The following is a 46,522-nucleotide window of genomic DNA, read 5'->3' on the forward strand; positions in this document are numbered from 1 at the left end:
TTGTACAATTCAGTAGATTTCATAAAATTCCTCCATTATATTATTTTTAGTTTTATTTTGGAACTGTTTATTTGATACGTAAAATATAAACTCTACTTCACACTTTCTTACTATTCTTCATAAATCGTAAATCTACATTTGATGAGTCAATAGTCAATGACATTTACATTATATTCTAAATTATTTTAGCTATAAATGATATTACTTGAGCTGCGGGAACTAATAAAGCCTGAGCTAAAATTGTACCTATTATTAGTCCGCTAACAATAAAAATTATACATCTATCAAACTGCAATTGAGTACATTCTCCCTTGATTACATCATCTGTTAGAATTGATATATATGGGTCGATGAATATAACCATAAGTATTGTTGACAGCCCAGTTATTACAGCTGACAACGTACTGCATGTTGTTCTTAATTCTGGATTTAAACATCCTGCATATAGAGATGCCAAAACACCAACGGTTGATACTGAAAATGCTAAAGTGTTAAGTAAAATAATTTTTCTTGGCATAATCTTAAAGAATTTTAAATGTGACAAATTTTCTTTTTTAGGTATTGTAACACTATTTTTAAATTGCAATATTCCTGATTTCGAGAAACCATGTAATAATAATTTAGGTATAGAACGATTAATACTAAATGATTCGACAGCCTTCCCAAAAACTTTTATAAAGGTTGGCATTAGTGCTGAGCCAATAATCGTCGCAAATGTTGTTGATAATAATATCCATCTGAATGTAGATAATAAACTTTGAGGATTGCCTGACTTTATAGTATTTTCAATTGTTTTAGCCAATAATGGTGCTTGAAGACTGTTTGCAGTTCTGGATATTAATGCAAAAATATTAAACACTGCAAAAGATACTGCTATTCTTCCTGTTTTTACAGCAACAATTCTTACTGAATAAGCCAGTGTTGCAATTATAGAAATGATAACTGTAAGAATTAAAACGATTATTATTTGTGTAGACATTTACTTTCCTCCATTCATACTTCATCCTATTATATAAGGTCCTAACAATCTACAAATCATTATTATTACAACCTTTATGAAAGTTACAAATTAACTATTTTTGAGATTATACTTATTTGTGATATAACTTAAAATGAGTCTGTCCTAATGATAAACGCATATTCACATTCATTTTCTTCCCAAGTAGCAATCATTCTAAACCCTCTAATATCAGTTTTACCTTCTACATAATATGAACTTAAACCAGATGCCAAGTGTTTCTTTATTTCAAAAGAACCCATACCATCTTTTAATTCAACTGGAATGTTAATTATTTCTTTATTAGAGTATCTCTGATTTCCGTTTTCATCAATTAATATATCTGATATAGTAAATTTTTCTGGAGGATTATTAGTAAAACTAATTGTAGCAGTGTTGCCAATTTCAATATATGGAATTTCATTTTTTGAACCTTTCTTCAAAATTGTTTGAAACGTGCCTTCCCTATTATATATTGAACCATTCCATTTATTTTCTCCAACAACATATTCTAATTGCTTCTCGCTAATAGTTATTGATAGTTTAGGAGGTTGTTGTGGTGGGTTAGTGGCAGAACATCCAATCATCAAAATAATTATTAATAATACTAATGTAATAGCAACAATTAATTTCTTCATAATAATCAGCCCCTCTTATTTTTATTATGGATGAAAGTAGTTAATCCTAGGTACTTTACAACTATACCATAAATTGCAATATAATATATATAAATACTTGCAAAATAGGTTTTTTATAATGGTGCATATCTATTCAATTGGGGCCGCATATATTATGTTATATTTCCAATTCTATAGTGAAAAACCCCTACACCTTTTGATGTAGAGGTTTTTACTTAATTTATAGTAAATTGTTAATTTATATATTTGGAAGGTAAGACGCCCTTAATGTCAATGGTCTTTACTTTTTCATTACTTATAAAGTTTAATAGTTCTCTTGCCTCACCATAAATTAACACCCCATAGATGTTTATTCCATTCTTTTCAACATAAGCTAAAGTATTTTTATAGTGATCTAACTTTACAATATTATAGTCTAGTGTACTAACTGCCTTTTCCCTATCGATCATATATTTTAGTAGTGAAATAAAATGTTTAGTATATCCTTCTGTCATAGAACCAGTAAATTTACCACTATCAATTTCACTGGTTACGTAATCCATCAACTGTAGATATGGGTATTTATTCTTATCTGGACTATCTTGAGTGGTAGACCCATTATAAATATTAGGATTAAAGCCACATAAATAATCAAGAGATGAACCTTCACTTCCAGTGCGTACTCCTACCCAGTTAAAACTAACTTTGTCATTAAATTTTTCTCTTAGTTCATCAAATTTCTTTACACCTATATCATCTCGAAATATTACATAGGAAGAAACATAGGAAATAGGATTTAACTCCTTAATATGATTAATAATTTTTTCGTTTTGACTTTCAACAATGTTATTATTAGAATTAGTCTGTCTGTCCTTATACTCCGCGGAGCTAACAGGGAAGAAATCTTGATAACTCCCTATCTTAAAATTTCTTTTGATTTTGGCATCAATGTCTTTATTTTGGTGATTAAATAAATTTAATCGTTCAAAATAGATATTATATTCTCCAAAACCTAACTTTTCAGACCTTACCCCACCAATACCAATTGCATACCCTGGCAAATTTAATTCAGTAAAGGCTCTTATATCAAAATATAAATCTTCTTGCTCTTTACCTACAGTCTTTTGAGATGGGTTATAATAAAAACTACTTATAATAGGCGAAACTATAAAATAGGTAGCAAATAATATTAAAAATACAATGGAAACAGCGGATAAAACTACCTTACGTAGTCTCATATTTACACTTCTTTTAACAATGGTTGTTTCATTATTACTGCTACTCTGCAGGATCTCTTTTTCAAGCCCGATATCGTACCTTTCAGACAAATAATCTTCTATGGCCTCATGTTTAGCAATCTCTTCTTCTATTAACTTTATTTCTTCTTCAGAAGCACTGCCACTGTTATATTTATCTAATAACTCTTTAAAGATCATTTCAACTCCTCCTCTAAAACTACTTTTAACTTTCTTCTTGCTCTAAATAGTAAGGTTCTAGCTGCACCTTGAGAAATTCCAACTATTTGCGATATTTCTTGTAAAGTTAAATTACAATAATAATATAAAGTAATTACTTCCTTATAAGATGTCTGCAAATTTAAAACCTCGTAATAAACTCGCCTTCTATCTTCACTAAGTATAATTTTATCTAATGTGTTGTCCTCTACTAATAGCTTCTTTACATTCTTCTCAATATCCTCTAAGCATTTATTTTTTCTTAAATAATCTAAATATAGATTTTTGCATACCCTAAATAACCAATATTTAATATATATCTGAGTATCCTCAATGGATAATAGGGCTTTGAAGAAGGTTTCGCTTACTAAGTCTTGAGATAAATGATGATCCTTACATAGTGAAAGGGCGTAAATATAAAGTTCTGCACTATATTTCTTGTATAAAATTTCAAACTCATCATTTCTCACAACGTTCCCACCCCTTTCACTTAATAAACGGACTTCTTTCATTTATGTTACACTATATTCCAACTTAATTTATAATTAAATACAATAAAGCATAAATAATTATATCTCATACTGTGTATCCTTTACTAATTTAAAAGCTGATAAAGGTCTCAAATAAAATCATATAATATATATATAACCTACAATAGGTTAATCATATAAAAAAACAAAAAAATAGAACACTGTTTGTTCTATTTTTTTAGTATGTATTATTTAAAATCTATCCGCTAAATTACTATTTGTCTGCATATTATCTTTACCTCGTCTTTAATTACAAATGCCCGCTAACTAAGGAATTAGCTTAGCAGGTATTTTAAGAATGATGTACACTTACTTAAAATTAAGATTGTCTATTTTCAATATCAAAATCCAGCTTTATAATAATACCAATAGTCGGTTATTTTTTCTGTGTAATCAAAATTATCCCCATTAAGTTCCTTCCATTCCCAACCATTTTTAGTTTTAGTAAGGTTGTGTGTGACACCTTGAAACCCAGTAGGTTCATCTACACTTGTGTAATAAAATCCAGTATATAGTCCTGCAGGAACAATCCCATATCCTTTACAAAAATATTCTACAATTATTCCATCAGAATCATTTTTCCAAAAATGATTCTCCTTTACTTCTGCAAGCTCGAGAATCTTATCATAATTTTCATTTTCAATGCATTCATTTAAAAACTCTATATTATTAATTACTAAATTCTTTATATTTTCCTTATCACGATACCTTTTATATTGGCCTACTTTAGGAATTAAAAAAACAATAAACATTATTACAGTAATAAAAATAGCTATTTTTTTAGCCATTTAAAACTTTTATTTTTTTCCATTCTAACATCCCCTTAAGACGCATTTTCTTACAATTTCGACTGAATAACTCTTATTGAGTTATTCCATTCTTTCTACACTTCTTTCTACTACCGCCACCATGTCATCTTCAGCACCGAGACTGAAGTTGAAAATAACACCTTTTCCACCACCAGCACCAATTGCAGAAATAAAAATTTCACTACCTTTACCTACTACAGTAAGACTTAAACTCGCTCTATTACCGTTCCTCATAAAATATTTATCATATACCCTAACTGCTATATTGGTGTCTCCATAAGTGTAGTTACTTTCATCCACTAAATTTATAGTTATGGCACTACTACTAATATCGTTTTCCAAATGATGAAGTACTTCCTCAAATTGACCACTAATAATCTTTTCATACTTTGCCATGCCACATACCCCCTAATATTAGTTTGTTCTTTTTTTACAAATATCTATTAATAAAATAACTAAGTCGTAGGATCTTTTAAAAAAATGTGAATCCATCATTATTCGAAATCTTTTATATATTTCCGAACCTTCTATAGGAACATAAGATATCATAACCTCAAGGCTGCATAATCACTTTTTTATTCTACATTTTTTATTCATATCGTACATGCTTTTTAGAATTCCCATTACATAAACAACTACCTGTGCAATAGTTATATAATTATAAAATTTGCTGTTAAAAAAAACACCGATAATCCCCATAAGAATAACTGTTCTATATTCTATAAGATTAGTTTTAAAAATATTTTTTCTAAGGTAGAGTATTGTTTAAGCAAAAGTAGAATTATTGGGTAGAATATTAAAAATCCTGATTAGATTTTATAATCTAATCAGGACTTTTAATATTAGAACCTCTTTCTATAGCATCTTTAATTATTCTAATAAGATATTCCGAATTAGATTTATCACCTAAATCATGAAATATTGCAGATGCAGCTACCAAGGCATTTCTTACGTAATCAGAATTATCTTTTAACAAATCAGTATCTAATGGAAATTTTTCTTTTTCAGCATAATAACAACAAAATGTAATAACTGTTCTAGTATTGCCTTCACGAAATGGATGGGCTTTCCATAGTCCTGCCATGCTTTTAGAAAATATTGCTATTGTTTCGTCAAAATCTAACTCATTCCATTTAGTAGATTTCATTGTGGATAAAATAGAAGTAATGTCTACTTCTACATTTTCAAATTTAGAGTACTCAATAGATATTCCACCTAAAGCAGGTTCAGGTTTTTCTATATCTATAGTCCTTATTTTGCCAGCCCAATCATAAATATCTTGAAATATAGTATAATGAAATTTTAATAAGTGTTCTAAATTAAAGTCACCTATTATACCATTTTGTATAATATCTTTTAATCTTGAACTAGTGAAATCAGCTTCGAGTGAATTGAGCTCATCAATATTTTAAATATCAAATTTATTTATTAATATCTCAGTATTAGGATATATATATGGATCCTTCATTCTAGTTAGAACCCTTCGCTCTATATTTTTTATCTAACACTTTTCTTATGTCATCTGTAGTTATTTCACCATTCTTTTCTTTTTTAACAAGTTCTAAATATTCCTTTGAAGGTTCAAGACCATCAATTTTAATCATTCCTAAGGCATATTCCCAAGCTTTATTATTATCCACTGTGACCCCTCCCAAATATGGTTTAGTTAGATTATTAATATATATACTATTATACCATAAGCCTAGCGCTATTCACTAAGAGATTACAATGTTTATTACAAATAATAAAGCTTATACAAAGAAAATAGTTATGAATATACTATTTAAAATTTCTATATTCCTCTTCAAGAATACTCATATTCATTAATGACCAATATTGTCCATTTATTCTTCTGCATTCTCTTAAAGTACCCTCAGTAGTAAATCCTGCTTTTTTATAGCAATCAATGGCAGATAAGTTAACTCTATCTATTCCCAATAATTCTATATGACCTACTGTTTCATTACTTCCAATTAGTTTAGCACTAAAAATCATACTTTTAGATTCTTCGTTTATCATCAAACTTATATCATTTTGAAGTTGCTTTTCTAATAATTCAAGTGTATATGTTGGCCCAGCCCATTGAAGTAGAAATTCTTTATTAGGAATCCATGAAATTAATTGTGGAATTTCTTCGCAAGTGAATTTTTTAAGTTTTATAATCATACTACCCACCCAGAAATAATTAGTTGTATCTAAACATTATTTTATCTTTACTAATCTTATTATAAAATATATAAGGGAACCAAATATTAAACCCAAAAACACGGGCAGAAACCAAATAGGCATTCCTTTCGATAATGTTGAGTTTATAGTTATAAAGCTAAATACTGATACTATTATTAATTTTACTGTTCCAAGCATATTTTTAAGTAATCGATATACTAATTCTTGGTTTTGCTCTGTAACCTTAACCCCTGTATTCCAAATTTGTGGGTATTTTTCTATCACAGTTAATCCAATATACATAATCCATGCGATTATTGGAACAATAATCAACTCACCCTTATTTCCCCACCTATCTACAACGCCAATTGCATTGTAATGTCCAGGTATCCTCTCAGGTAAGGTATCCCACATTTGACCTAAATATATTAATATTCCAAATAACAAAACTATACAAGTCACATTTATAAAGATATCATATCCAGTTCTATTAATTTTCATTTGTCTATCCTCCGAATATTTATTTAATCCCATTGCTCTGGAAATCATCCAAATTCTAATCTTACTTCTTTTCTTTGCAAATCATTGCTTTTGTAGCAACAAAAATCCATACCAATGAAGCTAAAGCCCTCTGCTTATCACGTGATATCTCTGAAAATTTAACTTTATCATTTATTAGGTCTGCTGTTACTTTTAAATTATTGCTCATAATGAAACCTCCTGATAAATCATATCCACTATTTCATTTAAACTTAATTCTTTATGTAGGCATACCTCAGGAATAATATCTAATAAATCTTTTTCATTCCACCATCTTTTCATTTCTTTTTCTCCAAATTCGTGAACATTAGGCTTTTGTTTATGACGATTTAAGGTTTCTTCAAAAGGTATGTCAAAGTAATATGCAAAAATCTGATTGTTAAATTCATTAAATAAATTTTCAAATAGGTTTTTATACCACTTTGAAGTTAGAATGCCTTCTAAAATTATAATGTTGCAATGCTTCTTTCCATATAGTGTAAGCTCATATAATAACTGACTTGCTTCTGGATTAGGTCCATCTTTCACAAATAGCAATTCTATTCTTTCTTTTTAGCCGATTCTGCAATTACAATATTTGAGCAAAAAATAGTAATTGTACCACAAAACATAACGATGGTTGACCTATTCATCCCACGATATAAAATGTTAATACCAGAAATCATCATAGCAATTAATGATACAATAATTCCAAATTTAGAAATCTTAGAATAATTCTTCATATCGTCACTCTCCATTTTTTATTGATAGTGTAAACACTATTTTTGTTTTATTCATTTATCTGTTCTAAAATCACTCTTCTTTTATAAAAACCATACTTTTTATAAAATTCTAATACATTTTCATTTCCTTCTGCTACTCCGATTATTTTTGTTTTTACTAGTTTGCTATCTAGCCAATCTAGTCCTCTATTCATCAACTTATCCCCTAATCCATATTTACGGTATTCTTTTAGAACGAAAATTGAATCAATTTCTCCCACTAATTCTTTATTAACTGTGCTAATACAATAAGCAATATATAAGCCTTTCTCTTTATCTTTAATTAAGTCCACTTTAACTTCTAAATTGTTATCATTAACAAACTTACTTTTTCTAACCTCAAATTTAATATCTATGAACCTACTGTTGAAACATTCTGAGTTAACCTCATGATGTTTATTTAATTTTTCCCACAAAGGTTGTACAATATCAAGTAACTCTATACTTCCAGTTACAAATTCAAAATTACTCATGTTAAATCTCCTTTATATTTAGAATATATGGAAAATGTGAAATAACTGAGTAAACTCATGTTACTTCAACTCTACGAATGGGAAACTATCTACATATTTATATATTTAATTGATATCTCAATGCATCTTCAGTAGGGTTGTCATAATACTCTTTAAAAGTTTCTACATTTATGAAATCAAAATCACTAAATACCTTTTGCATTGCATAGTTTGTAACTCTTGTCTCTCCCCTAAATCAAATCTATCTATCCACAATTATTAGTTAACAGTTGCTCCCCATCTTCGTGGCAACAATCATCGGTGTATTATTATCTCCTTTATAACCCATTAATTCAACTTTTTCAAACCCTGCTTGTTTCATTAAGTTAATTTCATGCTTCAAAGTTAAAGGTGTATCAAAATGTATAAACACATCTTCTGGAATAATCTCAGCCATCTATTCATAGTATGCTTTCCATTGAGACATATGCTCTTCATAACCATGAACTCGCATGGCAAAGAACTGATCCATTTCTTCTAGTTTTATATCTTTTGTTTCTCCAAGCCATGACTTAATACCCTCTAAAAATTCCATATCTTTTTCTTCCATGTTGCTATTCCCCCTTTGAAAAACAATTAATTACATTTGCAATATCAATTTTCTTTTCTAATCCATGAATTTGCTTATCGTAGCATTTTATAGAATCATTTATCAATTTTAGCTTTGCGCTTGATGCGCTATTTATGAAAGTTGCTAATCAATTATACATTATTCTCATACACCATAATGTATAACATATTTATTTTCAGAAATTGCCGTTCTTAACAATATCATTAAATCAATCAATTCTATTGATGATTTTGATTTCGTATCTTTTGAAACAATGTTATAGAAAGCCTCTAATGATTCTGGAGGAATAAGAGTAATTCCCCACCTTGCAAGTGCAAAATTTGGTCTACTATAGCAATGGAAGTAAGTTTTAATTAAAGTTACTCGTTCCACCAAGCATTCAAAATATCGTCATCAATAGAAATACAGTTATACTTCTGAGGTTCATAGTCATTGTATTCTTTATCTTTTTCAAATTCATTTATAATACCGAATTGGGCACCACAAGACACATTATCACCGACTTTCATATTATAAAATAGTCCTTTATTTCGTCTAAAAATACAAGGTTGGAACAACCTCAAAATTATTATTGCTGTAACATTTACGAAGATAACGACTTATTTTAATTAGATATAATTTCTTCTTCAAGCAATATTTTTAAGCCGTTTTGCATTGTTATGTTACCTTCTGAATTTAGTAAAAAATACTTATTATTGTCAGTTACGCAGTCTTTCTTTATTATTGCTAATGAATCTTCTAGTCTTGAAAGTTTCTTTTCTAATATGGTTTTCATTTCATTTATTTCTTGTTGAGAAGAATTAGTTTCATTTAATCTAATTAATTCTGAAAAGTCATTTCTTATGTTTACTAAATAAGATGATATTCCAATTTGGGGCATATCAAACATAGTAAATTCATTGAACTTCCAATAATCTCTATTCATGTTAGAGATACTATTATCAGATAAATCCTTCTTTGAATCATAAACGGCAAGTGAAATATACCGCACATTAGCTTGAATTATTGAACCTTGTTGATTTTTAAGCAAACTATTTTCATTAGATATTTTAATTTCGTTAATTAATAAGAGTGTTAACACTGATGTTAGAAGTAAGCAAATTACTAAAATAAAGCCTTTCTTTTTATTCATAATCATCATATTTACCAAACATATACTCCTCCTTAAACTCAAATATATTACTTAAATCAGTTTTTTTCTTTTAAAAATGAGATTTATGATTAGTTGGTAATGAGCCCTTATTCCAACACTTCATAAGAAAATTACGAAGCAACTATTATAATAGTTATTTATAGCCCAAATGTGTTTTCAACTACACCAGGAAGAATGGTATACACTCTTTTCCCATCTTGGCTTCAAATTAATCTTTTATTTCTAAATTTACCTTCTTGGAGATTTTATATTCTACTAACAGAAAACTTATCACATAACCTTAATTCATTTAATCAGTTACTTTTTTTAGTTCAAAACATGTTGCTTCTGACAGCAAGATAAGCCTATCATTATTAATAATAAAAAAACCTACACTTACAGGTATGCTAAGTTTTGTATAAAGGTCACTTATGTCTATATATTTTACTTCATCATTTATATTTAAACCTGGGGAAACCGTTGCATTTTCTACGCTATTATTCGAAGTATTTGAAGTCCTTTGAGTTGATGTTTTTTCAACACTTTCACAAGCTGATGATAGCATCAACATTATCGTAATACAAACTAATAATCTTTTTTTCATAATGGAATCTCCTTATAAAGAATAAATAATAATCTACTGTTGAGTCCTAAAATACAATTGTTTAAATATCGTATAATTCTGACTTATCAATCTTATAAGAATACTACGTTATATCAGTAATAATTGGTTAATGGTCACACATCATTGAAACTAAAGGATTAATTATTTTTATTTACCGTAAATATGGCATTTCCCCATTGAAAATTCACCTAAAAAATATACTATTGCTCTATTCTAATAAGTTCATCTTCACTATAGTCTTTAATAGTTCTCTTCACTAATCCAAAGTCCTTGGCATAATACATTTTAACTTCCAAGCCACCCCTTAACAACGTAACTTCTACTGTGGAGAATGTGGCTACAGGAGTTTTTACTCCAATATTAATTCCAGTGATTTCATATTTTCCATCTGCGTTATCAGTCCACTGTGTACCCACTTCTAAGGGTGATTTTAATATAATTTCATCAACGTTTGGTTTAACTATTCCTATATAATCCTTTTTAAACTTTCCATCAGGTTCTTCATTTCTAAATATTAATCTTATATCGTTTTCACAAACTTGATAAATAAGTATTGTTGCTGTTCCTGTATCCAGTTGCTTTATCTGAACTTTACCTTTTTCAATTTTGTCAATTATGTGCTTATACCCTCCATTTTCAAAACCGCCACTGAACTGCTTTGTCATTGTTTTTCTTGGAAAATAATCTTCAACCCTAATGTTATTGTTTCCGCCATTTTTAGAACGAAAATTTATTGTTATAACTATGGAGACCATAACTAAAATAATTACTGAAAATAATAATTTTCTTTTCAATATACTACTTAATTTCATAATTTCTTGTGGTAAACATTTCAACTCCTCTAAATGATTCTGAAAAAAGTATTCGAAAAAAAAGATTTATCTGTCTTTTATCAAAGCTATAGTCATCTTTATTAAATTTGTACATACCACTATAATATATTTTATCAAAAATATTCTTTACTTCTAAATAAGTTGGAGGAGGTAAAAAATCATCCCTTACTACACTTAATGTATAAGTTTTATTATCTTTTATAAATTCATAAGTATATGGTTGTACATTATGCGGAATTATTCCACTGGGTGAAAAATGATATGTTAGTGGGGAAAGCATACTATATAAATCAAAATGACTTATAAAAATATTGTCTTTGATTTCAACTATATCCTTAGTAATAGGATTAGTAATTTTTATAACATCCCAATTTTTAATACTTATGATAATTGACAAAGCTATTATTAGATATATATTTTTTTCATTTTAAGCTAAACCCTCCCCACTAAATGTATTATTGTTTAAATTAGTGGTTTAAATCATATTTTTAGATTGTTGTGTCAAAAATTCTTTCATCAAATGCAAGTCTTATTATAGTGAACAGCAAAATACAATGTTGCACTAACTCTAAACCCATGATTAATGTAACCTTAAAGAAGATTACGAATTTAACATATTACTTTTCCATGTGTATCTATTTCCTACCAATTCAAAGCCTACAGATTCATATAATCTATTAGGCGCTGGAAATTGATCAGGCGTAAGTGTAAATACAGTTGATATTTCTGCACCTAGATCTTTTGCAACCGTTAATGCATGAAACATTAGAGCCTTACTTATCCCCTTTTTTCTGTGTTCTCTTAAACAAGCAACAGCCTCGAAGCTGGCCATTTTATTTTTTTTATCATATCTTCCACTACAAAGTGCTACAGGCATATGTTCAGTAGTCATAACTATAACGTCCAGTTCATTTTTGTAATTTGGCGATTCTTTCGCTCTTCTTAATGAAAGTTCATTAAATTCCATTCCAAGGCACTGATTATAAATTTCTATAACTTGACTTATATCAGGGAGCTCTGATAGTGTTTTTATATAATATCCTTCAGGCAGCTCATGCTTCTTTATAGCTTCTTTATGGTCAAAGGATCTTAATACCCAATATTCATCTGTTTTCTGATATTTATTATCTATTAAAACCTTTTCTATTTCCATATCCCCATCAAAAGCGCGCCAGGAGCATTCACTAAAGTCGTTAATGCCTAAAGTTTCCTTATTCTCTTTTATGTATCTATTCACTACTTCCTCAGCAGCTATAAACATTTCCCTAAATCTATGTTTATCTCTAGGATTTATAAATAACTGAGCCCTTCTATTCGCCCATATGCCACCTATAAGTCTATCTCCTTCAAACCAAAGAAAGCTATTAGAAAGTCCATTAGTCATAGCCTTTGCATAACTTTCATCTTCATAAAAATCAATGCCAAATTCTAACGAGTTTACATTGAAATAAAACTTTGGCCCTGACACTGAAATACTATCCTCTAGAAATTCTTTCAATTTAAAATAATCTTCTTTCCCTTGAAATTTTCTGCAGCTTATCTCCATTATTACCCTCCACATAATCAACTTTTATTTTTGATATAAATCTTACTTAGTAACTAAATACAATTGCGTCTCTGAAAAATAAATAAAAAACTTTTAAGCTGTCACTAAGTTGATTTAAAATTGCATCTAACGTGTCTTACTACAGATACGAGAAGCTTAGAAAGCTCTTCTCTTAGCTTCGCAGGTGTGCTTTGCAGTCTTCTCATGCAAAGCGAACTGGAGTATTTTGTTATACGGAGTTTAGCCACTACACGTTGAGCAATACTTACCCCATTTTTCTTAAATATGATTTATACTAAATAATAATTTGAACTCACTTTATTACTATATTAAATAATTTTAGAGTGATTAATTTTTGAATAATCACTTATAATAATTTTAAAATACCAAGTTACAATAATAAAACGACATAAACACTAAAGAAACATCCCAATTGATGACTGTGTCTCTTCATGAAACTTATATCCTAAACTACTATAAACCGATGATGCTCTTTTATTTGCACTCCACACTTCCAAGCTTGATTCCTTAATACTCAAAGCTTTTAAATCTTTTAAGGCTCTAAGTATTAAATTTTCACCAATACCTCGGTTTCTCCATTCCTTTGAAACAAATAAATCGTCTACCCAACCATACTTAATGTTTGATTCATTTTCCTTTATAATAATTATGATATTACCTAGGATTTCACCTTCATGCTTGGCTGCTATACTGAACCACTCATTTTCGATTTTCAATTTTTTTAAATCCTCTAAGGAATAACCTGAAATAAATACTTTATTTTGCTTTTCTACTAACTGTATTATTTCATCTTCGTCTATAAGCTCAAGTTTAACAAAATCAATGCCATTAATATCTGTAATATCGAATTTTTCCTCAGTTATCTCTTTTTTTATTATATGCATACCCTCATCATGATTGAAGCCTTCTTTAGATGAATAATATGCAATATTCTCATTGTTATCCGAAAAACAACAATGATATACCCTTACATCAATATCTTTGTTTTCTTCTTTTATAGCACGCGCACGCTTGATTATTTCATCAAACATTTGATCTTTTAGCTGGATCTTATTTGCAACATCTGTCACCTTAATATCAATATAAATATTTAGTCTAGGTTTTTCAGATAAATCTGAGTCCATAAAAGGTGAAATTACAGCTTCACCTACTAAGTTATTATCTTTGTCATAAGCTTCTAACATATGTTTTCTTTTACTATCTCTAATTTTATATATCATAATATCCCCCTATTTTTCAACTTTATTTTCTGGAAGTTTGCACCTAACCTCGCGTTTAATAGATTACATTCAGAAATCTATATAACTTATGAGGAATCATTTTTATGTTCTAAATTCCGTATAACGTCTGGCTTGCCGAAGTGCCCCAGCGTTACAGGAGTTTAAGAAAACTTACATAGCTCTTATGTTGTTTCCTTAAACTCCGACTTGGTTAGCTGGGGCATTTGGGTGTAGCGCTAGCGGAACCGGCAAGGTGTTGTTAGTGGTAGTGGCATATTTGCACTACATCTTATTCGTTGATTATACCCCTTAGCTCTTTTTGGCTTTGTTCGTCATATAAGAGATTGTGAATTAACTACTCGATAAATTGGAATTTGTAGATTGCAGGGTATGCTCATTTTCATTATACGAGAAGTTATCTGGAATTCGAATGTATGCTCGTATATGTGAATCTTTCTTTCGTTCAATTATCCCAGAAATATTATCGATATTACCTTCTGCTACAACGATTGAATCGGGTTTGTTTTCTATAACGATTCCAATGTGGTCATGCTCTGAGCTATTGAAAACCTTATCAAAGAGTACAACAACTCCAATTTCAGGTGTATAAGAATCATCAGTACCTGCAATATAATCTATTCTGTCATCTGCTAAAGCCCATTCCTCCCAAGCACCACAACCTGCTAAATTACATGAACAACATTCGTTCGGACGTCTTGGAATATCATAACCTGCTTTTTTGCAACAATAATACACGAAGGCAGCACACCAATTTCTATCAGCTTTTTCTAACGACCAGTTTGGAAAATCATATATTATTAAATCAATATTTGATTCTATCTGCATATCAAATCCGTGAAAGCATTTTAAGGCCTCTGTTTTTGCTATTTTTGCCAAAGTGTCTTTTGTACTCATTTTGCACCTCCTAAAATCAAATAATACCCATTACAAATTACTATTTATAAATTTCGGCAATCCATGTTAAGTTTACGACATGTTCAAATGTAATTTTCAAATTAAGTCTTTCTATATACTGCCTTAAATCTTCAACTATAAAAAAATGTTTACTTTCTATGAACTTCCATAAATCCGCCCTGTTATTTCTTAATAAATTTTCTTTATATGCTTGTTTTGTTTTAATATTTTCAAACATAAAATCTATTAGTATGGCTCTTTTTTTGTCGCTAAGTAATAACATATTAAAGAGTGCTTTCTGTTTTTCTTCCTTAATTAACCCATGTAACACATAAGATGATACTACAATATCTGCTTTTTCTTTTATATTTAAGACATCCAACATACTACTTTCAATAAAATTCATTTCAGGGTATTTTCTTTTACCTTCTTGAATCATTTCTGAACTCTTAGCTATTCCTATAACATTCATTTTTCCACTTAGAAGACCACATAAGTTACCTGTTCCACACCCAAAATCAATTATGCTTTTTATATCATATCCTATTATCTTATCTCTTATTTTTATTAATGTATCTTCATATTTATCGAATAATCCAAGTTCATCTCCAGATTTTTCTTGAACCATTTTATCATATATTACACCCTTATTTAAAATTACCGTTTTATCCACCTCCATCTCAATCTACACAAATTTGTCTCTAATTGCACCGTCATATTCTACTATTCTTCATCAATCATAGATTTAAGCTTGTTGAAGAATTTAAGGAAATTGTTTATTAAAAACTATTAATAAGTTGCATTCTCCTTACAATATATATATACGTAGTGTAGGCTAAATTAGTAATTATCATTGAAAAAATACTGATATAAATTATAGTTTTCTTTTTTTTATCAATATTTTGACCTTTATAAATAATTTGTTTATTCACAGTTGTTAATAACATTAAGGACATTATAAGTGGTTCTATTCTTTGATTTATTGCATATACATTCAAAATTATAATCATAAGATTGATTGTAATTGCTGATATTACTGGGTTTTTGTATATGAGTGATTTTATAATAATTATACCTCCATAGTAATAGGTTATAACCTACAAATTCCCAATAACTAAGGAATTAACTTAGTAGGTTTTTAAAGAATATTGTTCATAGCTACCCATTCTTATTATTACTATTTATAGCCTTAATAATATTTAAGGTGCAAATTATAATTACTACACAAAGCATAACAATAGACATCACAATAACTATTTTAAAAGTTGAGAAATCTGTATAAACTTAATTTTCATCATAATAATTTCTTAAATCATCTATGGTATATCTATCTATGTCACACCCAAACCTATTCCAACACGTAGTTCCACATCTGACTTGGTAATTTTGACACTATTAATTAAATCAATTAGCCATTTAATTTTCTTCTTCTATAAATTTCAACAAGAACCAATGCTGCTGGAATAGAAATAAAAAAACATATCATGCTGCCATACATTAATTTACTGTTTGTAGTCATAAAGATAGCATAAAGAAGTACACAACCTGGAACTAAATTAATAGTTAATGCGGTTGCAAGCAACTTTTTATTCATTGCTTTTATGTCGTCTAATTTTAAAATTAATGTCACAATTGTAAATACTCCTCCAACTACTCTGCTAATTAATGTGAATCCAATTTTATCTAATATAATAGATATGCCTAATATTACAAACAATATGATTGTTACGATATGTTGTTTTTTCATCTTCAATGATCCTCTCTTAATATGCCGTATTTTATAACTATTCATATACCATAAAATATCATTGACGAACTATATATGAATGCTCCCTCTCAGTCACTTTAGACAGTATACATCATTAATTGCTATTTTAAATCATTGGTACCATTATATAACATAATAGTAAAGATTAAAAGCATTCAGTCTTTACCTCGAAAGTTTTATAAATAAAGGGTATGCAATCTTATTTGCATACCCTTTATTTATAGGCACAAACCTATAATTCACTGTTCATGACGCCTATTTATAAAAATAAGTTATATTTATTCATCAACAAACTCAAATAACTCTTCAACTGTGGTATTAAATACCTTGGCTATATCCATAGCTAACTTTAAGGATGGATTATATCTCCCATTTTCTAAATGTAGTATAGTTTCTCGTCTAACGTTCACTAATTTTGCAAGGTCAGCTTGCTTCATCAATGCTTTTTCTCTATATTCTTTAATGTTTGTATTTAGAATTGGCACGTATTTCAAATCCCCTTTCTGTCATAATATATAAAGGATAATAATCTTATTAAAGTAAATATAAATAGGATTAACAATAAGCAAATTCCTATTGCAAACTTTGAAATAATAAAATTCTTAGAATGAGGAGATATAAGCAATACGCTTAACGTCAGAATTGAAATCGCTAAAAAATTCACACCAATCTTATTTACTTTAGATAAGATACTAATTACAAACTCATCACTTATGCCACTTAATCTTTTTTCATTCAACATAATTATGATACAAAATATAATCCAAAGAACACTTGGGACAGTAAAAAAATTTCCAGTAGCAATTAGATTTAGCTTAATCAGTAATAAAGTAATTAATAAATATAGTACTCCTAATAATTGAAATGCAAGCCTAAATTTAATATTCATTTTTCTTTTCATAAAAAAACCTCCTCAAGGTTATATATTTATAACCTGTATGTTATAAATATATAACCTTATGGAAGTTTTGTCAATATGAAATTTTATCGTTTATCTTATAAATTTTATGCCCATTTCCTAATGCTTATTTTACAGCATTAACAATCCAATCAATAATATATTGAAATCTTTCTGCTGTAAGCGCATGTCCACCTTCATATTGTTTAATACTAAGCTGTTGCCCTGCATTATATCTTTTGTATTCTTTTTCTGCACTTTTGTATATATCCATTGCATCTTTTGAATATTTATCATCTGTTGCAGATACAATTAAAAATTTAGTAGGACAAATCTCACATACCACATCATCTATATCATAGTATTTCGCAAAATTGGGTATAATGCTTGCCATCTCAATACCAACATTATTCTGAATTCTGTTTTTAAAGGTTGCAGCACTTCCACTTGCACAAGCATAACTTAATCTTTTATCAAATGCAGCAAGATAAATTGCTGTATTGCCACCATATGAATGTCCTAAACATCCTATTTTGCCTTTATCAACGCATCCTAGTCCATTTAGCACACTAATAGCCCCCATTGCATCTTCAATAACTATCTTAGCCAAAGTTTCTCCAGTAAGTATTCCATAGCACATTGTAAGAAAATGCTGCATATCGTCATCATCTGCATTCTCCTTGATTCCCGTAGTGTTGACTCTTCTATCCTCAAAACACAATGAATCTGGTGCAATAACAACAAATCCTTGCTCTGCCAGTTTGGGCCCAAATGCTTGTAGATGATTTCCTGCAAGACCACAGACTTCACTTTTGCCAAGGTTTCTTTCTCCGTTATGTTGATGGTTGATTAAAACAGCTGGGTGCCTTCCTTCTGAATCTGGTAAAAGCAAAAAAGCAACGATTTTACGTTCTTGTACAAAGTATTGAATAAGTTCACGTCTATATCCATTACATTGTGTTGTTTCTAAAACCTCATAATTAATACTATTACTGACATTTTCCAAACCTATAAGTTTTACCATATGTTCATTATTTGTTCCCATGCTACCCCCTTATAACAAATACAGCTCAGCTGTTCCTTGTTCCTTATCAATATTCCAAATACTAATTGTACCTATAACCTTCTTGGACACTTTGTGTTCAAGCATAGGAATTTAAATTCCTATGCTTCTCCATTACATAGTTTATAAGAAAAACTCCTGACACCTCGACCTGTTGCTCCTTTAAAACCTTATAACCTCTTTTTTCAAAAAAAGGTTTTGCTGTAATTGAAGCATGAACTGAAATTGTATCACCATTTGCCTGTTTCTCCAATTCATCGCAAATTGCCGTTGCAACACCTCTGCCTTGAAAGTCTTTATGAACATAGAGTCGGTCTAAATAATTTGTTTTATCAATATCTCCAAAGCCAACAATCTGTCGTCCCTCAATTGCCACTATACTGTAATTTTCTAAAAGTGATTTGTTCCATCTATTCGTGTCTAATTTTCCTGTTGCCCAAACATCTACTTGTACCTGACTATAATCTTTCAAATTGATTGAATGTACAGTGTTATAAAACAACTCTGCTATCTCATCAAAATCTGTATTTTGATATTTCCTAATTTCCATTATGTCCTCCTCAATCTACCATCCAATTACATATTATATAGATTATCTTTAATTCGCAGTTAAAGAAAAAGTTGAATCTATCGCATTTTTGAGAGAGATTCACAATATATAAAGAAAAAGTATGAATTAAAGTGTTATTTTACTTCTTTTGTCTTTTGAATACAAACATCATCATAGAACCGAGCATATCCATACATTGAAAATTAACAAGTTCCCAACCCTCATTTGCGTGTTTGAAAAGAATCTCATTGCATTTTTGTTTTAGAGAACGTTTGGTATCCCACATTGAACTAAATATCTCAGTTTTGTATTCCCACATAGTATCCCCCTAATTATTAATAATTTTTAATTTGCACTTTCTAACGATTGCCCATTAACCCAGAAATTGATTTAGTAGGTCTTTTAAGAATATTTCTAACTAAGCTTAGATACACATTGTTCCAATAATAGGACTAATATCGCTCTCCTAATTCTTTCCTTGCTTGTTCAGTAATGCTTTCGATAAAGTTAGATTTTGCACTTGTATATCCTTCTCTATCAAATTCATATCTTTCTTTCAGTTGTAGTTTTAACTTTCCATATTCCTCTAAAATGTCAGGATGTAATATTAAATAATCTCGAAAATATAGTTCATCCCAATCACCGCTATAACGCACATGAACATGATATGCTTGACCACTAAAACCATTTGGAGTATACCCTTTCATAAACATCATATGTGGAGCAGGTTTATCTGGCTGAGGGCTATAACCATAACCAATTCCTTTGAGTAAAGAGATTATTCTCTTTGTATCCATGTCATTTTGAATTTCTAATAAAATATCAACCGTAGGTTTTGCATACAAATTAGGTACAGAAGTGCTCCCATAATGATTTATTCTTACAATATTACTTAAACCTATCATTTGCTCAATGTTCTTTTTTTCAGACAAATATAAAGTACGCCACATTGGGTCATGCTCACTTATAATAATGGGAAACAGTCTTCCTAATTCTTCTGTATTCATTTCATCTAATTGTTTTTCCAAAATTTCTCCCCCCTAATATAAATATTGGATATACTTGTAAATATATATAGCATTATAGTTTTCAACAGTATACTTAAACATAACCATTCTTTTAAATATTAATTATGATTATATATAGAAGATTTTTAATATATACTCAAATTAATGTTTTACAATCATTCCTTTATAAGCAATAAATGCACATGTAATCATTGATAATAATAATCCTACAATTCTCGATATTCTCATATTAGTTGGGAAACTGTATTTGAATGCAATTACAACTAAATATATTAAAGAAATAGTAAATATCAAAACTAGTATTAATAATATTAATACTTTACGTTTGTCTACTATTTTATTTCTAAAATAAAAATATATTATTATAAAAGTTAATAATGAAAATGCAGATGCAAGTATACAAGACGAATCCATTATGCGACTAACAATATTAGGATATCCGTTTTCAAGGTCGTAATAAAAGAAAAATTCCAGTAGTTTTAAAACAAAGATAAAAATGAGCATTCCCAATACCATAATAACTGATCTGGATTTCCCTAATCCATCTTTCAAAAAAATCATCTCCCTATTAAAATTTAATAATACTTATAGGTACATAAACTATTGCATAATATCTTACAGACTCCTACTAACTAAGGAATTAGCTTAGTAGTTCTTTTATGAAAGATACGAATTAACTGACACTAAAATTATGCTACTACCACTCTACAAATTGGAATCTATTACTTGTCTATATAATCGGTTTATGAGTAATCCTCACCAAAACGACTTGCATTTTTTAGCACTTCTTTAACTATTTTTGCTATTTGTTCATACTTCGTATTACCAACAAGTCTGAAGTATAAGCCTTTTAAGAAAAGAATTACATTGAATTCAATAAATAAATAATCAGGAACTATACCTTTTTTTTCTATGTTACCAACGTTTCTGATCCATTCTTCAATTTCTTCTACAGGAATTATATCTCTTTCCCAAACCGCCTTAACAGTCGATATCATCCTCTCATCCTCGTTGTTAATATATCCATAGTAATCTATGCTAATTTTTTTATGAATTGAATCGAGTATCTCTTTTAGACCTTCATAGCCTATTATCTGACATTGTGCAAGCTCTGCCAGGGCATCAGCACCGTGGGCAGCCCCATGAGCCCAGCTTTTACCTTCAACAAAGCCTCTTACATCCCTGTCCTCATTATAAAATTTCAAAACTGTATTAAAAGCTTTTAAAATATCGCTATCAGATAAAAGCTTCCTGTGCTTATAGATGATACATGCAGCCACTTCAACGGAAAAAGTTCTGCCAAAAACCGTATCATTAATTTCTCCCAATCCATTTAAAATATGTTTTTCGTCTAATGCTATCATAAATATATCGTGTGCTTCTTCAAATGTCAGAACATCAGTCATTATCCAATTTACCTGAACACCATAAAGCAAGTCATTGCGCAACTCACCGTCAATATCTCCTATATAATCCATCATCACTAAGGATAATTTATATGGGTTCACATCCTCTGGTACTGCATATTTGTTATCTTTTATATTTCTTAATAATGTCTTTAACGCTTGCTTTTCCATACATTTCCCCAACCTCTCAATATTTTTTTAGTTCCCTTCTACTGCCATAGCTTACTATCTTTTTTTCAAAAGTCGTTATTATACATACTTCACCTTCTCATTATATTATTTCCACTACTAAAGTAATCCTTCATGGAATACTCTCTATTCTTAACTTAATGTAGTACCTCATGTAATGCTTCATAATAAAATACTAATTCAAATGAATCCGTAATGGAAGATATTAATGCTAGTACCGATAATTCAATATTATTTTCGCAACAATAAACATTGAAAAAATACACACCTGCATAATATTCCACCAATTATTTTTCCAACTGAAATTATCTTCAAAAAATTTATTATTAATAATACTCCCTGCATTAGTAATGACAATTCCACCACACATTATAATTATCATCATTCCTTTCAATATATCTTTATCGATAAAAAAATAGTAAATACAAACACCTATCATCGCAGTGCCAACAATCCACTGAATGCTACCATTAATTTTCTTTAACAAAGCTTTATGAACCATATTATTCCTCCTTTCTTATGCTCTAAATTCTAAGGTTGTTACTCAAGATATGAACATTGAGAACTAGTAATTTTGAGAGTTCTGAAACAAAAAATTGGGTAGATAATTAAAAACAAATTATATTACATAGAATTCATTCACTTACAAATCTATCTTTACTTATTCTTATCATTATTTTAAAAATCACATCAACATTTTACTTAAACATGGCCTTTTCAGTTAATATATTACTAATTTCTCTAGATAATTTATAAGCATCACCTGCCCCAAAAACTATAATTATATCTCCGCTTTTAACTTTTCTAAGGATTTTACCACATATTTCATCAGAGCTTTCTATATATTCAGCTTTACTTATATCTATTTCATTACATAGCATATCAAAATTAACTGGCTCTATGTTTTTATTTGCTTCTCGTCCTAAAAATGGTTTTGTAATAATAACTCTATCTGCTTTCTTTAATGCCATAACGAACTCATTAAAAAATAGCTTTGCCCTTGAAAGTTGATGGGGTTCAAAAATAGCAAAAACTTTTTTTCCTGGATAACTAAGTTTAATTGAATCTAATGTAGTGGCTACTGCTGAAGGATGATGAGCAAAGTCATCAAAAACCTTAATATCATCAACATCTGCTATTAATTCTAGCCTTCTTCCTATTCCTTTAAAATTTTCAAAGGAATTCTTTATTGCATCTATATCAACACCTAACTCTAAGGCAGTAATTAATACCCCTAAAGAGTTATAAACATTATGTTTACCTATAAGTCCAAGCCTAAAATCATTTTCTTTGTCTCCATTTATTACTTTAAATGATGAATATTCAGGGGTATTTGAACCCAATTGGGCTTTATACTCCATGTCAAAAGGAAATTCAAACTTATTATCTATATAATATCCAATAACTTTTACTCCTTCGACCTTTAACCAGTCTTTTAATTCACATAAAATTTCTCTAATAGCTGTACTATCTTCATTAACAATTAAAATTTTCGGACCTTTAAGCCTTTTTATAAAGTTTTTAAAAGAATTCTTAACTTCATTTAGATTTACCATGTGTACCTGCAATGGAAATAACAAATTTGTCATTTTGCACATATTTAGCTGAAAACTCCTGCCATGTCATTAAAATTTCTCTTTTTTTAGCTTCCAGTATTTCTGGATGATTAGGGGAAATATCTAAAATGGCAGGTGATATAGCTAAAATATTAATATCCTCTATATGACTTAAATCATGACATTTTAGAACCTCTATATTATTTTCCAATATAATTCACTCCTATTATCATATTACTTAGATTAAGGCTATTAATTTAACAAACTTACTTAACCACGATATTTAGTACGAGTTCACCTTGAACCTCCGAACTATCAATATCCATATATTTAAATACTCTCTTCTCACTACCCCTTGATCTAGACTTAAATAAAAAATTCTGTCTTCTATTGGAATCACCCTTTAAAGAAGTGAATTTAAATTCATAGGGCTCTATAAAATTAGAGTCTTTACATTCTAAAATTTTAATATCTTTCATCTCTTCTATTTGCCATTTTAAAGGCCTTGTAATGTTAGCATTGAGTGAAATAATAAATTCTGTATCTTTTGGTACACTCAAGTCATCATGTTTATTTTTATTTGATTGACACCGTTCAAACTTTGTGAAGGGCGCTTGAAATCTTATAATATACACTTCTTTTGAATTATACTTGTGATTTTTCAAAACAACATCACTTTTACCCATGTATATAACTGTTTTAGAATTAAAATATAGTACATATGCAAACACTAAACCTACTATAAATAATAATGGAAGCTTTTTTTTCATGATGATACACTCCTATATATTTATATTTTGTAATTTAATCAATCTTCTATGCTAGCAAACAATTACTCTATCATTTAAAATGGTAGATCACTTCAATATTAACATATAAAGGATAACAGTTCAATTTATGCTTAATACAGTTCAAGACTATATTATTGCAAATCCATCAATTTCTCTTATCTCTATAATATTTCACTCTCATGAAATTATTTTAATATATTATATGAATTCCCCAATAAATAATATATAATATTTACATGAATGAAATTAGGAGTGGTTTTATGAATATTGGAATGAAAATTAAACAATTAAGAACTGAGAAAGGCATTACCTTAAAAGAGTTAAGTATGAAAAGTGATTTATCTATTGGATTTTTGTCTCAGCTAGAAAGAGGCCTTACCACTATAGCAGTTGATTCATTAGAAAAGTTGGCTGGAATCTTGGAAGTGCATTTAACTTTCTTCTTTGATTATCCACACAAAAGTAAAGATAAGATTTTGAGAAGTTACGAGCAAGAATTGCTAGATGTAGAAGACGGTGGCTTTATTAAGTATAGTTTAAGCTCCAACTTAGAAAACAAACAACTATTTCCAAGACTTATCGAAATTCTTCCTCAAAAGACGAAAGAAGAAATAATATCCTATAAACATGAGGGAGAAGAGTTCGTTTATGTATTAGAGGGGATATTAACTGTTTGTATTGATGATGAAATTCATGATGCTTATCCTGGTGACAGCCTTCATATAGATTCAAACATTACACATAATTGGGCGAACTACACTAATAAGAAAGTTAAACTTCTCACTGTAAATACGCCAAACCATATTTATAATAGTAAAAATAATTAAATCGTACTTATAACGTCTATAGGAAGGGAGAAACACACACATGGATAAAATTATATTATATTTAATCGGTTCTTTTTTTGTAATTGGAGGAATTGATTATATACTGGGAAGTCCTTTGAAGCTTGGAGGAAAATTTGAGGAAGGAATAAAAACCATGGGGGTTTTGGGCATTGGAATGATAGGAATATATTCTTTAGCTCCCGTACTTTCAAATTCTCTAGCTACTGCCATTGTTCCCTTGTGCAGAGCTCTGCATTTAGATCCTTCAATATTCCCTGCGTCTATTTTAGCTATGGACATGGGAGGATATCAAGTTGCTGCTAAGATAGCATCAACAAATGAAATGGGGTTATTTTCTGGAGTTATTATTGCCTCAACCTTAGGCGCAACTATTAGCTTTTCAATACCTGTTGCCCTTGGAATGCTTTCTAAAGAGGATGAAAAGTATTTTTCTAAAGGAGTTATGATTGGCCTTGTATCTATCCCCATAGGATGCCTTATTGGTGGACTTTCACTGAAAATAAACTTTAGTATATTACTTTGGAACCTATTGCCTATATTTGCTTTTGCTATTATTTTGGTAATTGGACTATTAAAAACACCTACTCTTTTAATGAAGGGTTTTAATTTATTTGGAAAATTAATAATGTCGTTGAGCATTGTTGGATTACTTCTGCAAGGAGTAGATGCTATATTGGGAGTTAAGCTTGTTTCTGGACTTGCACCCCTTTCAGAATCAACAGTTATAGTAGGTAAAATAGCATTTGTTTTAGGTGGAGCCTACCCTATGCTTGAACTTATAAATCGAACTTTTAAAAGTAGTCTTGAAAAGATTGGTGAAAAGTTTGGAATTAATTCAGTATCCTTAGCAGGTATTTTAGGAAACTTAGCAAGTAACCTGTTGATATTTGCTTCATATAAAGAGATGAATCCTAAAGGTAAAGTAATTTGTACTGCCTTTGGAGTAAGTGGAGCCTTTGTATTTGGTGGTCAGTTTGGTTTTGTGTCAGGAATAGCGCCAAAAATGCTGGGAGCGTTTATTATAACTAAGCTTACAGCTGGGGCAATCAGTATTGTATTAGCATCATGGCTATATGAACGTGAAGCTAAGTCATATAATATTATAGAAAATGGAGGATTAAATTATGCAGATTAAAGAGAGAGTTGAAAGTCTTAGAAAATTAATGGTGGAAAATAACATTGATGCTTATATCATTCCTAGTTTTGATGCACATCAAAGTGAATATGTAGCAGAGCATTTCAAAAGCAGGCAGTGGATATCAGGCTTTACAGGTTCTGCAGGTACAGTAGTTATTACTTTAGACCATGCAATATTATGGGCAGATGGCAGATATTATATTCAAGCTGAAGACCAACTCAAGGGCAGCGGAATTAAATTATTTAGAATGGTAGATCCAGGTGTTCCCACCTCAACAGAGTGGCTAAAAGATGTCCTTAAAGAAGGTAGCGTAATTGGTTTTGATGGAAGTGTTTTTCCCGTAACTATGGTTAAAAACATGGAAAAAGAATTTAAAAAGAAGAACCTTATATTAAAAATGGATCAAGATTTAATTAATGAATTGTGGAATGACAGACCAGCCATGCCAAAGGGTTCAATTTTTGTTCATGACGTAAAGTACGCAGGTAAATCTAGATTAGAAAAGCTAGAACTTACAAGAGAAGAAATGAAGAAAAACGGTGCAAACTATTATTTATTATCTTCACTTGCGGACATTGCTTGGCTATTAAATATAAGAGGCTCTGATGTTCCAAATAATCCAGTTGTAGTATCTAACCTAGTTTTGTCGGAGGAAAGTTGTTATTTATTTGTTGATTCTTCAAAGGTTCCCCAGGATGTTAAACTTGAACTGGAATCTGAAGGGGTTGTACTTAAAAATTATAATGAAATACAAGAATTTTTAAAAGGCCTTACATCAAGTGATGAAATTATCTTTGATGCTAGTAAAACAAGTGCCAACTTATATAATGCTATTAACCCTGGTGCGACAAAAACGGAATGTCCTAATATCACTACTAAATTAAAAGCTATTAAAAATGAAACTGAGATACAAAATATAAAATGCTGCGAAGTAAATGATGGCGTAGCTCTTGTGAAATTTATAAAATGGTTAAAAACCTCAGTAGATAAAGAAGAAATTACAGAAGTTTCTGCTGATGATAAATTGCAAGGCTTTAGAAAACAGAATGAACTATTTGTTGGGCCAAGCTTTGACACTATAGCAGGTTACAAAGATCATGCTGCTATGATGCATTATAAAGCAAGCAGTGACACTCAATATACATTAGAAAGCAAAGGTATGTTCTTAGTTGATTCAGGCGGACAATATTTTAATGGGACAACTGATACTACAAGAACCATAGTACTTGGACCCCTTACCCAGGAAGAAAAAACAGATTTCACTTTGGTATTAAAAGGTTTCATTGCCTTAAGCTCTGCTAAATTTTTATATGGAGCAACAGGTTCTGCCTTAGATGTACTTGCAAGACAACCTATTTGGAAACACGGCTTGGATTATAAGTGCGGAACAGGTCATGGAGTGGGCTTTTTCTTAAATGTTCATGAAGGCCCTCAAGGTTTTAGCAAAGTGCCTGACACTGTAAAGCTTGAAAAAGGAATGGTTATTACTAATGAACCTGGAATATACAAAGAAGGAAAGCATGGCGTTAGAATTGAAAATATGATCCTGGTAATTGAAGATGAAAAAACAGAGTATGGTGAGTTTTTAAGATTTGAAGCAATCACTTATTACCCTATTGATTTGGCTGGAATAGATGTAGCTATGCTCGATGAAAGCGAAAAACAATGGTTAAATGATTATCATAAAGATGTATATGCAAAGCTTGCCCCTTCTTTAAATGAAGAAGAGAAAGCATGGCTACTGGAAGAAACTAAATCAATATAATAAACTATTATTATAACTAAAAAGTCTACAAGGGAAAGGAATTTAACTATTTTGAATAACAATAAAATTTTTACAGATAAAAGATTTGTGGCTTGTATTGCAACTCTATGTTGCTTATTATGGGGAAGTGCTTACCCTGCAGTAAAGTCAGGATATATACTATTTAATATTGGCTCTGCTGATGTATCCTCAAAAATTGTATTTGCAGGATATAGATTTACTCTAGCCGGGTTACTAGTGCTTATACTTGCTAAAGCTTTTAGACAAAAGTTGTTTGCTTTTACTAAGAAAAACTTTTTAAATCTAGTTATCCTTGGAATTACGCAAACAACTCTTCAATATATATTCTTCTATATTGGATTATCAAATACCACTGGGGTTAAAGGCTCCATAATGAATTCCATGGGAACATTTTTCAGCGTATTTTTAGCTCATTATATATATAATAATGATAAATTAAGCCTAAGAAAAATAACAGGATGTATTGTAGGCTTTGTTGGAGTTATGATTGTAAACTTCAATGCTGATTTACTTAATTTTTCTCTTAATTTTAAGGGTGAAGGATTTGTAATTATTTCTTCCTTTATGTTTTCAGTGGCAGCTATTTATGGCAAAAAACTTACCCAAAGCATGGACGTAATGGTAGTAACAGGCTATAGTTTATTTCTTGGAGGGGTGCTTTTAACATTCCTTGGTATGGGTTTTGGAGGAAGTGTTACTAACTTTACTTTATCCTCAACTTTGCTATTAAGCTACCTGATATTACTGTCCTCAGTGGCATTTACACTTTGGTCCTTACTATTAAAACACAATAAAGTAGGTTCCGTTTCAGTATTTATCTTTTTAACTCCAATCTTTGGAGCAATACTTTCAGCCATATTTTTAGGCGAAAACATTTTAGAAGTTAAAAATGTATTTGCACTTTTGTTAGTATGCTTTGGAATTTGGATGGTTAATAAAGACAAAAGTATTACAATCAAATAAGTAACCTTTTCCTCACATACGCTTTATGAATTTGGTTATATTAATATTAGAATCTATTATTAAATCATCACCTGCGGTGCTGCAATATTAACAACTTTGAAAGCAGATTTAGACTATCACCAAAGTAACTTTTCTGAGCTAGACAACTGCCACTTATAGAAGATGGCAGACTTGAAGCTTCCAAAATGTTGTTAAGAGAGTAGCAAATAACAATTTCTTTCTGATATTAATTAGAATAAAGGAGGCGTTTGCAATGGCTCATATAGACAAAAAAAATAATCAAGAAAGTAAAAACACTGGTAAAAAATCAAAAAAACAACCCTCTAAAGGGAAGATAGAAAGGTTAATGTCATAGGCTTTTCTAAAAGATTTGAAGGCTTTAAAAATCTAAAAAATATTATTAGAAGGGAGGTGTCCTAGGGCATCTGCCTTTTAATAATATCTTTTCTAGCCTTAATAAATAATTACCTGAAAGGGAGCTTTTATTTTTTATTAATTTCTATAAGTGGAATTATTATATGATCAACAATATGTTCTACATATTCCATTTTAATAGGTTTACCTGTAACTATGAGTTCATAAAATAATAATGCCGGCCCCACATCTGAGATGAGCTTTAATTTATCTTTGTCTAATTTTTTATTTATGCTACACTCTATGGCATCACTAAATATGCAGGTTTGATTTGTTATGCAATCTTCGTGAAGCGCTTGTGATAATAGTTTATCTCTGCTTATTGCTGTTGAAATGGACAGCATTACCTTTTGCCTAACCTTGTCTTGTATCCCAAAATATATGCTAAGTGATTCACATAAATAATCTCTTAAGTTGCCTGTGCAACGCTTCGTATCGAACTCTTGCTCACAAGGCATCATAAGTTTTATGGCTTCTGCAACAAGGTAAGGTTTAGACTTCCATCTGCGGTATAAAGTAGCTTTTCCTGCTTTAGCTCTTAATGCAATAGCATCCATAGTAACGCAGTCATAGCCATGCTCTGCTACCAGCTCCAAGGCTGCCTTTAAAATAGCTAGATCACGCTGTTTATCTACAGGTCTTCCAAGCTTACATGGGGCCTTTTCTTCAATATTTTCAATGAAATCAGATTTATTTATTGCATCCATCATCTAGCCTCCATTCTTCATTTTCTATAAATATAACACACTGCAAACACTTTTTCAACATAACTGAACTAAATAGTTTTGAAACTGTTGTGTTTTACTAATGACTATGATATAATTCCAAATATAAACCATAGGAACCGAGGGGTGAAATATTTATGATATTTAAAAAACTATCTTTAGAAGATAAAAACATTATAGACAAATATATATATCCATACAAATTTATGAGTTGTGAATATTCTTTTACAAGCTTATATATTTGGAAAGATGCCTGCGATATTCAATACACCATATATAAACAAGCTCTTATATTAAAAAAGAAAGATTTTGATGGGAACTATCATTTCATGCAGCCTTTAGGGTATAATAAAGAAGACTTGAAAGAGATTATAGAACAATTAAAAGCATATAGAGAAGAAAATCATATGAAATACTTGTTTAAGGATTTAGAAGAAAGCTTTATAGAGGAATTTAATATTTTACTTAACCACAAAAATATTTTTTTTGTAGAAGAAGATAGAGATAACTTTGACTATTTATATGAAGCCCAAAAACTTATGACTTTATCAGGTAAAAAGCTTCATTCAAAAAAGAATCACTACAATGCTTTTACTAAAAGCTACAACTATGAGGTAGTTGAAATAACTAATGAAAAAGTAATTAACGATGTTATCGATGCAGCCCAAAAGTGGTATGAGGAAACAGATGAAAAAGACATTAAGCTTTATTATGAACTCATTGCAATAAGCAATCTAGTTAATAATATGAATTTGTTAAAGCTTAAAGGAATAGCAGTGTATGTGAATGGAAAAGTAGCAGCATTTAGTATTGGTGAAAGTTTAAGCGAAGAACTTGCCGTAATTCACATTGAAAAAGGTGATAAAAATATAAATGGTATATATAGTTTTATCGCAAAAACATTTATAGATAAATGTTTTAATAATGTTGAAATAATAAATAGAGAGCAAGACATGGGTATTGATGGGCTTAGAAAATCTAAAATGTCTTATTATCCTCTAAAACTAGAGAAGAAATTCATTCTTAGCTTCTAGCATCAACAACTGATAATGTAACTACTATAATAAGTTAAGAATATATTAAGAGAGGTGCTTTATAATGAAAAAAAAATCGGGCATTGTCGTTTGGGCAATCCTTCTTGTTTTTATTGCAGTGTATATGTTTCCAAAGGCAGATCAAAATTCAACAAATATTAGTTTTGATCAGTTTCAGAGTAATTGGACAAATAATACTATAACAAGCTTCGCGGTGCAAGATGATCAGATGTCAGTTTCAGGAACTTTGAAAGATGGAAGTACCTTCAAAACTATTGTTCCATCTGCTAGATTATTTAAGTTCATTGAAGATAATCCAAAGAACCCAGCTATTTCAGAAACATACTTAAAACCATCTAGCTCATTAATGTGGTTACGAATTTTACCTAATTTATTATTCGTGTTAATGCTTGTAGGTGTTGCTTTTATGTTCATGAAACAGTCAAAAGGTGCTGGCGGAAACGGCGGCGTAATGAAGTTTGGTAAAAGCAAAGCAAAACTAACGGACCCTAATGCGAAAAAAGTTAGTTTTAATGATGTTGCAGGAGCAGATGAAGAAAAGGCTGAGCTTGCAGAGATAGTGGACTTTTTAAAGGAACCGAAAAGATATATTGAAATGGGTGCTCGTATACCAAAGGGAGTTTTACTAGTAGGGCCTCCTGGAACAGGTAAGACACTTCTTGCAAGAGCTATTTCTGGCGAAGCTGGAGTTCCATTTTTCAGCATCTCAGGTTCAGATTTTGTAGAGATGTTTGTAGGTGTTGGAGCTTCTAGAGTACGTGATTTATTTGAGCAAGCAAAAAAGAACTCGCCTTGTATAATCTTTATAGATGAAATTGACGCTGTAGGAAGGCAAAGAGGTGCTGGAATCGGCGGAGGAAATGATGAGAGAGAGCAGACATTAAATCAACTTTTAGTTGAGATGGATGGCTTTGGAGAAAATGAAGGAATAATAATGATTGCAGCTACAAATAGAGCAGATGTACTTGACCCTGCATTATTAAGACCAGGTAGATTTGACAGACAAATACACGTTGGAGTACCTGATACTAAGGGTAGAGAAGAAATTTTGAAAGTTCATTCAAAAAATAAACATCTTGCACCAGAAGTTGAACTTAGTGTACTTGCAAAAAGAACACCTGGATTTACAGGAGCAGATATTGAAAACTTACTGAATGAATCTGCACTATTAGCTGTAAGAAAAGATAAAAAGCTTATTGGTATGACCGAACTTGAAGAAGCTGTTACAAGAGTAATTGCTGGACCTGAAAAGAAAAGCAGAATAATTAGTGAAGCTGATAGAACCCTTACAGCATATCATGAAGCAGGCCATGCAATTGTAATGAATTTACTTCCAATGTCAGACCCCGTTCACCAAATAAGTATAGTTCCAAGAGGAAGAACTGGTGGATATACTATGCGTCTTCCAGAAGAAGACACATCTTATATGTCAAAAGCAAAACTTGAAGATGAAATTGTAGGGCTATTAGGTGGTAGAGTTGCTGAAAAACTGGTTATTGGAGATATTAGTACTGGTGCAAGCAATGACATTGAAAGAGCAACTACAATAGCAAGAAAAATGGTAATGGACTATGGTATGAGTGAATCCCTTGGACCAATAGCATTTGGCTCAGGCCATGATGAGGTATTCCTAGGAAGAGACATGGGTAACGATAGAAAATACGGTGAAGATACTGCACGCAAAATAGATGCAGAAATAAAAAGACTTATTGATGAAGCATATAAAAAAGCATTAACACTTCTAACTGAGAATAGAAGTAAACTTAATGCTGTTGCAGAGGAGCTTTTACTACGTGAGAAGCTTGAAGCAGTGGATTTCCAAGAAATATTTGCAAGAAGCTAATTAATAAAAGCACAGGCTACACTTAGCCTGTGCTTTTTTTGCTGCAACTGATTTAAAACTTCATAATACTCCCTATCTAATTTCTCAAGATCATCTTTTCTAGATGGCATAGAAATCTTACTTACCCAATACTCAATTTTTCAACAGCTTCTTTTTCATTTGCCAAGAAAAATATATCCCTTCCCTTATTACTCTCATATATGAAATCTTTGAGACTTTCACTTGCATACACAGAAAAATCACCAACTATAGCAATCTTTACTTGGTAATTAATAAACTTTTGTAATATTTCTCCTGCAAGCTTTGTTCTTAAGTTGAAAAAATCTTCACATATTGCTGATTTATTTAAAATTATACGATAACAACCTACTTCATAATTTACTGTTGCTATAAAATCTAGTGCTGACTGAACATCAGTTATAATTATCTCGCTGCTGTTTACAACAGCAATTTCTGCATTCTTCTCTTTAATTGTAGTTATTTTCATGATTCTCCTCCAATGATATACTCTTTTTATACTGTGGTTAATTTTTAATCATTTCATCCACAGTATTACGATAATATTGAATGCTTATCCACAAATTGAATATATGCTATTTTATTATCCTACCCTGTTTATATTTTAACTAATCCACAAATAATATCAATACTATTTCATATTATTTTTCTTTGTACAACTTTTTACAATCCCAAATATTAATCGATCTTCATATTTCTCTGTTCTTTTATTATAAGCTGCTTCTTTTTTCAAACCTTCTTTTGCAAATCCAAGTTTTATATTTAATTTAATTGATGCAATATTTTCAGGATCTATCAATGCTTCTATTCTATTAAGTTCTATAACCTCAAATGCATAATCTATTACTTTTATCGTGGCTTCACTCATTATGTTTTGTCTCCAATATTTTTTATTAAGCATGTACCCTATCTTCGCTTTTGAATTCCACTCATCAAAATCATGAAGTGTTATTAACCCTATAACATCGCTATTTTCTTTTAGTGTAATGCACCATCTAATAAACTTTTTATTTTTAAAGCCATTGATAAAAAACTCAACTGCTTTCTTTGCTTGTTCCATTGTTGACATAGCTTTTATTTGTTGATACTTTACTGCATCTTCATCACAATATATATCATATATAGCTGAATAATCACTTTGGACTACCTCTCTCAGTACCAATCCTTCAGCCTCAAGTCTTGGAAATTCATTAAATACAGAATCTAGTTTATTCATTTTTTACAACTCCTTCTTTATACTTAAATCATCACCTGCCGTACTGCAATATTAACGACTTCAATATAACCTTTAAAGAAAATAGCTTTAAAAACAAAAAAAGTCTACTATTTTTCAACAGTGGACTTTCTAATCACAAAATATTTCTTAACCCATTACGTTTATTTCCATGCTGCAATCTAAATATCTTCTCAGATATCATTAAATCATAACCTGCAGTGCTACAGCATATTGTCTATAATCACTTTTAAGCACACTATCAATTATAACACATTTAAACTTATCTTACAATAATATCATAATGAAGTCTTTTACTTAAACAGTATCCTTAACTTCCCATCCTCGTAGTTTGCTTTAATTACCTTCTTTGAATGTAATTTTTGTGGAAGTGTAAAATTCCGTTTTTCATTCTTAATAGAAATACTAATTTCATCTCCATTTTGGAGTAAATTCAACTCTTTTTTATCAACGAAAGGCATATGGATATTCAAATAATAACCTTCATCTGAACTTAACTTCACAACTTCAAAAATCTTTTCTTTAAAAAGCACCTTCTCTGCAGAAGTTTCTCCAAATATAACATTACCCATATTTATCAGTGAATCATAATCTCTTACTTCACTATGCATTAACTCAGCTTTAAAGATTGGAACTGGGCTAAAGCTCTCATTTATATCCTTGAGGTTTTCACTTTGAAGTTTCATCCACTGCTGGAAATACCCTTTCCCACCTTCCTCTGAAATTATCTTATTAACAATAATTGCATCTACATTGAAATCATAAAGATGTAAATAAGAAAAATTTCTTTTAGCTTCCTTAATAACAATTTTTTCTGGGGTAGTAACTATTCTAAGGCTTACCTTATCCTTTTGGAGCATTAACCCATGAAGTTCCTCAATTTTATTATAAAGAATTTCAATCTCATCAAAAGTTTTGTCATCTGGAAGTGGTATTTTAACTGTACGTTCAACTATTGGCTTTGCTATTTTAGCTGCTTTCCTTTTCATGGGGAAAATTTTATCCATCCACCACTTAAAGAGCTCTGGAAATTTTAAAAGTGACATAGTTTCTCCAGTAGGAGCACAATCAACTACTAATACATCATAATTATTTTCATCATTAATTTGTTTAATCTTAAGTAAAGAAATTAGATCTTTAAATCCTGGGAAAACTAATAATTCTTCAACTTCAATATTTTTTTCACTTTTTAAAAGCATCAACTTTTCTATATATCCCTTGATATTTCCCCAAATTGCTTCATTTTCAATGAGAGCATCCATCTCAATAGCTTCTAAATTATTTGTAATCTTAGTGGGAGTATTGCATAGCTTTACACCGAAGGCATCAGAAAGACTATGGGCTTGGTCAGTACTCATTATCAGTACCTTTTTACCCTGCATTGCAATATGACAAGCTGTTGCCGATGCAACACTAGTTTTCCCTACTCCACCTTTTCCTGTATATAGAATAATTCTCACTTTAATCCCTTCCTCTCTATACTTTAAAATTCTTTTCTATCAATTATAAAAAATCAACTTTAACCTTTTTAACTTCTTTTTTCACTTCTTCCTTAGACCCTTCAGAAGACTCATTAATAAAATCTAAGGCGATATCCTTTATAATTGTCATAGCTTCCTTCTCAAAATTATTAAGCTTAAGCAGTGCTTTCTCTGGAAGAATATCCTTTATAACTTCATATTTAAGTTTTTCTATTTTTATCAACTTTTTAATTATTTCACTATTCATTTAATCCACCTTCTCCGTAAAATATATGGATAAGTAATCCTCACTAAAATTTGCTTTACTTATGAAGTACTTTCTCAGTGAGTTTGGACAAGGAATATTCCTTTTGAAATTGCCTATTTTTATAGATATATCAGTTCCAGTTTCATATAGTTCTAAATCTTTCTTATCACCAAAAGGCACATATATCTTAAGATTATAACCGCCTTCTACCTTCTCAAATTTCTCCGTAAAGACTACATTTTGAACCTTTAATATATCTTTAACGTCAAGAGAATCTTTAACTATTAGTTCTAGCCCCTCAATTCCATTAATATCTATCTCATACCATTTAATTTTAAATCTAGGCAAGTTTAGAAATATTGAGTCTATTTCCTCCACATACTTTTTTTGAATACACTTCCACTCATCAAAGAAGTTATTATCTATGTCCTTTGGTATTATCCTATTGATATATATAGCATCTACATTGAAATTATAAAGATTTAAATACATGTAATTTCTCTTTGTCTCCTCAATAACCATCTTTTCAGGAATTGTAACTAATCTTATACTACAAACCTCTTTATCCTTTAACAAATTTTGAAGTTTTGAAAACATTATATACAGTTTTTCAATATCATTCATGGCTTGTTTATCGGGCATTTCCATCTTAAATGCAAACTTAGAAATGGGTCTTAGAACTTTCATTGCCACCTTTCCAATAGGAAATAATTTCTCCATATACCAACTCATGAGCTCAGGAAATTTCAGCAATGATATGGTCTCTCCAGTGGGTGCACTGTCTACAATTATTAAGTCATAAATACCCTTATCATATAGATCCTTAATCTTTAAAAGAGAAAATAGTTCTTCCATTCCTGGAAACACCACAATATCTTCAAAGTTTTCTGTTTGTTTTTCATCTTTGAAAATCATAATTTTCTTCATGGCTGCTTGAATATTTCCGTAATAATTCTCCATTTCATAATTAGGATCAATTTCAAGTCCCCATAAGTTTTCTTGTATTTCTGTAGGTTCATTCTTTATTTCCTTCATAAAAATATCGCTTAAATTGTGTGCCATATCTGTGCTGACAATTAAAGTCTTTATGCCCTCCATTGAAGCCTTAAGTCCATGAGCTGCTGCAGTGCTGGTTTTGCCAACTCCGCCCTTTCCAGTAAAAATAATTATTCTCCCCATGTTATCCCTCCTGATTTTAATTCTCTTAATGAATAGTTCTCTTATAGAAGTATTTCTTTTAAGAATAACTCAGATATACTGAGCTATTCGATAATTATTCTTTTCACCTTTTTAACAGGAATCTCTTCTTCTTTAATTGGATTCTTACTTTCCTTAAAAACTCCAATTACTTTTTTATAAATACTTAATGCTGAAGAAATTTCATCCTCAGTAAGTGTCTCATAAATCCTAATAATATATTTGGTAATCATATCCTTTTCCATTTCAATTACCCTGTTTGCTGTTTCTGTAAGAGTTATTAAAACTATTCTTCTATCCTCTGAACTTCTTACTCTTTCTACCATGAGTTTTTTTTCTAATCTAGAAATAACTCCTGTAGCAGTATTTAATGGTGCCATTATATATTCAGCTATTTCCGTCATATTAACATTCTTTTTTCGATACAAGAATAATAATGCTAAAATTTCATTCTTAGAGTAATCTAAGAATATGTCACTCCATTGCTCTGGAAAAAACAAAACTTTAAACTCATCAATATAGCTAAAAATAATACCCTCTATTTTGTTTGCATCCATAAAAGCCCTCCAAATTAGTTCTCTTGTCGAAGTATATTTTAATTCTATCACCGAAGTATTTATTTGTCAACGATACTAATAAAAAAATCAAATCATTATTTGTGAAGTTATTTTAATACCCTATAACTATCTATTTCTTTAACTTTTTCAGTTCTGCAAAGCTATAAGTTCCATCTTCATTAATATATCTCTTAGCAAGGATATCTTCAATTTTCTTTTGCAAATTTACATTATTGGGTTTCCTATAATAGTTCTTGTCAATATAATATTTTATCATATTATATATTATAACTATTACTACAAAAGCTGCACATATTAAGAGGACTCGTCCAAATATAACTGTATCTTTATTTGAACCTATTACCATGATAATTGCAAATATTAATAGGCCAATTAGGATATAAGTATCATTAATTGATTTTTTTATCATATAGCTCCCCCCATTTTTAAAGAATCTTATAACCTATAATTATATTTCTTTATATATAATAAAATTCCTCATATTGTATAGTTGCTTAATTATTTACTTTCACAAAAACTTCCTTTCCCACCTTTTGTGTAAATTTAAGTAATATTCATTACCAAAGTATAATGCATATTGTTATCAACTGATAATAAATATTAGCAATAGAAAGGGTTGCAAATGTCCATCATTGTGCATATACTATAAGTATATCTTAATAATTAATTATCAATTGAAAATGAGGTGTAATAATTGAACAGCGATGAACGATTTAAAATTGGTATGAAAATATCCAAAATCACAATACTTATTAATATTTTATTATCATCAATTAAATTAATTGCAGGTATTATAGGTAGAAGTGGAGCCATGATTGCAGATAGTATGCATTCCCTTTCTGATGTACTAAGTACAATAGCCGTAATGGTTGGATTAAAATTAGCCAAACAACCTGCCGATGAAGATCATCCTTATGGTCACGAAAAGATGGAACCTATTATGGCTAAGATACTGGCAAGTATTTTATTAATTACTGCCTTACTAATTGGCTACAATGGCATAAAGAACATTATAAATGGAACAACCGTAGTTCCAGCAAAAATTGCCGTATATGCTGCTATACTTTCCATAGTAACAAAAGAGTGGATGTATAGATATACCGTTATTGGCGCTAAAAAGATTGAAAGTTCTGCTCTTATGGCAGATGCCTGGCATCACAGATCCGATGCATTCTCCTCTATTGGAACATTAATAGGAATTGTGGGAGCTAGAATGGGCTATCCAATATTAGATCCAATGGCATCACTGGTGATATGTGTTTTAATAACCAAAGTAGCTATAGATATTTATAAACAAGCCATTAACCAATTGATTGACCATTGTGCTGATGCAAAAACCATTGAAAATATAAAAAATGAAATTGAGAAAACAAATGGTGTTATAAGTATCGATGAGTTAAAAACTAGAGTCAGCGCTAATAGATTATATGTGGATGTAGAAATATGCGTTAATAGTGATTTATCAGTGTGCGAAGGTCATGATATTGCTGAGAGAGTTCATAATGCTATCGAAAACCTAGACAATAGGATTAAACACTGTATGGTACATGTTAATCCCAACATTTAAACTGGAAAAAGATATAGCTAAATATGGTTATATCTTTTTTTATAGTCATAACCAAATAATTCTTCAATTATCTAAAATATTGAAAATGTCAGTTAATACGTTTATAATAAAGCCGAGGTAAATTACAACTAAGAACAATAAGTTAACCATACAAAAGGTGCTAGGGTGCATTGTGGGTTTTATAGGAGGTGTTAATCATAAATATTTTAATAGCAGAGGATGATAAAGATCTAAGGCAACTACTAGAATTACACCTTATAAAAGAAGATTTTACGGTTTATGCTGCAGAAGATGGATTAAAAGCTTTGGACATGTTTAAGAATAACGAAATCAATTTAGTTATTCTTGACGTAATGATGCCAGGACTTGATGGCTTCCATTTACTGAGAAAGATAAGGGAAACAAGCGAAATCCCCGCAATATTTTTAACTGCAAGAGGTGAAGATCCAGATAAAATATTAGGCCTTGGACTAGGTGCTGATGACTATATGGTGAAACCCTTTAATCCCATTGAGCTAATAGCAAGAGTTCAAGCTCAACTAAGGAGATCTTATCAGTACCTAGCCTCGCAGAAAACACCTGATAAGTTAACTATTCAAATAGGAGACTTAACTTTTGACAAGAATAGTTATAGTGCATATAAAAATGATAAACTATTAGAATGTAATGCAAAGGAGATAAAGCTACTTCAGATATTCATGGAAAATGTAGGGAGAGTTTATACAAAAAAACAACTTTATGAAGCTGTATGGGAAGAAGCTTACTATGGTGATGATAATACAATTATGGTTCACATTAGTCATTTAAGAGACAAGATTGAGGATAACCCTAAGAGTCCTCAGTATTTAAAGACTATAAGGGGAATTGGCTATAAGTTGGAAAATCACCAAAGGATAAGTGATGATATATGAGAAATAAAAAAGTTGCAAACATGCTTTTATTAAATTACTTTTTACTGTTCGTTCTCTCAACTGCAATATTCATTGTAATGTCCTTAATTATTTCATTTAGCTTTAAAAACTTACTAAAGCTAGATGAAATTCCTGCTTTATCTGCTACTCAAATTATGAGAGATGACTATGAAAATATAGATTACTCTCAGATTTTAAAGTATAAAGGCGGAGTTCAAATAATTGATAAAAATTATAAGGTTATATTTTCAAAAGGCATAAATCCTCAAAATATAACCCAATATACTAAGGGTGAGTTCAGTAATTTCTTAATTCATAGTGGAAAAGAACAGCGGGAATATTATTATAGTGTACTTTATAATAGCAAAGGTGATTTTTGGTTAAAAATCGTTATTCCTCATAAGTCTCAAATGGTTAATGGTATTTTCTTTGATAGAAATGGAACTCCTGTATACATTACTAATTTTATATTTATTATAATTTTAGGTGCTTCAATCAATATTACCTCATTTATCCTAGGGCTTATTATTTACTCTAGATTAACCTCCAATAATTTCGTAAAACCTCTTAAGAAATTATTAAGTGGAGTTACAACTATTGCGGCTGGTGATTATTCTGCCAGGGTGGAGCTTCAGTCTATGAATGAATTTGGCGAACTGAAGGATGCTTTCAACATAATGGCTGAAAAGATTGAAAATGAAAGAAAGTTAAAGGAAAAAGCTGAGGATAACAGAAAGAAACTGATACTCGATATATCTCATGATTTAAAAACTCCACTTTCAAATATAATGGGATACTCAAGTCTAGTAATGAATAACAAAGATATACCAGACTGCGACAGGGAAAAGTTCTTGGGAATAATAATGAATAATAGTTCAAGAGCTAACAGTTTAATAGGCGATTTATTTGAACTTTCTAAAATGGGAAGCTCGGATTTTAAGCTTAACCTTAAAAGCGTGGATATTTGTGAATATTTAAGGGAGCTAATAGCTTCATTAATACCCCAAATAGACGAGGCAGGTTTTAAGTCTTGTTTTGAAATACCTGAAGGTAAGAAAATTGTTCTTATTGACGAGAAACAAATGGATCGGGCCCTTCTTAACATTCTTAATAATGCTTTGAAATATAATAAGCCAGGTACAGAAATTAAAATAGTTTTAAAGAATTTATTAAGCAAAGTGATAATCGAAATTCAAGATAATGGAATTGGAATGCCAAAGGAGCTATCTGATGAAATATTCGAACCTTTTAATAGGGTTGATAGTACACGAAACTCTCAAACTGGAGGTACGGGCCTTGGCCTTGCAATTACTAAGACCATCATTGAAAAACATAATGGCAGCATAAGCCTTGAAACTGAGATGGGAAAAGGCTGCAAATTCATCATAGAGTTAGATTAAGTAAATCAATCTCTGCCAAAGCATATGAATTAACTTCTATGCTTTGGCAGATTTTTATTGGTATGCAGCATTTCAAATTGAAAATCTCCTACTGAAATCATTAATATTTCTGCATAACAAATAATGATTTAAGGTGGATTTAAGGTTAACAGATGCTTGATTTAAGATTCACTTGTTATTATAGATACATAAAGTTAAATCATCTTCTTCGAAGCTGCAATAGAAATACATTAATTGATTGGAAAGGAGTTATATATGCTTTTATCACTAAGTAATCTTTCAAAGGAATATATCATTGAAAAAAAGAAAAGTTTTAACGCCCTAAGTGGCGTAGATCTTAATTTTGAAAAGGGAGAATTTGTTTCAATCCTAGGTCCTTCAGGTTGTGGAAAATCCACACTTTTAAATATAATTGCCGGGCTAGATCAGCCTACTTCAGGTGATTTGATTATTGAGGGAAAATCCACTAAAAAATATAAAAAGAAAGATTGGGATTTATATCGTAAAAACAATATTGGATTTGTTTTTCAATCCTTTAATTTAATTGAGCATTTATCAGCACTTGAAAATGTTGAAATTGTTATGAATTTAATTGGTCTATCGAAAAAGGATCGTATTTCGCGTGCAAAAGACCTACTTACTCAAGTTGGGCTAGAATCACATATGGAACATAGACCTGGAGAATTATCTGGTGGCCAAAAACAAAGGGTTGCAATAGCAAGGGCCCTTGCAAATGATCCAGACATAATACTAGCAGATGAGCCAACAGGAGCCTTAGATAAGAAAACCGGAATTCAAATTATGCAACTTATTAAAGAAGTGGCACAAGATAAATTAATTATTATGGTTACTCACAACAAAGAACTAGCATATGAATACTCTACTCGTGTAGTAAGTATCCTAGATGGAAAAATTCAAAAGGATGAAAGAATTAATGAGTCTGAAACAAATAATTTGAAATCAGAACTAAAAAAGAAAAATAGCAGCATGTCCTTTGGCGATGCGCTAAAACTATCCCTTAGAAACATTAAACAAAAGATGGGACGTATCTTAGTGACAACCGCTGCTGGCTCCATTGGAATAGCGGGTATTCTATTAGTTGTAGGTCTTAGTAATGGGGCAACTGATTATATAGATCTTCAAACAAATTCTTTTACTAGTGCTAACATAGTACAGGTGTCAATGAAATTTAAGGATGCCGCACTTCAAAAGACTGATTTTCCAAAGAATATAAATGTCTATGACAGTATTAAGAAAAACCCTGAAGTAGCAACTGTCAGAGAAGATTTAAATATTAAAAACGTTGCTTCTTTTGAAGTAAATAATGAAACTTTAACTGATATCTCCTTTAATGCTTTAGGTGGAGAAAACTATCATTCAAATATTGACCATGCACTACATGGTGATTTCCCAAAGGATAATCAGAATGAATTATTAGTAAATAAGGATATGGCAAAAAAAGTTATTGAAAAGTATGGCTTAAATCCAGATACAGATGATTATACAAAAGCCATTGGAAAGACTATAAAGGTAGTAATTCAAGATAAAACTACTGACCCAGCCACTGGAGCTGAAGTCTTAGGTAAAAAATATACACGAGATTTTAAAGTTGTTGGTGTTGTAGATGAAATAGCCTTAAGCTCGGCTGCTGCATATTATTCATATGATGCAGTTAATACTTGGCTTAAAGATGATGGTTATTTTGTAGGAAAAGATAACCGCGTAATAAATGCAGAAGTAGTTATAAAAGATGTTCATAACAATGAAAAGGTATTAGATTATATCAATGCTACGGAAAATGGTGGTATTGGTGGACATAAGATGGCCAAAGATAAGGGTTTCTCTGCAAGCTCACAAATTGTTATGGTTAAATCCGCTATTAAAACTTTAATTAACTTAGCTCAGGCGGTTATGATTGTATTTATTTCATTAGCCTTAGTTGTTTCAACAATTTTAATAGGTATTGTAATTTTCTCAAGTGTACTTGAACGTAAAAAAGAAATAGGTATTTTAAAAGCTGTGGGAGCAAGAAATAAAGATATTGCTCGTATATTCAAAGCTGAATCTGCTTTAATTGGTTTCTTTGCAGGTGTCACAGGAGTAGTGGTTGCCTTTATAATACAACCAATTGCAAATAAAATAATCAATAGCGCATTAAATATTAATGCAGACAATATTGTAAATATCCCATTGACAGGTATTCCATTTACAGATATTAAAATTCCCTTTGTAACTATTGCCGGCCTCATTGTTATCAGCATATTAGTTGCAGTTTTAGCGGGACATTTTCCATCTAAACGAGCAACTAAAATTCAAGTTATTGACGCATTGCGTGATGAATAGGAGGGGAAGTAAATGTTACAGATTAAAAATTTAAAAAAGACATATAAAATCGGTAAACACCAAGTTATAGCATTAGATGATGTATCTTTTGATTTACCCAATGGAAAACTAGTGGCAATTGTTGGACCTTCAGGATGTGGAAAAACCACCTTGATGAATTTAATTGGCGCTTTAGATGCAGATTTCCAAGGCGATGTTATTGTTAATGGGAAATCTTTAAAAGAAAGTGGAGCAAAAGATTTAGACACTTATAGAAAAAATACAGTAGGTTTTATTTTTCAACAGTTTAACTTACTTAATTCACTAACATCAATTCAAAATGTAGAATTAGCTTTAGATTTATCAGGAATCTCTAAGAAAAATAAAATAGAAAAAGCTCACAATCTGCTTAAGAGAGTTGGACTAAGTGATCAAATGAAAAAGAAAGTAAACCTTCTATCTGGTGGCCAACGTCAACGTGTAGCCATTGCTCGCGCTCTTGCTAACGATCCTGAAATAATTTTAGCTGATGAACCAACTGGGGCCTTAGATGTTAAAACTGGGGAACAAGTTATGGAGTTACTAAAAGAAATTTCAAAGGAGAAGCTAGTGCTCATGGTTACCCATGCACCAGAACTTGCAGAAGCTTATGCTGACTTAATTGTGAAAATGGAAGATGGAAAGTTAATTTCTATTGAAGAAAATATTTCTTCAATGTCCTCCGCTCCTACTGAAATAGATAAAATAGAAACAAAATCAAGAATGTCCTTTTTAACAGCCCTTAAAATGTCACTGCGTAATGCTTGGCTTAAAAAAGGCCGTACTTTGGCAACAGCAATTGGTACTTCTATAGGTATATGTGGAATTGCCTTAGCTATAGCTATTACCTCAGGTACCACTGATGCGGTTAATAATCAAGTTAAAGGTATATTCCCCACAAATGCAATAACTGTTAATTTAAAAGAAAATGCAGATAAATCTATAAGAGATGTTAAGCCCGTAAAATATAGTGATATAAACTCAGTTATGTCTTTGAGTAAAGATTTGTATGCTTATAACTTCCAAATTGGAGGAAAAGATATTCCTGTAGCAACCTTTTATTCTTTAGATGAAAGTATAATTAAAGATGAAAAATTAATGAGTAAAATGTCAGATCCAGCTACAAGAGAAAAATTAATTATGATGATGACTCCAGGGGTAATGGAAGATGTTAATAATGATATTCAATATGGAACCCTTCCAAAAAAGGATTCTACAAATGAAATTGTTATTTCACTTTCCACCGCTAAAGATTTAGAAAAAGATGGTGGCGATCTTAATAACTTAATTGGTAAGGATATTTACGTTCGTTACCTAAAGCAAGGTTCTAACCCCCGTGGTAATCAAGGCACTGCCTCTGAGGCACCAATCGTTAAGACTTGGAAAATTGCCGGAATTGCAAACACAACTACTTTAATGGACACTTATTATGCTTCAAGTGATTGGGCTATCAATTTTTATGAGAAAGAGTTTAAAATAGATAAAACTACTCTGGAAAGTCCTGCTCTAGTTTTATATTCAAAAAATACTAAAGATTTAGATGCAGAACTACAAAAATTAAATGACTCCCAAGATAAATATAAATTTGAGTTAACGGGAAAAACTATTTCCTCGCAAGTGGAAGGCGCAATGAAGCAAGTACGTTATGCCTTACTAGGATTTGCTGCAATATCCATTGTTGTAGCTGCTCTAATGATATCCATTGTTGTTTATATTTCTGTGCTTGAAAGAATCAACGAAATAGGTATTCTCCGCGCGGTAGGTGCAAGGAAGAGAGATATCTTGAACATTTTCGTTGCAGAATCCTTCATAATTGGAGTGTTATCTGCAGGCATAGGATTGCTGTCTACTTTGGGTATATCTAGAATCATAAACGCAGCAGTTTATAACTTCTTAAAGAATATTGCTGCAAATGCTCCTCATATGGAAGTATGTAAGTTGCCCCTTGCAGATGCTGGTTTAATTTTATTATTCTGCGTGGTGCTAAGTATGATTTCAGGGTTCTATCCATCTTATAAGGCTTCAAAAATGGATCCTATAGATGCTTTAAGAAGTAGGTAGAAAATAGTAAAAACCCCTTAGATATGGTATGTATCTAAGGGGTTTGTTTTATTTTGCAATCTCAAATTCTGACTTAATAGGAGAAAGGGGCTGTCTCAAAATAGAAAGTAATTTCTAGATTGAGATAGCCCTTTTTTATCTTTTAAATGCAAAAGCGAATTCCTAAGAATTCGCTTTTGTTGTATAATTTATATATG

General features: G+C 30.5%; 57 protein-coding genes. 11 read left to right on the forward strand and 46 right to left on the reverse strand.

Annotated elements, in window-relative coordinates; translation table 11 throughout:
• Positions 1 to 175: 175 nt before the first annotated feature.
• From LGK97_RS16600 to LGK97_RS16785, 38 genes are all read right to left on the reverse strand, one after another.
• On the reverse strand, positions 176 to 979 hold the full coding sequence (locus LGK97_RS16600; protein ID WP_226260868.1) for a lipid II flippase Amj family protein: 804 nt from the start codon (positions 977 to 979) through the stop codon (positions 176 to 178).
• A gap of 128 nt (positions 980 to 1,107) precedes the next feature.
• The gene (locus LGK97_RS16605) at positions 1,108 to 1,635 is read right to left on the reverse strand and encodes a hypothetical protein (protein WP_226260869.1); all 528 of its coding nucleotides are present in this window, start codon (positions 1,633 to 1,635) and stop codon (positions 1,108 to 1,110) included.
• Positions 1,636 to 1,868: 233 nt separating this feature from the next.
• The gene (locus LGK97_RS16610; RefSeq protein WP_226260870.1) at positions 1,869 to 3,050 is read right to left on the reverse strand and encodes an anti sigma factor C-terminal domain-containing protein; all 1,182 of its coding nucleotides are present in this window, start codon (positions 3,048 to 3,050) and stop codon (positions 1,869 to 1,871) included.
• The gene (locus LGK97_RS16615) at positions 3,047 to 3,538 is read right to left on the reverse strand and encodes an RNA polymerase sigma factor (RefSeq protein ID WP_226260871.1); all 492 of its coding nucleotides are present in this window, start codon (positions 3,536 to 3,538) and stop codon (positions 3,047 to 3,049) included. Before LGK97_RS16615 ends, LGK97_RS16610 begins: the two co-directional genes overlap by 4 nt.
• Before the next feature lie 401 nt (positions 3,539 to 3,939).
• The gene (locus LGK97_RS16620; protein ID WP_226260872.1) at positions 3,940 to 4,386 is read right to left on the reverse strand and encodes a hypothetical protein; all 447 of its coding nucleotides are present in this window, start codon (positions 4,384 to 4,386) and stop codon (positions 3,940 to 3,942) included.
• Positions 4,387 to 4,467: 81 nt separating this feature from the next.
• Entirely contained in the window at positions 4,468 to 4,803 is a 336-nt protein-coding gene (locus tag LGK97_RS16625) for a DUF6054 family protein (RefSeq protein WP_226260873.1), read from the reverse strand.
• A 427-nt stretch (positions 4,804 to 5,230) separates the two neighbouring features.
• Positions 5,231 to 5,812 carry a Fic/DOC family protein gene (locus tag LGK97_RS16630; RefSeq protein ID WP_319001582.1) on the reverse strand — a complete coding sequence of 194 codons (582 nt, stop codon included), beginning with the start codon at positions 5,810 to 5,812 and terminating at the stop codon, positions 5,231 to 5,233.
• 64 nt (positions 5,813 to 5,876) lie between these two features.
• Positions 5,877 to 6,047 carry an antitoxin VbhA family protein gene (locus LGK97_RS16635; RefSeq protein ID WP_226260874.1) on the reverse strand — a complete coding sequence of 57 codons (171 nt, stop codon included), beginning with the start codon at positions 6,045 to 6,047 and terminating at the stop codon, positions 5,877 to 5,879.
• A gap of 139 nt (positions 6,048 to 6,186) precedes the next feature.
• The gene (locus LGK97_RS16640; RefSeq protein ID WP_226260875.1) at positions 6,187 to 6,573 is read right to left on the reverse strand and encodes a GNAT family N-acetyltransferase; all 387 of its coding nucleotides are present in this window, start codon (positions 6,571 to 6,573) and stop codon (positions 6,187 to 6,189) included.
• Between the two features lie 36 nt (positions 6,574 to 6,609).
• Positions 6,610 to 7,074, reverse strand: coding sequence for a DUF1648 domain-containing protein (locus tag LGK97_RS16645; RefSeq protein ID WP_226260876.1), 465 nt, complete (start codon positions 7,072 to 7,074; stop codon positions 6,610 to 6,612).
• Positions 7,075 to 7,135: 61 nt separating this feature from the next.
• Entirely contained in the window at positions 7,136 to 7,282 is a 147-nt protein-coding gene (locus LGK97_RS16650; RefSeq protein WP_226260877.1) for a hypothetical protein, read from the reverse strand.
• A complete protein-coding gene (locus LGK97_RS16655) occupies positions 7,279 to 7,650 on the reverse strand; it encodes a uridine kinase (protein WP_226260878.1) in 372 nt (123 codons plus the stop codon). The genes LGK97_RS16650 and LGK97_RS16655 overlap by 4 nt, the downstream gene beginning before the upstream one ends.
• A gap of 2 nt (positions 7,651 to 7,652) precedes the next feature.
• A complete protein-coding gene (locus tag LGK97_RS16660) occupies positions 7,653 to 7,835 on the reverse strand; it encodes a hypothetical protein (protein ID WP_226260879.1) in 183 nt (60 codons plus the stop codon).
• Positions 7,836 to 7,882: 47 nt separating this feature from the next.
• Positions 7,883 to 8,347: a GNAT family N-acetyltransferase gene (locus tag LGK97_RS16665; protein WP_226260880.1), complete on the reverse strand. Its 465-nt coding sequence runs from the start codon at positions 8,345 to 8,347 to the stop codon at positions 7,883 to 7,885.
• Positions 8,348 to 8,609: 262 nt separating this feature from the next.
• Positions 8,610 to 8,783: a hypothetical protein gene (locus LGK97_RS16670; protein WP_226260881.1), complete on the reverse strand. Its 174-nt coding sequence runs from the start codon at positions 8,781 to 8,783 to the stop codon at positions 8,610 to 8,612.
• The gene (locus LGK97_RS16675; RefSeq protein ID WP_226260882.1) at positions 8,784 to 8,936 is read right to left on the reverse strand and encodes a hypothetical protein; all 153 of its coding nucleotides are present in this window, start codon (positions 8,934 to 8,936) and stop codon (positions 8,784 to 8,786) included. It abuts the gene before it with no gap.
• Positions 8,937 to 9,316: 380 nt separating this feature from the next.
• Positions 9,317 to 9,466 carry a hypothetical protein gene (locus LGK97_RS16680; protein ID WP_226260883.1) on the reverse strand — a complete coding sequence of 50 codons (150 nt, stop codon included), beginning with the start codon at positions 9,464 to 9,466 and terminating at the stop codon, positions 9,317 to 9,319.
• A 95-nt stretch (positions 9,467 to 9,561) separates the two neighbouring features.
• On the reverse strand, positions 9,562 to 10,107 hold the full coding sequence (locus tag LGK97_RS16685) for a hypothetical protein (protein WP_226260884.1): 546 nt from the start codon (positions 10,105 to 10,107) through the stop codon (positions 9,562 to 9,564).
• Positions 10,108 to 10,399: 292 nt separating this feature from the next.
• Positions 10,400 to 10,693 carry a hypothetical protein gene (locus LGK97_RS16690; protein WP_226260885.1) on the reverse strand — a complete coding sequence of 98 codons (294 nt, stop codon included), beginning with the start codon at positions 10,691 to 10,693 and terminating at the stop codon, positions 10,400 to 10,402.
• Between the two features lie 221 nt (positions 10,694 to 10,914).
• Positions 10,915 to 11,508: a hypothetical protein gene (locus tag LGK97_RS16695; protein WP_226260886.1), complete on the reverse strand. Its 594-nt coding sequence runs from the start codon at positions 11,506 to 11,508 to the stop codon at positions 10,915 to 10,917.
• A 4-nt stretch (positions 11,509 to 11,512) separates the two neighbouring features.
• On the reverse strand, positions 11,513 to 11,944 hold the full coding sequence (locus LGK97_RS16700) for a hypothetical protein (protein ID WP_226260887.1): 432 nt from the start codon (positions 11,942 to 11,944) through the stop codon (positions 11,513 to 11,515).
• Between the two features lie 204 nt (positions 11,945 to 12,148).
• The gene (locus LGK97_RS16705; RefSeq protein ID WP_226260888.1) at positions 12,149 to 13,093 is read right to left on the reverse strand and encodes a GNAT family N-acetyltransferase; all 945 of its coding nucleotides are present in this window, start codon (positions 13,091 to 13,093) and stop codon (positions 12,149 to 12,151) included.
• Between the two features lie 416 nt (positions 13,094 to 13,509).
• Complete coding sequence (locus LGK97_RS16710) at positions 13,510 to 14,334, reverse strand: GNAT family N-acetyltransferase (RefSeq protein ID WP_226260889.1); 825 nt, start codon at positions 14,332 to 14,334, stop codon at positions 13,510 to 13,512.
• A gap of 351 nt (positions 14,335 to 14,685) precedes the next feature.
• Entirely contained in the window at positions 14,686 to 15,249 is a 564-nt protein-coding gene (locus tag LGK97_RS16715; protein ID WP_226260890.1) for a CHAP domain-containing protein, read from the reverse strand.
• 40 nt (positions 15,250 to 15,289) lie between these two features.
• Positions 15,290 to 15,922: a class I SAM-dependent methyltransferase gene (locus tag LGK97_RS16720; RefSeq protein WP_226260891.1), complete on the reverse strand. Its 633-nt coding sequence runs from the start codon at positions 15,920 to 15,922 to the stop codon at positions 15,290 to 15,292.
• 735 nt (positions 15,923 to 16,657) lie between these two features.
• Positions 16,658 to 16,996: a hypothetical protein gene (locus LGK97_RS16725; protein ID WP_226260892.1), complete on the reverse strand. Its 339-nt coding sequence runs from the start codon at positions 16,994 to 16,996 to the stop codon at positions 16,658 to 16,660.
• A gap of 299 nt (positions 16,997 to 17,295) precedes the next feature.
• Entirely contained in the window at positions 17,296 to 17,502 is a 207-nt protein-coding gene (locus LGK97_RS16730) for a helix-turn-helix transcriptional regulator (RefSeq protein ID WP_226260893.1), read from the reverse strand.
• A gap of 5 nt (positions 17,503 to 17,507) precedes the next feature.
• Entirely contained in the window at positions 17,508 to 17,918 is a 411-nt protein-coding gene (locus LGK97_RS16735) for a hypothetical protein (protein WP_226260894.1), read from the reverse strand.
• A 124-nt stretch (positions 17,919 to 18,042) separates the two neighbouring features.
• Entirely contained in the window at positions 18,043 to 18,960 is a 918-nt protein-coding gene (locus LGK97_RS16740) for a dienelactone hydrolase family protein (protein WP_226260895.1), read from the reverse strand.
• A gap of 97 nt (positions 18,961 to 19,057) precedes the next feature.
• Positions 19,058 to 19,528 carry a GNAT family N-acetyltransferase gene (locus LGK97_RS16745; protein WP_226260896.1) on the reverse strand — a complete coding sequence of 157 codons (471 nt, stop codon included), beginning with the start codon at positions 19,526 to 19,528 and terminating at the stop codon, positions 19,058 to 19,060.
• A 139-nt stretch (positions 19,529 to 19,667) separates the two neighbouring features.
• Positions 19,668 to 19,847 carry a DUF4177 domain-containing protein gene (locus LGK97_RS16750; RefSeq protein WP_226260897.1) on the reverse strand — a complete coding sequence of 60 codons (180 nt, stop codon included), beginning with the start codon at positions 19,845 to 19,847 and terminating at the stop codon, positions 19,668 to 19,670.
• 133 nt (positions 19,848 to 19,980) lie between these two features.
• Positions 19,981 to 20,556, reverse strand: coding sequence for a GrpB family protein (locus LGK97_RS16755; RefSeq protein WP_226260898.1), 576 nt, complete (start codon positions 20,554 to 20,556; stop codon positions 19,981 to 19,983).
• A gap of 141 nt (positions 20,557 to 20,697) precedes the next feature.
• A complete protein-coding gene (locus LGK97_RS16760) occupies positions 20,698 to 21,108 on the reverse strand; it encodes a hypothetical protein (RefSeq protein ID WP_226260899.1) in 411 nt (136 codons plus the stop codon).
• A 191-nt stretch (positions 21,109 to 21,299) separates the two neighbouring features.
• Positions 21,300 to 22,133 carry a DUF2785 domain-containing protein gene (locus LGK97_RS16765; RefSeq protein WP_226260900.1) on the reverse strand — a complete coding sequence of 278 codons (834 nt, stop codon included), beginning with the start codon at positions 22,131 to 22,133 and terminating at the stop codon, positions 21,300 to 21,302.
• Between the two features lie 229 nt (positions 22,134 to 22,362).
• A complete protein-coding gene (locus LGK97_RS16770; RefSeq protein WP_226260901.1) occupies positions 22,363 to 22,653 on the reverse strand; it encodes a hypothetical protein in 291 nt (96 codons plus the stop codon).
• 196 nt (positions 22,654 to 22,849) lie between these two features.
• Positions 22,850 to 23,707: a glutamate ligase domain-containing protein gene (locus LGK97_RS16775; RefSeq protein ID WP_226260902.1), complete on the reverse strand. Its 858-nt coding sequence runs from the start codon at positions 23,705 to 23,707 to the stop codon at positions 22,850 to 22,852.
• On the reverse strand, positions 23,691 to 23,918 hold the full coding sequence (locus LGK97_RS16780; RefSeq protein WP_226260903.1) for a hypothetical protein: 228 nt from the start codon (positions 23,916 to 23,918) through the stop codon (positions 23,691 to 23,693). Before LGK97_RS16780 ends, LGK97_RS16775 begins: the two co-directional genes overlap by 17 nt.
• 55 nt (positions 23,919 to 23,973) lie before the next feature.
• The gene (locus LGK97_RS16785; protein ID WP_226260904.1) at positions 23,974 to 24,477 is read right to left on the reverse strand and encodes a hypothetical protein; all 504 of its coding nucleotides are present in this window, start codon (positions 24,475 to 24,477) and stop codon (positions 23,974 to 23,976) included.
• 281 nt (positions 24,478 to 24,758) lie between these two features.
• Between LGK97_RS16785 and LGK97_RS16790 the strand changes: the two genes are divergently transcribed.
• Genes LGK97_RS16790 through LGK97_RS16805 form a run of 4 tightly spaced genes read left to right on the forward strand, consistent with a single transcriptional unit; the run spans position 24,759 to position 29,233 of the window.
• Positions 24,759 to 25,325 carry a helix-turn-helix domain-containing protein gene (locus LGK97_RS16790; protein WP_226260905.1) on the forward strand — a complete coding sequence of 189 codons (567 nt, stop codon included), beginning with the start codon at positions 24,759 to 24,761 and terminating at the stop codon, positions 25,323 to 25,325.
• A gap of 40 nt (positions 25,326 to 25,365) precedes the next feature.
• Positions 25,366 to 26,481: an ethanolamine utilization protein EutH gene (gene eutH / locus LGK97_RS16795; protein ID WP_226260906.1), complete on the forward strand. Its 1,116-nt coding sequence runs from the start codon at positions 25,366 to 25,368 to the stop codon at positions 26,479 to 26,481.
• Positions 26,471 to 28,249 (forward strand): aminopeptidase P family protein, encoded by a 1,779-nt coding sequence (locus tag LGK97_RS16800; RefSeq protein WP_226260907.1) that lies wholly within the window; start codon positions 26,471 to 26,473, stop codon positions 28,247 to 28,249. The genes eutH and LGK97_RS16800 overlap by 11 nt, the downstream gene beginning before the upstream one ends.
• 51 nt (positions 28,250 to 28,300) lie before the next feature.
• Positions 28,301 to 29,233: a DMT family transporter gene (locus LGK97_RS16805; protein WP_226260908.1), complete on the forward strand. Its 933-nt coding sequence runs from the start codon at positions 28,301 to 28,303 to the stop codon at positions 29,231 to 29,233.
• Positions 29,234 to 29,715: 482 nt separating this feature from the next.
• Here LGK97_RS16805 and LGK97_RS16810 read toward each other — a convergent pair whose 3' ends face one another.
• Positions 29,716 to 30,354 carry a TetR/AcrR family transcriptional regulator gene (locus LGK97_RS16810; protein ID WP_226260909.1) on the reverse strand — a complete coding sequence of 213 codons (639 nt, stop codon included), beginning with the start codon at positions 30,352 to 30,354 and terminating at the stop codon, positions 29,716 to 29,718.
• A gap of 155 nt (positions 30,355 to 30,509) precedes the next feature.
• Between LGK97_RS16810 and LGK97_RS16815 the strand changes: the two genes are divergently transcribed.
• Positions 30,510 to 31,406 (forward strand): DUF2156 domain-containing protein, encoded by an 897-nt coding sequence (locus LGK97_RS16815; protein WP_226260910.1) that lies wholly within the window; start codon positions 30,510 to 30,512, stop codon positions 31,404 to 31,406.
• Positions 31,407 to 31,470: 64 nt separating this feature from the next.
• The gene (ftsH, locus tag LGK97_RS16820) at positions 31,471 to 33,270 is read left to right on the forward strand and encodes an ATP-dependent zinc metalloprotease FtsH (protein WP_226260911.1); all 1,800 of its coding nucleotides are present in this window, start codon (positions 31,471 to 31,473) and stop codon (positions 33,268 to 33,270) included.
• A gap of 121 nt (positions 33,271 to 33,391) precedes the next feature.
• On the opposite strand, the gene LGK97_RS16825 is transcribed toward ftsH, so the two are convergent.
• The 7 genes from LGK97_RS16825 to LGK97_RS16855 form a co-directional block, all read right to left on the reverse strand.
• Positions 33,392 to 33,757, reverse strand: coding sequence for a DUF4180 domain-containing protein (locus LGK97_RS16825; RefSeq protein WP_226260912.1), 366 nt, complete (start codon positions 33,755 to 33,757; stop codon positions 33,392 to 33,394).
• A gap of 162 nt (positions 33,758 to 33,919) precedes the next feature.
• Positions 33,920 to 34,504 (reverse strand): GNAT family N-acetyltransferase, encoded by a 585-nt coding sequence (locus LGK97_RS16830; RefSeq protein ID WP_226260913.1) that lies wholly within the window; start codon positions 34,502 to 34,504, stop codon positions 33,920 to 33,922.
• 311 nt (positions 34,505 to 34,815) lie between these two features.
• Positions 34,816 to 35,982 (reverse strand): ArsA family ATPase, encoded by a 1,167-nt coding sequence (locus LGK97_RS16835; RefSeq protein ID WP_226260914.1) that lies wholly within the window; start codon positions 35,980 to 35,982, stop codon positions 34,816 to 34,818.
• Between the two features lie 43 nt (positions 35,983 to 36,025).
• Positions 36,026 to 36,250, reverse strand: a complete 225-nt coding sequence (locus LGK97_RS16840) for a hypothetical protein (RefSeq protein WP_226260915.1) — start codon at positions 36,248 to 36,250, stop codon at positions 36,026 to 36,028.
• Entirely contained in the window at positions 36,251 to 37,429 is a 1,179-nt protein-coding gene (locus LGK97_RS16845) for an ArsA family ATPase (RefSeq protein ID WP_226260916.1), read from the reverse strand.
• 83 nt (positions 37,430 to 37,512) lie between these two features.
• Positions 37,513 to 38,004, reverse strand: coding sequence for a MarR family winged helix-turn-helix transcriptional regulator (locus LGK97_RS16850; RefSeq protein ID WP_226260917.1), 492 nt, complete (start codon positions 38,002 to 38,004; stop codon positions 37,513 to 37,515).
• A gap of 130 nt (positions 38,005 to 38,134) precedes the next feature.
• A complete protein-coding gene (locus tag LGK97_RS16855) occupies positions 38,135 to 38,434 on the reverse strand; it encodes a hypothetical protein (RefSeq protein ID WP_226260918.1) in 300 nt (99 codons plus the stop codon).
• A 285-nt stretch (positions 38,435 to 38,719) separates the two neighbouring features.
• Here LGK97_RS16855 and LGK97_RS16860 point away from each other — a divergent pair, with 285 nt between their 5' ends.
• The 5 genes from LGK97_RS16860 (at position 38,720) to LGK97_RS16880 (ending at position 46,325) form a co-directional block, all read left to right on the forward strand.
• Positions 38,720 to 39,592 (forward strand): cation diffusion facilitator family transporter, encoded by an 873-nt coding sequence (locus LGK97_RS16860; protein ID WP_226260919.1) that lies wholly within the window; start codon positions 38,720 to 38,722, stop codon positions 39,590 to 39,592.
• Between the two features lie 197 nt (positions 39,593 to 39,789).
• A complete protein-coding gene (locus tag LGK97_RS16865; protein WP_226260924.1) occupies positions 39,790 to 40,503 on the forward strand; it encodes a response regulator transcription factor in 714 nt (237 codons plus the stop codon).
• A complete protein-coding gene (locus tag LGK97_RS16870) occupies positions 40,500 to 41,903 on the forward strand; it encodes a sensor histidine kinase (protein ID WP_226260920.1) in 1,404 nt (467 codons plus the stop codon). Before LGK97_RS16865 ends, LGK97_RS16870 begins: the two co-directional genes overlap by 4 nt.
• Positions 41,904 to 42,158: 255 nt before the next feature.
• Positions 42,159 to 44,246, forward strand: coding sequence for an ATP-binding cassette domain-containing protein (locus LGK97_RS16875; RefSeq protein ID WP_226260921.1), 2,088 nt, complete (start codon positions 42,159 to 42,161; stop codon positions 44,244 to 44,246).
• Between the two features lie 12 nt (positions 44,247 to 44,258).
• Positions 44,259 to 46,325 (forward strand): ATP-binding cassette domain-containing protein, encoded by a 2,067-nt coding sequence (locus tag LGK97_RS16880; RefSeq protein ID WP_226260922.1) that lies wholly within the window; start codon positions 44,259 to 44,261, stop codon positions 46,323 to 46,325.
• Positions 46,326 to 46,522 lie beyond the last annotated feature (197 nt).

Source organism: Clostridium sp. CS001, from assembly GCF_020443565.1.
GTDB lineage: Bacteria > Bacillota > Clostridia > Clostridiales > Clostridiaceae > Clostridium_AD.

Coding starts and splice junctions, on each gene's coding strand:
- LGK97_RS16825 (WP_226260912.1), bottom strand. CDS start 33,757: ATGAAAATAACTACAATTAAAGAGAAGAATGCAGAAATTGCTGTTGTA.
- ftsH (WP_226260911.1), top strand. CDS start 31,471: ATGAAAAAAAAATCGGGCATTGTCGTTTGGGCAATCCTTCTTGTTTTT.
- LGK97_RS16610 (WP_226260870.1), bottom strand. CDS start 3,050: ATGATCTTTAAAGAGTTATTAGATAAATATAACAGTGGCAGTGCTTCT.
- LGK97_RS16600 (WP_226260868.1), bottom strand. CDS start 979: ATGTCTACACAAATAATAATCGTTTTAATTCTTACAGTTATCATTTCT.
- LGK97_RS16800 (WP_226260907.1), top strand. CDS start 26,471: ATGCAGATTAAAGAGAGAGTTGAAAGTCTTAGAAAATTAATGGTGGAA.
- LGK97_RS16690 (WP_226260885.1), bottom strand. CDS start 10,693: ATGAAAAAAAGATTATTAGTTTGTATTACGATAATGTTGATGCTATCA.
- LGK97_RS16725 (WP_226260892.1), bottom strand. CDS start 16,996: ATGAAAAAACAACATATCGTAACAATCATATTGTTTGTAATATTAGGC.
- eutH (WP_226260906.1), top strand. CDS start 25,366: ATGGATAAAATTATATTATATTTAATCGGTTCTTTTTTTGTAATTGGA.
- LGK97_RS16680 (WP_226260883.1), bottom strand. CDS start 9,466: ATGAAAGTCGGTGATAATGTGTCTTGTGGTGCCCAATTCGGTATTATA.
- LGK97_RS16625 (WP_226260873.1), bottom strand. CDS start 4,803: ATGGCAAAGTATGAAAAGATTATTAGTGGTCAATTTGAGGAAGTACTT.
- LGK97_RS16810 (WP_226260909.1), bottom strand. CDS start 30,354: ATGGATGCAATAAATAAATCTGATTTCATTGAAAATATTGAAGAAAAG.
- LGK97_RS16845 (WP_226260916.1), bottom strand. CDS start 37,429: ATGGGGAGAATAATTATTTTTACTGGAAAGGGCGGAGTTGGCAAAACC.
- LGK97_RS16770 (WP_226260901.1), bottom strand. CDS start 22,653: ATGGTTCATAAAGCTTTGTTAAAGAAAATTAATGGTAGCATTCAGTGG.
- LGK97_RS16705 (WP_226260888.1), bottom strand. CDS start 13,093: ATGGAGATAAGCTGCAGAAAATTTCAAGGGAAAGAAGATTATTTTAAA.
- LGK97_RS16790 (WP_226260905.1), top strand. CDS start 24,759: ATGAATATTGGAATGAAAATTAAACAATTAAGAACTGAGAAAGGCATT.
- LGK97_RS16670 (WP_226260881.1), bottom strand. CDS start 8,783: ATGGCTGAGATTATTCCAGAAGATGTGTTTATACATTTTGATACACCT.
- LGK97_RS16620 (WP_226260872.1), bottom strand. CDS start 4,386: ATGGCTAAAAAAATAGCTATTTTTATTACTGTAATAATGTTTATTGTT.
- LGK97_RS16855 (WP_226260918.1), bottom strand. CDS start 38,434: ATGATAAAAAAATCAATTAATGATACTTATATCCTAATTGGCCTATTA.
- LGK97_RS16640 (WP_226260875.1), bottom strand. CDS start 6,573: ATGATTATAAAACTTAAAAAATTCACTTGCGAAGAAATTCCACAATTA.
- LGK97_RS16735 (WP_226260894.1), bottom strand. CDS start 17,918: ATGAAAAGAAAAATGAATATTAAATTTAGGCTTGCATTTCAATTATTA.
- LGK97_RS16775 (WP_226260902.1), bottom strand. CDS start 23,707: ATGGTAAATCTAAATGAAGTTAAGAATTCTTTTAAAAACTTTATAAAA.
- LGK97_RS16750 (WP_226260897.1), bottom strand. CDS start 19,847: ATGTGGGAATACAAAACTGAGATATTTAGTTCAATGTGGGATACCAAA.
- LGK97_RS16765 (WP_226260900.1), bottom strand. CDS start 22,133: ATGGAAAAGCAAGCGTTAAAGACATTATTAAGAAATATAAAAGATAAC.
- LGK97_RS16675 (WP_226260882.1), bottom strand. CDS start 8,936: ATGGAAGAAAAAGATATGGAATTTTTAGAGGGTATTAAGTCATGGCTT.
- LGK97_RS16785 (WP_226260904.1), bottom strand. CDS start 24,477: ATGAAAAAAAAGCTTCCATTATTATTTATAGTAGGTTTAGTGTTTGCA.
- LGK97_RS16605 (WP_226260869.1), bottom strand. CDS start 1,635: ATGAAGAAATTAATTGTTGCTATTACATTAGTATTATTAATAATTATT.
- LGK97_RS16660 (WP_226260879.1), bottom strand. CDS start 7,835: ATGAAGAATTATTCTAAGATTTCTAAATTTGGAATTATTGTATCATTA.
- LGK97_RS16740 (WP_226260895.1), bottom strand. CDS start 18,960: ATGGGAACAAATAATGAACATATGGTAAAACTTATAGGTTTGGAAAAT.
- LGK97_RS16745 (WP_226260896.1), bottom strand. CDS start 19,528: ATGGAAATTAGGAAATATCAAAATACAGATTTTGATGAGATAGCAGAG.
- LGK97_RS16875 (WP_226260921.1), top strand. CDS start 42,159: ATGCTTTTATCACTAAGTAATCTTTCAAAGGAATATATCATTGAAAAA.
- LGK97_RS16850 (WP_226260917.1), bottom strand. CDS start 38,004: ATGGATGCAAACAAAATAGAGGGTATTATTTTTAGCTATATTGATGAG.
- LGK97_RS16665 (WP_226260880.1), bottom strand. CDS start 8,347: ATGAGTAATTTTGAATTTGTAACTGGAAGTATAGAGTTACTTGATATT.
- LGK97_RS16870 (WP_226260920.1), top strand. CDS start 40,500: ATGAGAAATAAAAAAGTTGCAAACATGCTTTTATTAAATTACTTTTTA.
- LGK97_RS16840 (WP_226260915.1), bottom strand. CDS start 36,250: ATGAATAGTGAAATAATTAAAAAGTTGATAAAAATAGAAAAACTTAAA.
- LGK97_RS16715 (WP_226260890.1), bottom strand. CDS start 15,249: ATGAGTACAAAAGACACTTTGGCAAAAATAGCAAAAACAGAGGCCTTA.
- LGK97_RS16815 (WP_226260910.1), top strand. CDS start 30,510: ATGATATTTAAAAAACTATCTTTAGAAGATAAAAACATTATAGACAAA.
- LGK97_RS16645 (WP_226260876.1), bottom strand. CDS start 7,074: ATGAAAATTAATAGAACTGGATATGATATCTTTATAAATGTGACTTGT.
- LGK97_RS16830 (WP_226260913.1), bottom strand. CDS start 34,504: ATGAATAAACTAGATTCTGTATTTAATGAATTTCCAAGACTTGAGGCT.
- LGK97_RS16650 (WP_226260877.1), bottom strand. CDS start 7,282: ATGAGCAATAATTTAAAAGTAACAGCAGACCTAATAAATGATAAAGTT.
- LGK97_RS16880 (WP_226260922.1), top strand. CDS start 44,259: ATGTTACAGATTAAAAATTTAAAAAAGACATATAAAATCGGTAAACAC.
- LGK97_RS16710 (WP_226260889.1), bottom strand. CDS start 14,334: ATGATATATAAAATTAGAGATAGTAAAAGAAAACATATGTTAGAAGCT.